Here is a 57,671-nt window from a genome sequence, read left to right as displayed (position 1 = left end):
CCTTCTCGGCAGTGCAGGGATTCGTGGGGGTGTGACCCCAGAAAGCGAGCGACACATGTTTGAGGGAGTCTTCTGCCCCTCCATCACCATCACCGATGACGACGGAACGATCGACTACGAGCTGTGGGGCAGGCACCTGGACCACCTCGCCGATGCCGGCATTGACGGCGTGCTGTTGTTTGGCAGCATCGGCGAGTTCTACAGCGTGAGCCTCGAGGACAAGAAGTCGGTCGTCGACTTTGCCGTCGAGCGGGTCGCCGGACGCATGAAGGTCTTCGTCGGCGTGGGTGACACCACCTACGACAACGTCCTCGAACTCACGCGCTATGCCCAAAAGGCCGGTGCCGACGCGGTTCTGGCGGTCTCGCCGTACTACTTCGGGCCCACCGACGACGCTGCCGAAAAGTACTTCGGTGGCATCGCAGACGCCACCGATCTGCCCGTCGTGCTATACAACTTTCCGGCGCGTACCGGCACCGACCTGTCGCCCGAGCTCGTGACCAGGCTCGCCGACGCCCATCCGAATATCTGCGGCATCAAGGACACGGTCGACACCATCAGCCACACGCGCAAGGTCATCCGTGCCGTCCGCAAGGTCAACCCCGAGTTCTCGGTCCTTTCCGGCTTCGACGAGTACTACCTGGTCAATCGCGCAAGCGGCGGCAACGGTGTTCTGTGTGGCCTCACCAACGTGGAGCCCGAGCTCTTTGTGAGGATGCACGGCGCCTACCAGGCAGGCGACTTCGCGACCGCCATCGAGTGCGCCGAGCGCATCTCGTCGCTCATGGCCGTCTACGACGCCTGCGATTTGTTTATATCTGCCATCAAAGTAGCGGTCAACATAAAGGGTCTTCCGATCTCGACCGCGATCTTCGATCCTGCCATACAGGCCAGTGATGACCAAAAGGCAACAATCGAACAGCTCCTGTCATAGACTTGTATTTGGATCGATGTGAGATTATCGTCTTCACATCGATCCAAATATCTTTTTTCTTGTTTAATTTATGAATTTATTTCCATAACTTCATAAATATATGGAGACGAGGACCCGTGGGGGTCCTTTTTCATTTACTTCTACCTGCGCTTTTATCTGATTGTTGTATTTGAGCTCGGTTTGTCAGAAATCGGGCAAGCTTTTGGTCAGCTTCTGGTACTTACCCGCATGAACCATGGCGGTAGCCTCATCCCAAGCGCCGCGGCCTCCCCGTGCGGCGCACGAGGGATAAGGAGCAGCCATGTCCAACGCACCCACGCACTCTGTCCACAGCGCAATCGCAACAGGTCCGCTGCTCCTGCTCCTCTTTTTTCTGATCGGCTGCCTAGCCCCAGGGGCTGCACTCGCCGTCGACGGGAGTGATGCCCTTAATTTCCGCACCATAAGCGACGGTTGCGGCCCCTTCGGTGTCGGAAAATACGAGGCACAGGACACTTCGATTTCGTACTGCATGAATCAAGACTGCCCCGGCCCCAGCAAGCCGGGAGGACCATGGCGCACATATGACCAGGGCTGGACATGGCTCGCTGACGAATTTGCCGCCATCGTCTGTCACGGATATCCCTCCAATACATCCTTTGGCGGCCACAATCTGTCACCCGATCTCGCCCGCGCCGCCACCCAGATTGCCGTGTGGATGCTCAACGGAACCACACGCCCCGACGGCACCTATTCGTATACAAATAGCAAGGGAGTTGTCAGGAGCGGTAGGTTTTACGAAAACGCCGAGGCCGTAGCGGCCGCACGTTGGCTCTACGAGAGCGCTAAGTCCGGATCCATTAAGGCTGCCCCACATCGAGCCAGGCGTTATCACGGCCCGGTCTCGAGCGAGGGTCGACACCAGGACATGCTCTATGTTCTGCCCGCCGTCTCCGTATCTTTCCAAAAACAATCGTCCCAGGCTGACATCACCGCCGGTAACGACACCTACAGACTCGGTAGCGCAACCTTCGATATCTTTGAAAGTGCGGGCGATGCACGTGTCGGCACTATCCAGACGGACGAAAACGGGCATGCACAAGCAACGCTTTTGCCCAATACGGCATATTACTTGGTTGAAACCAAAGCCCCGGCAGGCTATATCCCTCGAGGCGACCGAATAGCCTTTACCACACAAAACAGCGGTGAACATGTCACTATTAACGAGCAGCCCGGCACCATCACCTTGCGTATTGCAAAAACCGATGCCGCCACAGATGGCGGAGCCCAAGTTGGGGCGTCGCTTGCGGGCGCTGAATTCACCTGCGTCTCGCAATCAACTCCCGGCTGGACTCGCACCCTTACGACCGACGAAAACGGACGGGCGATCCTCAATGACGTTCCTCTGGGCACCTTTGCCATCTATGAATCGAAAGCTCCCGAGGGCTACCTGATTTCAGACGACTGTTGGAGCTACACCGTCGGTGCCGAGCAACTCGGAGATACGGGCATCGTTGAGCTCGAAAGCCGTATTCCCAACATCCCCATCGCCTTTGACCTTGAAATCTCGAAGTTCAAGGACCATGGCAATAACGATGAGTCCGGCCTTGAACAGCCGGCGAGAGGCGTCGTCTTTGAAGTTGTCAGCAATAGCTCCCAACAAGTCGTCGGCACGTTGACCACAAACGTCTACGGCTTTGCCTCCACCAAGGACCAACCCGAAGCATGGTTTGGCACAGGCAAGCGACCCGCCGGCGCTCACGGTGCCATTCCCTACGACCGCGCGGGCTACACCGTTCGCGAGGTTGCAGAAACGGTCCCTGAAGGATTTAAGCAAGCAGGGGAATGGACCGTCGAGGCCAACCAGATTTCCGACGGCGCCGAGCTTCAATATATCGTGGACAACCACGCCCTGTCGACGCATCTCCAGATTGTAAAACGCGATGCCCAAACAGGCGCCTCTGTTCCCCTAGCCGGATTTACCTTCCAACTACTCGACAGCAATCACAAACCTGTCTCGCAAACATGCTGGTATCCAACACATAACGTAATGAACACCTTTACGACCGATGCGACGGGCACCGTCACACTGCCCGAATCGCTCGTGCCGGGCACCTATTATGTACGCGAAACCTCGGCCAAAGAGCCCTATCTTGTCGGCGAAGAGATCGAGGTAAACATACCCGCCGACATAAACCTAACACCCGTCGCAATCGCCTCGTATTATGACCGCGCCGCGACCGGAAACATCAGGATCGTTAAAACCAATGCCGTGGACGGCAGCAGCCTCGCGGGCGCCATCTTTGAGATCCGTGCCTCGGGTGATATCGTGCGTCCCGACGGTGGTATCGCCGCGGTCGGTGGTGAGACCGTCGCGACCGTCACGACTGATGAAACCGGAGAAGCATGCGCAGACAACCTCCCGCTGGGATCTGGCACCGCACGCTACGAGGTTGTCGAGACTCAAGCGCCGACAGGCTTCTTACTCGATCGGACACCCCATATTGTCGACCTTACTTATACCGACCAGAAAACACCCGTTGTGGAAGCACGGCTTAACGTATCCGACGATTACACCAAGGTTGATATTTCCAAGGTCGATGCAAGCGGTGAACAGGAAGTGGAAGGCGCACGGCTCACCTTATATGGTCCCGATAAAACCGAAATCGACTCCTGGACCTCATCTGACAAGCCGCACCGCGTCGAACATCTTGCACCCGGCACCTACTCGTTGCGCGAAACGATGTCTCCGCGGACCTACGACCTCGCCGAGGAGATAACGTTTGAAGTAAAGGCCACGGGAGAAGTCCAATCCGTCGCGATGAAGGATGCGCCCATCGAGATCAAAGGACAGGTCGACAAGCGTCAGGAGCTTGTCCAACCTATCGGGAAGGGTCTGATGGCCAACGGCGATGGTAAAAATCGCGCCGCGACGCAAACCAATACGGATGGACTTTTCTCCTATATCATCGACGCTCGAAACGATTCAGCTACCTGGGTTGATGAGTTCACAATTACCGATGATCTTGAGTGTGCCGAGGACGATACGGCGAGATTCGTCTCAGTTGAAACCCCTGTCGCCATCGGCGACCTCAACGGGCTGTGCAACGTGTGGTATCGAACATCTCCGGCAGGAACAAGCGATTCGGGCAAGGAGGCCAATGCAACGCTTGACGACGGGCATCGCAATCCTTGGCTCGAAACGGAAGAGGTTACAAAGCTGCTGGGCGACGATGCGCGTCTCGTCGATTACGACGGGTGGCACCTATGGAAAGCAGATATCCCGACGGACAAGTCCGTCACGCTCGATACGAAAGAGCTTGATCTTGCAGACGACGTCATCATCACGGGCATCCGTTTTGAATACGGTGCGGTAGCCGCCGAGTTTACAACTAGAAGCGAGGCGGGCTCTTGGACCCGAGATGACCTGAAAGACGAACACGACGATCTTGACGATGCCAAGGCGGCCCTTAACTCGGATGCCCGAGGCGCAGTCGTGCATATGCAGGCAACGTCGTCCTATACGCCCCAAACCGCGCTTGCCAACAGCGCGCGCGTCGATCTTTGCCGCAACGGCGGTGGCGATAAACTCGAGGTGCATGATGAGGACCGCGTCATCCAACGGTGCGCCCGGCCCCAAAACCTGCCGGCAACGGGATCTGTTGCCGTCGCCGCATGCATCACCGCACTCCTGACCTCGGGCACTGCAGCCATATGGTTCGCTCGCCTTCGGTCAGCCATAAAGAAGCGCTAGCACGATGAAAAAGCGGGCGAGCCAGTCTCCCGGCTCGCCCGCCTTGGGCATAACCAATGAATCGGCTATTCAGCAGATGACGAACCGCCATCGATGGCCGCCTGATCGGACTCGGAAATACCGTCGGCGCCCAAACTTTGCTCTTGGTCCACCTCTTCGTTCATTGTTGTCTCGGGCGTCGATCCCTTAACGCCGACGACATACGCGGCCCCAAAACCCAATGCGATAGCGATCAGGGTCAAAATCAGATAGATGGGCCAATGGCGCTTGATGTACGAAAACACGCTGACTCCTTAGCGGATCTGTCTACGAACGACGAATGACCTCGGTCACGACCTCGGACACCGTAGCGATATTGGTCGGATTGACGTTGTACGGCAGGTCATCCTCGGTGCGAGCGCAGGCAAGGCGCGGGCCGTCCACACCGGCGATCGTAAGGGCACGACGGCTCGCCTCGAGCGCTGCGGATGCATCGGTTTTTGCATAGGGCATCTCGAATGCACCGCAATCGACGTGGAACGACTTACACACCTTGCTGACAAGATTCATGATGCGTCGATCGCCCTTAAACAGCTGCTGCTCACCCTCGACCGTTACCACCGAAAGCCTGCCGGCACCGATAGACTCGAGGTTGATGAAGAACACACCGCGGAGCTTCTCACGATGCGAGGCCAAAAACGCCCTCATGCCAGCGCCGTCGCAATCGGACGCGCCCGTTGCGACGAACCAGATATCGTGGCCGAGCAGCTCATCGTCACCCATGGAGGCAACGGCCGAGAGCATATCCTCGGCAGAGGCACCATCGGAGGAGGTGGCGCCGCCCTTCCAACCATCGTCGTCATCCTCGAAGTTATCCCACGAGCCAATGCCGCGGCCAGACTTCTTGGCATCGTAATCGTCCTCGACGCCCAGCCAGTCGCTCATGCTGTCCTGATCGTTCTTCTTTTTGCGACCGAACAAGCCGCCCAGGCCACGCTTCTGCGGCTTGGCGCCCGTCGAAGCAGGAGCCGAGATGGTCTCGAGCGGCTGTGCGCCCGAGGAGATGGGCATGGGGGCCGCGACCGGTGCCGATGTGGGCTCGGGGCCCTGCGCCGTCGCAAAGGGATCGTTTGTCTGTGCCGAAGGATCGGGAAGATCGAACAGCGCCGTGCGGGACGCGACGTTGGTCTGTTGCATCGAAGGCAGCGACGGATCGGGGACCGAGGCCAGCGGTGACGAAGAGGGCGCAGGCGCGGAGGCCGGATCGGGGATATTCATTTGCTGGCGTGGAGGCACCTGAGACGAAATCTGCGCCATGAGGGAGTCAACTGTCTCATCCTGCGCGGGAGCGACATTGGCCACCGTGGCACCGGGGTCGCTCGGCGCGGGCATGGTAAAGATCTGCGTAGAATAAGGCCTGGACTTATCCGTCTTGGGAGCCTCGTCAATCGCAGGGGATTCCTGCTCCATAGCAGGAGCCTCGACCTGCTCGGGTGCACCGGCCTCAACGGAATCGGCCTCGTCGACAACCGAATCATCGGCGGCGTCCCGGGCATCATCGGAGATGGGAAGGGGCTCGGCAATTGCGGTGCCCTGCTTTTCAAACGTCATCGTGGCATCAAATGACATGGTGCCATCGACTGGCTGCTGTGCCTCAGAGGACGTCGTAGCCGCGGAAACGTCAGTGGATGTCGTCTGCGGAGCCTCGAAGGACGTCGAGGCATCGGCGACATCGACAGGCTCCGGCCGCTCGGCCTCGCTCTGCTCGAACTCCCGTGCCGCACGCTCACGCTCGGCGTCGGCGGCCCGCTGCTGGGCGATAGCCTCCCGCTCGGCGGCCTCGCGGGCAGCGGCGCGCTTTTCCTCAAAGTCGTCGACGAACTTCTTGCCCTTCGCAAGGGCGCCCTTAAAGAAGCTAGAAGCGCTGGCACCAATCGAGGAGAACGCGGAAGCGATATCGGCATGGGGCGTTGTCGAGGGAAGCTCGGCCGAGAAATCGGTGTCACTCTCATAGGACACGCGCTGCGGATACTCGTCATAGTCTTCGTCGGCGGTCTCGTCTTCAACCTGTGCCGGAGCTGCAGGCGCCAGAATATCCAAACCGGCTGCAGGATCGAGTGCGGTCTTTGCGTCAGACTCCGTGGCAGTAACAGAGGCAGCGACCGGCTCGGCGGGAGCAACAGCCGTATTGGCCGCGGGAGCAGGCTCCGGCTCAAACGTCGGCTCCTCGCCCTCTTCGTAATCGAGCGTGCAGGACTCGGGAAGCATGCCGAGCGCACGGATGGCATCCGAACCAAAGCGGATATTGCCGGCGGCATTGCGATAGAGCCTGGGCTTGGGCTCGACGACTTCGACCACCGTGGGCTCCTCTGCCGGCTCGGCGGAAGACTTTTCCTCGGTGGACACTTCGGCCTGGGCAGTCTGGTCTTGAGCCTCGGGCGCGACAACGCCGATCAGTGTCTCGTCGGCAGAGGCACCCTCAAAACCATCGATCTGCCCATCAAAAGCATCGTCCTGCTCGGGCACATCGACAGACGCCATCGGCTGGCCAAACTCGTCCTCGTCGTAGGAAGGCTCCTCATATTCAATGGTGTTTCCATAGTCCTTTTGCTGCTGGGCCGCGGCATACTCGGCCGCCACGCGCGCCATTTCCTCGGCGCGACGCTTCTGCTCGCCAAAATAAGTATCGAATGGGATGTCGTCGGGGAACTCGTTTTCGCCCTGATAGGGGGCAACGTTGTCCATGACGCCGAGCATGGCGGCAACAGAGGACTTGTTGCACACCGCGCCAGACGTGTAGGGAAGCACAAAACGGTTGGAGATGATATTGGCGGCGTTGGCCAGCGCCACAAGGGAGGCCAAAATCGCGACAACCCACAGCAGCACCTTGAGCACGCCGGGAAGCGGCAGGATACGCAGGATGGCAACAGCTGCGGGCGCGATCGTGGCGATGGGCAGGAGCTTGGCGATGAGCGCGCGATACGGAGCGTAGGGCTCGCGAGCAAGGAGCTCGGCACGGGGAGAATCATAGTGAGCCACCACGACGACCGGGCGGTTGCGCGGAGACGCAAGCGGGCCCGAGGCCTTGTGATAGGCGATGACATTTTGGCTCACACCGGTCTTTCCCAGGCGCGAAACCACGGGATGCCCCGTGCGCTCGAGCACGTAGAGCACGGCGCCGACAATGGCCAGCAAGGTGCCGACCAAGCCGATACCACCACCGATGCCCATCAGCAGGGCGCCGGCAAACGCGAGGATACCGGTAACGGCAAACGCCAACCTGCTGGGCGCGGGAGCATTAAATTCCTGCACCTCGGGGTCAAAGCCGTGGTTGCGGAAAATCTGAGCGATATCCTCGGCAGCCAGGCGCTCTTCTTCACTGCACGCCGGCGTAATGCCGGTGTTCTGCAGCAGGTGGTTAATATAGTTCTGGGTGTTCGCCATGTGCGCTCCACATCCATAATCCGACAAATAGGCCCAATGCATGCACATTAGAACCGTATATAGTCGAAAGTATACCCCGAGCGAGCGCAAACGACCGAATTCGGGCCATCTTAACGCCGCGAGCGGACAAGGATATAGCCTAATCTCCATATCGGACTAAAATCATGGCATCAAACGACCTTCTCATGCGAGGATTCTATGACGGCAAGCGACGCGACCGCGACAATTAAAAAGGGGACACCCGAGCCCGGTTTCGATAAAACGGCTCAGCGCATCCTCAACCTTTTCTTTGTACTCAACAGTTCTCCCGAACCGCTGACGACCGAGCAAATCGTCCTGGATTCCGATTTGGGATACGGCTCGGGCAATATCGACTCAGACAAACGCAAGTTCCGCCGCGATCGCGACAAGCTGCTCGAACGCGGCATCGTTATCAGGGAGGTTCGTGCTGCCGGAGCGCAGGAAACCGAGGAGAGCGCGTGGACGATCGACCGCGAGCACACGTTTGCCGCGGGCGGTCTCATCACCGCAGATGATGCCGACATCCTGCTCAATGCCATCGACCAGACACTCGCGGCAGGCTCATCCACCTTTGCCGCGCCGCTTGCCGACATTCGCTCCAAGATTGCCTACCTCACCGGCATGTCGACGACAGGAGAGGCACCGATCCGCCGCTCTCCCGCCGTCGATGCGGTGTGGAGCGCCTTTGCCGAGCGTTGCGCGCTGCGCTTTTTGTACCGAAACGGACGCGGTGAACAACGCGAGCGAACCGTTTGCGTCTACGGCATGTTCGAACGCGAGGGTACGGCATACTTCTGCGGCCTCGACAATGCCACCGGCAATGTCAGAACATTCCGCTGCGACCGCATCATTCGCGCCTGGAGGCCTTCGAAAGGCTACGCCATTCCTGCGGATTTCAACCTCAACGGTTACTTATTCTTTGAGTTCGATTTTGCCGACCGCCCACCCGTTGCGGCTACGTTCTCGTTCGCGCGTGAAGCGCAGGCCGATATGATCAGCGGTCTCACACGCGGACGAGGCGAGCTCATGCGCACCGTAGCAGGTTGGACCTGGACCGTTGACGTGCGCGACTTTGAAGCCGCAGCCTCGTTTTGCATGGCCCATGCCATGGATGGCATGAGGCCCGTCGCCCCCGATTCTCTCAAGCAGGCGTGGAATCACCTCATCGAAAGGACGGTGCACGAGCATGCCCGTGCGTAAACTCACCAGCGAGCAGAGACTCTCGCGCGCCATCGACATCATGGAGGCCCTCTACGCCGCCGGCGAGAGCGGCATGACACGAAGCGAGATTTGCAGTCGCTTTGACATCACGGGGGTATCGCTCGACGAGATTCTCGAGATCGTCTCGACGCTCGCGGACCGAGAATCGGGCGCGCGCATCATCTGTGAATGTCACGGCGAGCGTGTGGTCCTCACCGGCGACGCTGGGCGTGTGCTACCGTTGCGCCTCAGTGCCGCCGAGGGTGCTGTGCTCAACCATGAACTTGAATCGTTGGGGATCGAACCGCAGACGGCGGCTCGGCTTCGACATGCCCTCCTGCCCGATGATCTCGGCTATAACCAGCGCGTCTTTGACACCGTCAACCACGGGTCGCACTGGCAGCAGCTGAGCTGCGCCATTCGGGACGGCGTTCGCTGCCGCATCTCGTATCGCTCGATGGACGACACACAAGCGCGCGAGCGTTTGGTCGACCCCTTGCGCATCATAACAAACGGCGACCAAACGTATCTGATTGCCTGGGATGTCGCGGTCGATGAACAGCGCACCTATCGCATGGATAAAATCGAGGGCCTCACCTTGACGGAAGACTCCGTCGTGCCGCACACTCCGGACGTTGCATCCTTCCACGATTCCCTTGCCCGGGCGCGGCGTAGCGCAAAGCTCTTGATGCCATTCGATATGGCGGAGCATCTGGACTGGGCCGGTACCACCCTAATCGAGCGCAGCGGGGCAGACATGGCAATGGTAACCGTGCATTACGGCTCCGAGCGCTGGCTGTTAAGCCAGGTAATCGCAGCGGGCGGGGCCATCCGCATCTTGGATGACCCCGCCCTGTCAAGGCGTCTGCGCGATATGGCAAAATCCCTCGTCTGTCCGCTTTAGCGGCGCCGCTCGTGGCGTGCACGCCACAGTTGCAAATAGTGCCCGATCTGCGCCGATTCGATGCGCTGATAGGAGCTCGTGGGCAGCGACGTTAAGAACTTCTTACCGTAGCCCTTCGTCACTAGGCGCGGGTCGGCCAAGATGAGTACGCCACAATCGGTCGATGACCGAATGAGACGACCGGCTGCCTGCTTGACCTCGAGCACGGCCTCGGGCAGCGAATAGCGCGCCCAAGCGCGGTCTTCGCGCAGATTGCGCTCGCATGAGAGCGGGTCCGTGGGGCTCGAGAACGGCAATTTGGGGATGATGACGCAGCGCAGCGTCTCGCCGCTGGCGTCAAACCCCTCCCAAAAGGCCTTAAGTGCAAAGAGCGATGAGGTCGGTTCGTTGATAAAGCGATCTCGCAGACGACGAGGAGATGAGTTGCGCTGCTGGCATTTGAGCTCCAGACCCGCACGGGCCATCTTGGGCTCGACGCGGGCGTACAGTTCCTCCATGTCACGCCGGTTGGTGAACAGCGTGAGCACCGATCCGCCCATGGCAAGATGGGCATCGACCAGCACGCGCTCGAGCGCCGTAAGATAGCTCTCACGATCGCGCGGATCGGGAATATCCCCTGCCACGACCACGGCCATATTCGAATCGAAGTCGTAGCTCGAATCCAAGTGCAGCGACGATGATGTCGATGCACCGATTCGATCGAGGCCGACGGCGTGGTTAAAGTGTTCGAAGCTTTTGGACACCGTCATGGTCGCCGAGGCAAAGATAGCCGTGTGGACCTCGGGCAGCCACTCGGTTGCCAAGGCCTCGCCAATGTCGATGCGCTCTGCGGTCATTGACTCTCCGCCGGCACGCAGTCTGCGATTGACCTGCAGCGAATACACGTAGTGTTCATCGGTGCCATCAATGATGAGTTTGAGGTTCTCGGCCAGCTCGTGCAGGCGGCGCGAGATATCACCCAGGTCGACAACAACCTCGGGCTTGTCGGCGGCTGCGGCTTGCACCAGCGCGTCGACGCTCTTGTCAGCTTGTTCTAATGCGTCGATGGCAGTGTAGGCCGACTGTAAGAAATCATGCCAGTCGTCAGATTCGCGCAACTCGGGGCCAATCCATAGATTGGCATTGTCATACCCCCCACGGGCACGGCGGCCAAGCTCGCGAACGCCATCGAACACGTCAGCGACTGCCATGCTCGCGCGTGCAACCGTCGACGTCGCCTTGGCAGTAAGGCCCAGATAGAGCGTAGAGCCCTCGGAGGTTGCCAAATCACGGGAAACCTGGCTTAGTGCGCCGGTGCTCGAGCCACCCAGGCGCTCAAACAGAGTGCGTGATTCATCCGCCGACACCACGCGCGCCCACTGACGGCGCGCCTCGCGCTCGATGGAATGGGCCTCGTCGATTACCCAATGACGAATCGGAGGCAAGATTCTACCCTCGGCCGCGACATTGCGGAACAGCAGGGAATGGTTGGTGACCACCACGTCGGCATGCGCCGCACGGCGGCGAGCGCCGTGGACCAAACATTTATCGGGGAAAAACGGGCATAGGCGACGGGCGCACTCGCGCGACGCCGTCGTAAAGTCGGGACGGTTGACGCTGCGCCAGCGAATGCCGAGCGAGTCGAGGTCGCCATCGGCTGACTGACACACGTACGCCATGATGACCGCGACTGCCGTAAGCGTGTCGGCAGGATCACGCTTAGTCGTAATTTCGACTTGGCCGCGGCTCATGCGCTCAAGTTTGCGCAAGCATGGATAGTGGTCATAGCCCTTAAGGGCGCAAAACGATAGGCCTCCGTCCAGCTGCTCGGCAAGTTTGGGCAGCTCATGATGCATGAGCTGGTCGGCAAGATTATTCGATTTAGTCGCGATACCAACCGTGATGTTGTTGCGGCGCGCGGCCTCGGCAAAAGGCACCAGGTAAGCCATCGACTTGCCGACGCCCGTCCCCGCCTCAATCACGCGATGCGTTCCCGTAACGAGCGCGTCACGGACCTCGAGCGCCATCGCGATCTGCTCATCGCGCGGCTCGTACGTGGGATACATGCGATTAACCAGACCGCCCGGAGCATAGTCCGCCTCGATTTCCTCACGGCTCGGCATCTTAAGGACCGGTAGCTCGTCCGCATCAACGCGATCATCTGCCCGATCGGCCTTGAGTACGTCGGCACGGGCGGCGCTGAGAGAGAAGATGGAGCCGGGGTTCTGTCCCGCCAAGAACGAGAAGATGGGACGATAGGACCAGGGTACGTCGGGGTGCATGTCGGCCAGGCGCGCCATTATGCCCTGAGGCAAGTCGGTGAGCGCCACGAGCAACACGCGCCACACACCACACAGGGCGTCGACATCGGCGTTGGCGCGATGTGACACCGAGTCGCAGCCAAACAGGTCGGCCATGAAAGACAGCTTATGCGAGGCAAGGCGCGGAAGCGCGATGCGCGACAGTGCCAGCGAGTCGATCCAGATGTCGCTGACGTTGACACCGCCTTTGACCGACTCGATAAACGAACGGTCAAAGGTGGCGTTATGCGCAATCACCGGGCAGCCGCCGACAAAATCGGCGAGAGCGGCCACGGCATCGACGGCCGATGGGGCATCCACCACATCGGCGTTTGTAATGCTCGTGAGTTCGGTAATCTCGGTGGGGATCAGCTGCTTGGGATGCACGAAGGTATCGAACCGATCGACAACCTCGCGGCCAGAAAGGCGGGCCGCCGATATCTCGATAAGCTCGTTGTCCTGCACCGAAAGACCCGTGGTCTCGGTATCGAGGACGATAACATCTTCCTCGATGAGACCAAACGATTGGGTTTTGGCACGCTCGGCAAGCGTGGCGTAGGAATCGATGACAAACTGTGGCGTTCCCGACGAAACAGCGTCCTCGATTAGCATGCAGTGCCCGCTCGACGAAGTCCCATACGAATCAGACTGTCACAGACCTGCGGGAACGTCATGTCATCGGTGTGGCGAATCTCATCCGGATACAGCGACATATCGGTCATGCCGGGAATCGTGTTGGTCTCGAGGATGACGGGGCCATCCTCGCTCACGATAAAGTCGCTGCGCGAGATACCCAGGCAGCCGAGTGCCTTATGGGCAGCACAGGCGAGCTCCTGGGCGCGAGCGTAGTTCTCGGGTGAAATCTGTGCCGGAATGCGATGGATATCCGCGGGGTCCACATACTTCACGTCCAGGTCGTAGAACTCGCAGTCCTCGGGCTTACGGATCTCAACAACCGGCAGAGCACGCACGTCATCTTCGCCGTATACGCCGACGGTGATCTCGGTACCCTCGATGCACTTCTCGACCAGCACTTTGTCGCCGTACTTAAACGCCTTGGCGATTGCCGCGGGCAGCTCGGATGGCTCATGGACCAGGGAAATGCCATAGCTGGAACCGTTGACGGCCGGCTTCACAAAGCAGCGCTCGCCGCAAACCTCGACAATGTGATCGATATCGATCTCATCGCCCGACTCGATCGCCAAGCCGGGGGCAATGGGAATGCCCGCCTTGGCGTACAGGATCTTAGAGACCTCCTTGTCGGCACCGCAGGCGCTGGCAAGCACGCCCGAGGCCGTGTAGGGGATACCCAGGGTCTCCATGGCACCCTGCATGGCACCATCCTCGCCGCCGGCACCGTGCATGGCGATAAACGCCACGTCAAAGCCACCGGTCGCCATGGTTACCATAAAATTATCGGCAGCTGTGTCGAGCAGCTCCACCGAAGTGTAGCCGGCCTCCTTCAAGGCCGCCACGACGTTCTTTCCCGAATTGAGCGAGATCTCGCGCTCAGCGGAATGACCGCCCGCCAAGACCGCTACGTGCATGTTCTCTAGGCTTTTACCCGGCATGGGCAGACTCCTCCTCTATAATTTCTGCAGCTGATACCATATTGTAGCGATACCCTCTACGTTTCCCCAAAATCGAAAGGCTTCCATGAATCCCAGGACTAAATCTCAGGACATTCGCGACTTGAGCCAAAACGATATTCGCGAGCTCGTGGCAGAACTCGGCCAGCCCGCTTTCCGCGCGAAGCAGCTCATCGAATGGGTCTTTGAGAAGAACGTTTGTTCGTTTGATGATATGACCAACCTTCCCAAGGCTTTCCGCGAGCAGCTTAAAGAGGCTTTTGCCTTTGATACGCCGACCGAGCTCACCAAGCAGGTATCCAAAGATGGCTCTCGCAAGTATCTGCTCGAGTACCACGACGGCATTTCCGTCGAGACTGTCGGTATGCCCCGTCGTAACAAGCTTTCCGTCTGCGTTTCCACCCAGGCAGGCTGTGGCATGGGCTGCGCCTTTTGCGCCACCGGCCTTAACGGCCTCAAGCGCGCGCTGACAGCTCAGGAAATCGTCGACCAGGTGCTTCATGTATCCAACGACTTTGGCGAGCGGGCCACGAGCGTTGTCTTCATGGGCCAGGGCGAGCCGTTTGCTAACTACGACGAGGTTCTCAAGGCCCTCCGAATCCTCAACGACCCGGACGGCATCGGTATCGGAGCCCGTCACCTCACTGTCTCCACGAGCGGCGTTATTCCCGGTATTCGCAAATTTGCCGATATCCCCGAGCAGTTCACGCTTGCCGTTTCCCTGCATTCCGCCATCCAGTCGACGCGCAATAAGCTCATGCCCGGTGTTAAAAAGTACACGCTGCTCCGCCTTCACGAGGCGCTTCAGCTCTACACCGAGAAGACGGGCCGCCGCCCGACCTATGAGTATGCCATGATCGAAGGCGTCAACGATACGAATCCCGAGATGCAGGCGCTTTGCGACTTCTGCGAGGGAACGCTGTGCCACGTTAACCTGATTCAGCTTAACGACATTGAGGGCAGCCCGCTCAAGCCGTCGCCGATTCATAAGGTCGAGGATCTTCAGCGCCGCCTTGAGTCTCGTGGCATCGAGACCACGATCCGTAATTCTCGCGGCAATGATATTGATGCCGCCTGCGGTCAGCTGAAGCAACGTTTCAAGGTTCAGAAGAACGCATAGGGGAGACTGTGCCCCATAACGTTTCATGTGAAACATCCGGCAGCCCTTGTTGCAAATAATGCAACAAGGGCTGTCTCATTTGTATTCATATAATTGGATTTGATTTACGTAGGCTTAGTTTTATAGCAAAAATAAGGGGTCCTTATCTCATGAATCAGACAAGGGCCCCATCAAATAAGGCAAGTAATTGTTAGGTACCTAATAATCAACATTTTCCCACTGATGGTTAACCCAGTCTTGGTTAATCTTTGGATTCTTAGTCACCTGAGCAGTACGCATAGCGACATCTTCGGTCATCACATCCATTTTCTTCTTAGATGTATCGACGATATCCTGAGCTCCACGCAGCAGTCGACCGCGCAGTTCATCGTCTGTCGCAATCTCATAACCCGCAAAAGCACTAGCGGCGACGGTGGTTGCCAACGCAATGACCGCGAGAACCTTACTCTTCATCCTGATCCTCCTGCCCAAATTGAATCATTTCGCCAAGGATACGGGAGAGCTCTTCTTCGTCTTTGAACTCGATTTCGATTTTATTCTTACCACGAGAGCTCTTCACGCGTACATTCGTGTTGAAAACTTGACGAAGGACTCGAGCGGCCTTTTTAAATGACTGAGGTGTTGCTGGCCTCGGAGTCCTTGGCGTCTCTCCGACAGAAAACAACGGAGCAAGATTTTCTGTCGCCCTTACGGAAAGGCCCTCTGCAACAACCTTCTCAGCAAGTCGAATTCTTGCATCTTCATAGGGAACTGCAAGAATCGCACGTGCATGGCCAGCGGTAAGCTTACCCTCAAATATCATCTGCTGAACGACCTCGGGCAGATCGAGGAGGCGCAGTGAGTTTGTAATTGCAGAGCGCGACTTACTCACTGCCTTTGACAATGCTTCCTGGGTCATACCGCTAGCATCGATGAGTTGACGATACCCCTTAGCTTCTTCAACAGGATTCAGATCAGAACGCTGAAGGTTTTCGATAAGAGCAAGAGCCAGCATCTCTTCATCATTAACATCTTTAATGATGACAGGCAGTTCCTCAAGACCAGCGAGCTTTGACGCCTGGTAACGACGCTCACCAGCGATGATCTCATAGCCGTTTCCATGCTTGCGAACCAAAAGCGGCTGCAAAACGCCATGTTCTTGGATTGACTCACTCAACTCGCGAAGTTCAGTTTCATTAAAGTGAATTCGCGGCTGATTAGGGTTGGGAACGATATCTTCAATAGGTAGTTTTATTTCGGATGCGGCATTTGAAGCCGATGCAGACGAGCCACCGGTCTCGTACTCAGCCTCTGAGACCAAAGCGTTGAGTCCACGTCCCAATCCCCCACGCTTCTTTGCACTAGGCACGCTTGATCACCTCTTTTGCAAGGTTCATATACGCTTTTGCACCCTTATTTTGAGGCGCATAGGTAATTACTGGTTCTCCAAAAGACGGAGCTTCGGAGATTTTAACCGTACGAGGAATCAGTGTCTTAAACGCCTTATCACCAAAGTACGATTGAACCTCCTCAACAACCTGATTCGACAGTGAAGTACGTGAGTCATACATGGTCATAAGCACACCGTAAGTGTCTAAGCCCTTGTTCAAACGTGATTTGACCATCTTCATTGACTCAAGCAGCTTCGTAACTCCCTCGAGTGCGTAATACTCGCACTGGATCGGAATCAAAACGCTATCTGCTGCGGTCAAAGCGTTGATGGTAAGCAGGCCAAGTGAAGGGGGACAGTCAATGAAAATAAAATCGAACTCGTCCTGAATCGGCTCAAGCAAATCTTTGAGGCGGGTTTCACGAGCAATTGCGCTTACGAGCTCAATTTCGGCGCCCGCAAGCTGAATTGTAGCCGGAATTGCGAATACCTTTTTGCAATTTGTATCATGAACAAGCGATTCTGCCGGCACATCATTCAACAATGCATCATAGATGCAGTGTTCAAGGTCTTCCTTTTCAATTCCAAATCCGCTGGTGCTATTTCCCTGTGGATCAAAATCGACAATCAGTGTTTTGCGACCTTGCTCGCCCAGTGCTGCTGCAAGGTTTACAGCTGTCGTTGACTTACCGACGCCGCCTTTTTGGTTGATGATTGCAATGATACGCGTGTCTTTTGCGCTCTTCGAACGCTTAACGTCGCGAAATCCCACGGTCCCTCCCGGTGTGTATTAAAGCTGTCAAACGGAGGATGTTTCACGTGAAACATTCCGATTCGATATCAACCGCCATGTTTCACGTGAAACACTGCAAGTTGTTACTATCCATTATGTTTCACGTGAAACATCTAGGCAAGCGGATTCTTCTTTGCCATACCATTTGCACGAGGCAATGAAACGGATGCTGGATGAGTCTTTTTAAGAACAATGAACTCCCTGTGGCCCAAGCCCTCAGGCAAATCGATTGTGTCATTCAGAAGCAAAGTGAAGCCGCAGATCTTAGCCGCTGACATGCCCGAAGCAAGTTCCTCATCCGATGGATTGCCCTTGGTGATAACAAATAACCCTCCATCCTTGAGATACGGAGCCGCATACTCAACAAGAATCGGTAGAGGGGCCAGTGCACGGGCGGTTACGACAGAGAACTGCTTCTTATGGCTTCGAGCATATTCCTCAAGGCGATCATGAACCGCATGAGCATGTTTCAATCCAAGAGCATGAACAAAAGAATTGACAGCATCAACCTTCTTGCCAACTGAGTCAATATAAGTAGCTTTACGATGCGTGGTTATGGTTAACGGAATACCTGGGAAGCCTGCACCTGTTCCCATATCGAGCAAAGCTCCCTCAGGAGCCTTATTGATATAGGGGAGCAAAACAAGTGAGTCAAGGATATGAAGTACAACAGCATCTTCTACGTTAAGAATATGCGTGAGGTTGGTTGTCTTATTTGTTTCTAGAACCAGATCCAAATGCTGAATACATTTCTTCAGCTCAGCATCAGTTACGCTCAAGGAATACTCTTTGCGATAAGAAGTTAGATGACGCTGCATCTGGTCAGCCTGCTGATCGGTAAGTACAAACACCAGAAGCTCCTTTCTGACAAAAATCAGTGTATCGAGAACTTTTGACAAAAAAAGGGGACGTGGAAACCACGCCCCCTTAGCATAAGCTCGAGTAGATTATCGAGCAACAATCACCACATGGCGATCAGGGTCAGAACCCTCAGAATGGGTATCGACGGCATCGTTGCCACGAAGTGCAATATGAACCAGTCGGCGCTCATAGGCATTCATAGGCGGAAGCGAAACACTCTTATGAGTACGGACAGCACGCTCGGCAGCAGACTGGGCCATAGAGGCAACCTTGTCCTGACGACGGCTCTTGTAGCCCTCAACGTCAACCACAACCGGATACCTAAAGCCAAGCTTGCGGCTCACCAACAAAGAGAACATAACCTGAAGGGCATCAAGGGTACGACCATGACGGCCAATAAGAACAGCAAGATCAGGAGCCGTAACATCCAAAATCAGCTCACCCTCGTCGCCCTCGTACTCATCGATAGGAGAGTTGGCGGCATCGAAGTGCGAAAGGATGGAACGCAGAATGGAAATCGCAACATCGGCAATGGTATCGAGCTCCTCATCAGTCAGCTCTTCACCGGCCTTGTAGCGCTGTGCAATCTCGGGATAATCGCCCGCAATCTGCGGGGCAACCTCCTCAAGCATATCCTCGATGATCTCTTCAGACATAACGTACTCCAAAAGTTAGGTACCTAAATAAGATTGATATCCCGACTAATTCTTTTTGTGCGGACGCGGCTTCTTCTCGCGACGGGTAACCTCGACCTGCAGCGGGGCGTTCTTAAGACGCTCTTCCTCATCGGCCTTGGCCTTGTCGATAACCTTCTGCGTCACGAAAATCTGCTGGGTAACCTGCCAGATAGAAGACACGTCGTAGTACAGCAGGACGCCGACGGGAAGGCTCCAGCCCATCCAAAGCATCATGACGGTCATGACAACGGCCATCATACGCATGCTCTGGGCCTGCTGACCAGTCTGATTGCGCGACATATACAGCTGCGGAATCAAGGTGAGAACGGCAAACAGAATCAGGCAAACCAGCGCAGGCAGCGCAACCATAAAGCCATCGGCAAAGGAAGCGCTCGGCGTGGTGGTAAGGTCAGGCAGGATGTTGAAGAACGAGAACGTGCCGTCGTTAAAGTAGTTCGGCAGGTTACGCAGCAGCGTAAACAGGGCGAACATGACAGGCATCTGGATCAGCAGCGGCAGACAACCAGCCATGGGGTTGAACTTGTTCTCGCTGTAGAACTTCTGCATCTCCTCGGCCTGACGCTGGGGATCGTCGGTATAGCGCTCCTGGATCTCGAGCATCTTAGGCTGCAGCACCTGCATGCGAGCCGTCGACTTGGTCGACTTGAGCATAAGCGGCGTCAGCAGCAGACGGATGATGACCACCAGGATGATGATGGACAGGCCCCAGTCGACCGCAAAGGTCTGGATGAGCTTGAGCAGCTCAAAAAGGATGTTAACGATCCAATCCCACATGTAAGTTTTCCTCCGATAGCGAGTGCCCGCTAAGGCACAGGGTCATAACCGCCGACGTGCAGGGGATTGCAGCGAGCGATGCGCCTCACGGCAAGCCAGCAGCCTCTCAAAACACCGTACTTCTCAATCGCCTGGATAGCGTATTGCGAGCACGTTGGGTAATAAATGCAGGCGTCAGGCAATAAGGGCGAAATAACCTGTTGATATATGCGAATAGGAGCGATGGCAACACGTCGCAAAACGTGATTGCTCATCGCTCCTCCCCGGCAACGCCGGCGCGTTTCATAAGCGAACGCAATGCCTTGTCCATCTCCTGCGGCGAGGAAACCCTCGTCTTGGGAGTCGCGAACAAGATGATGTCATAACCCGCAACGGGAAATCCACAGCTGCGGGCGGCCTCGCGCATCACACGCTTAGATCGGTTGCGCACGACAGCACAACCGAGTCGTTTAGCACCAACGAAGGCGACCCTTCCGGAGTCGCCTTCGCCAACCGATTCACATATGGTCATTCGAATCAGAGGGTGATTGAAACGACGCCCCTGACTGAACACATGCTCGAAATCTTGCCGAGACTTAATAGTCTTCATGCGAGATGTGTGTATCGCTGCTAGACAGTGAGACGCTTGCGGCCCTTGGCGCGACGACGGGCGAGCACGGCACGACCACCCTTAGTGGCCATACGGGCACGGAAGCCATGGGTCTTGGCACGCTTACGCTTATTAGGCTGATACGTACGCTTCATCTTAAGTTCCTCCTGCTGCATTTCGAGTGTCCGCGGGGCGCGGACGCAGATATAGACACGTGAGCTTGAAGATTGTAGGGAAATCAATGTTCAAATGTCAAGAAATCAAAGGTAAAAGGTTGCAAAGAGTACACGGTTCCCCCATAAGAAGAACCGGCATTTGAGGCAGCAGGAAACTTTTCACGAAATTTCATCGAGTTTTCAACAGGTCGTGTTGGAAATGTTGAGAACTTTTCGTCCGTTTTCCAAAGTTTTCAACATGTTTTGAAAACTTGTCGAAAGATGAGAAACATTGCGCGGTGAGCTACTATTTGTTCAAAACCTTTTGAAAGATTGCGAGCGGCATGTCTGACGACTTCTACACCATGGTCGATTCCGGTGATCCGGCACCCGACAACGAGCACATCACCGGCGCGCGCGAAAAACGCAACGAGGGTGAGCAGGTCACCGCACAAGCACCAAAGGCCATGTATGCAGCGCGCATCGCGGTCTACGATGACATGCTGTCGACACCGCGTGTCATCGTCATCGAACCGCAAGACGTCCGTACCTACCTGGAAGAGACAACCAACACCGTCTACCGGTGCATGAAAGAGCAGGGAGGACGCATCTCGCTGATGGTTATCCGCGAGATTGTCGAAAACTTTATCCACGCGCATTTTGCAGAGCCCATCATCTCGATTCTCGACGGTGGCGATACCATCCGCTTTGCCGATCAGGGCCCGGGCATCGACGACAAAGAGCGCGCCTTCGATTTTGGCGTAACCAGCGCAAACAGCAAGATGAAACGGTATATCCGCGGTACCGGTGCCGGATTTCCCATGGTACAGGAGTACCTGGAAAACGCCGGCGGCGCCGTCTCCATCGAGGACAACATGGGCAACGGCACCGTCGTGACGGTAAGCCTGAACCCCAAGCGCGTGCAGGAAATCGAGCGTGCCGGCGGGCGCGGGGCAGCCGTGCGGCCCGAGACGGAGCAGACGGCATATCCCCTATCCAGCACGTTTGCGCAGCAGCCCGCGGCGCAGCAGATGCAGCAGCCCGTGGCACACATGCAGCAGCCTGGAAGTTTTCCCATGCAAGACCCCCAAGCACCGCTGGGCAACGCAATGCAAAACATACCGGAGAGCATAGGCTCGGCAGATCTGGACACAGGCACCGTGCAGCAGACAGCGGCCATGCCAAACGCCCCGCAAATGGGCTACCAACCGTACCCGCAAGGGTATCCTCCCCAATATATGCCGCAGCAGGGATACGCCCAGCCGTATCCCCAACAGCATCTTCAGGGATACCAGCAGCCGTACCAACAAATGCCCCAGGCGCAGTACAACCCATGGGCCCAGCAGATGCCTCCGCAGTCTTACCAACAGTGGCCGCAAAGTTTTCAACAGCAGCCGCTGCCCATGCAGAGTTCTCAACAACCAGCAGCTCAAATGATGTATCCTAATGCGGCGAATCAATATGCACAGCCGCAGCAAAACGTATTTGTGAGCGAGCGCGGCGAAGCGGCACTGGGCTATCTGGCTCAAAACCAGGAGTGTGGCGCAACCGACCTGGCGCGGGCGTTTGGAAACTCAGCGCCCACGTGGTCGCGAACGCTCAACGACTTGGCGCAGGCCGGCTTGGTCATCAAACATGGCCAGAAATATCATCTGACCGAGATAGGCAGCGCTCGCGTGCGAGCCCAAAGGTAAGGAACGGGAGAAACAGTGGACGAGGAAGCAAGCATCATCCTGGGAGATGCCATCGCCTTTTGTCAGCGCGACGGCCAAGATGCACGCCTCATCAATATGCTGGGACAATCGCGCGCCGTGAGCCTGACCGAGGACACTCTGACGATTGAGGCACCTTCACGCTTTGCCATCGCTCAGCTCAAAAAGCATCAGCCGACCATCGAGGCCTATCTGGAAGAGATCGCCTTTGCGCCGATCGCGCTCAATATCGTGGCGCCGCAAGGCGCCGCGGCAAATACGGCCCCGATCGCTCACCCGGTAGCGACTGCCACCGCAGCGGCAACGGCGGCGCCCGAGCCTCAACGCGACGATGTTTCCCGTGAAACTATGACAACGCTGACGGGCGCTTCGGTCACACCGGCAGTAGAGCCAGTCCCCTCGCCCATCCCGACCGCCACGCATATGCCCGTCGCACATGAGGCGACACCCGGCGAGGAATCGGGCATTGCAATCAAAAACACGTTGTCCGCCGACGATTTCCGCCGCATGATGACCCAAATGAATGGCAGGCCGCCGGCGAAAAGCGCGAGTTCGTCCGCAGCACCGGCAGCGCCTTCGGCGGCGGCCACGGCGGCAGTCGAGAAAAACACGGACGGGGCACCCCTCGCAGCGAATTCGAAATTCACGTTTGAGAACTTCGTCTTCGGACCGGAGAACAGCCTTGCCTATCGATCGGCGCTCAAGTTCGCCATGCTTGCAGACACGCCCGGTACCTGCACGTCGCTGTTCATCTACGGCAAATCGGGCCTGGGTAAGACACACCTGCTGCTCGCCATCAAAAATGAGCTGGCAGAGAAATCGCCCGAGATCAAGGTGAAGTACGCCAATTCGCAGGCATATCTGGACGACTTGATGACGGAATTCGACCGCCAAAAGAAGAGCAATGCCCCCATTATGCAGGCGTACCACGGCGTCGACGTGCTTATCATCGATGACATCCAGAACATCATCGGCAAGCGAGCGAGCGTGGATTACTTCTTCCAGTTGATGGACGAATTTATCCGTAACAACAAGAAGGTCGTGATCGCCGCCGACCGCGCTCCCAAGGACCTTAATATGGACGAGCGCCTGACCAGTCGCTTTAATGCCGGCCTGCTGTGCCTGGTGGCGGAGCCCAGCTACGAGATGAAATATAAGATTTTGCAGCGTTATTACGAGAACACGATCGCCGCCGCACCCGAGGCGGGCAACGACTCGCTGTTGGCGGCCTACGGGGGCGGCGGCGGACATCTGACCGACGCGCACTTTAAACACATGGCCGAGGTCTCGGGCACCAACATCCGCGAGCTCGAGAGCTTTTGCGAGCGTTGTGCCGGCGAAGCGGGCGATCGCGAGCGCGAGGGCGGGGAGCTCACCTTTGACGACATCGACGTCATCGCCAACCAGTACTTCGACACATCGGCCAAGAAGATCAATGTGCAGACGGTCCAGTCCGTCATCGAAGAGCAATACGGTGTGACGCACGAGGAACTCATCGGGCCTCGCCGCAACGCCAATATCGCCAAGGCGCGCCATATCGCTATCTACCTGGCGATCGAGATGTGCGAGATGACGACAACGGCCGTGGGCGCCGAGTTTGGCAACCGCAACCACTCGACCGTCAGCACGAGCTATAAAAAGGTTCAGAAGATGATTCAGGAAGACCGGACTGTTACCGAAGACCTCAAGTCGCTGCGCGATAAAATTACACTGCGCTCGTAGGTAAATGGACACACCTGTTGAAAACTTGTCGAAACGGCGGTTATAAGCTGTCAAAAACTCGAGCCGCGGTAATGAAAAGTTATGCGCAGGTTTTGAACGTGGAAAACATGCCCGGTTGCACACAGGTTCCTGTCGATTCTCTTTTTAGGGCTGACCAGCACGTTTAGGAGTAATCAACAGTTTCGTCAGTACTATTACTATTATTAAGATATTTATATCTATAGAAAGGTATTAAAAGATGAAGTTCACCGTCAGCCAGAGCTCGCTTACGCAAGCCATCGGCGTCGTTATGAAAGGCGTCGCTTCGGCATCCACCCTTCCCATTCTGTCGGGCGTGCTCGTTAAGGCACAAGACGGCATCTTGGAATTCCAGACCTCAAACTACACCATCTCGATTCGTCACCGCATTGCGGCTCATGTCGAAGAGGAGGGCGAGATGGTGATCCCCTGCAAGATGCTCTCCAACATCACCAAGACCCTTCCCGATGCCCCGGTCACCTTTGAGCTGTCCGAGCGTCAGGTTTTGATCGGCTGCGAGAAGAGCTCTTTCCGCCTCAACACGCTCGATGCCAACGACTTTCCCGAGTTCCCGGCATACGCCATCGAGAGCGCCGTCGAGCTGCCGACCGATATCCTGTCCGAAATGGTCGGTCGTGTATGGCGCGTCACCTCGACTGACAAGGCTCGCCCCATCCTGGGTGGCGTGCACATGAAGGTCGAGAACAACACCGTGCGCCTGGTGGCGACCGACTCCTTCCGTCTGGCCGTATGTGACACCCAGGTCGAGACCTCGACGCTCGAGGGCTCTTTTGAGCTCAATGTGCCTGCCGACGCCTTCAACGACGCGCTGAACATCATGGCCAGCCAGGCGACCATCATGATTGGCGCCACCGACACCCAGGTTGTCTTTGAGGCCGGCAACACCACCTACGTGTCGCGCCGCATAGAGGGCGTGTATCCCAATTACAAGCAGCTCATCCCCGATTCGTGCGTGACGAGCGTCAAGATCGACGTCGCCGCCTTTAACGCCGCCCTTAAGCGTGTGGCCGTTATCGCGAGCGCCAACCCCGCTGTCAAGTTTGAGATCGATGTCGAGAACGGGCAGATGGGCCTGTCCTCCATTTCCAATGACCAGGATCTGGCACAGGAGACGATCGATGTCGAGGCCGAGGGCGAGTCGGGCACCATCGCCTTCAACTACCACTACATCTTTGGCTGCCTCAATGCCCTGTCCAAGGAGAAGGAGATCACGCTGGAGCTCAAGAGCTATTCGCAGGCTGGCATCTTCAAGTCCTACGACAAGATCAACTACCTGTACCTGGTCATGCCGGTGCGCATCTAGCACTGCCCATGACCATGTACGCACGCGATCTTTCCGTTGCGCGCTATCGCAGCTTCGACAGTTACCGTCTTGCTCTGAGCGACGGTGTGACCGTGCTCGCGGGCCCCAACGCCGCGGGAAAGACCAACCTCATAGAGGCGCTGCAGCTGCTGACGAGCGGCGCCTCGTTTAGGCATCCGACCGCAGCCGAGCTCGTGCACGACGGCGCGGGCTCATGCAAGGTCGAGCTGAGGCTCGAAGGCGATGGGCGCGTACTGGACATGGGGCTGAGCGTGGAAGACGGCAAGCGTTCGTTTAGCCGCAACGGCAAGCGCTGCGCTGCGTCCGGCGTGCGCGGGGTGCTGCCGAGCGTTCTGTTTTGCCCGGACCACCTGGATATGGTCAAGCGGGGTGCCATCGAGCGCCGTACCGCACTTGATGACTTTGGCGTTCAGCTGAGCGCGCGCTATGCCGATTTGGCTAGTGCCTACGGGCGCTGCGTGAGCCAGCGCAATGCCCTGCTCAAGGAGACCTGGTGCTGCCGCGAGATGCTCGGCGCCTGGAACGAATCGCTCTCCCGCGCCGGTTCGGCCCTGCTCGTGCATCGTCTAGCCCTGCTCGACCGGCTGTCGGGCCATGTGCGCGACGCCTATGGCCGCGTGGCATCTGGCGAGCCCGCCGGCGTGTCCTATGTGTCCACGCTTGGCGACCTGCCTCGCATCGAGGATCGCGGCGAGCTCAGGGGCTGGGCGTATGAGCACATGCTCTCGGCGCTCGACGAGCGCGCCGACGAGGAGATCCGCCGCGGCGTGACGCTCGTGGGTCCGCATCGCGACGAGATTGAGTTTTCCGTCGCGGGTCGATCGGCCCGTTCATTTGCCAGCCAGGGCCAGCAGCGAACGCTGGTGCTTGCCTGGAAGGTGGCAGAAGTGGCCGTGGCGCGTGATATCCTGGGCACCGCGCCGCTGCTGCTTTTGGACGACGTGATGAGCGAGCTCGACGCCGGGCGGCGAGGCGCTTTTCTGCAGCTGATCGGTGATGATATCCAGACAGTCATAACCACCACCAATCTGGGGTATTTTACCGATGACCTGCTTGATCGAGCCAAGGTGGTGAGCATGGGTGAGACGTGCTAATTACGAGCGCGCGAACGGAACGGTTGCCTTCGGCGGCTTTTTGGATGCCGAGCGTCAGCGCGTCCTGGCGGCCGCGACACCTGAGCGCCGCGCGCAAATGGAGGCTGCAGAGGTGTCCCGTGCGGTCTATCACGCCTGGAATACAGTGTGCTCGGGCACGCGCGAGGGACGCCATGTGACGGGCCTGCGCTACCTGCCCGAGTCCAACGAGCTGCTGGTGTACCTCGATTCGCCCTCATGGACGCAGGAGATGACACTTTTGCGCGAGATCATCCGCGCGCGCATGGAACGTGCCGGTGCGCACGTCGACGGCCTGGTGTTCAAGACGACCGCCCCCGGCCACACACCGCCCGCTGCCAAAGAGCGCCTGCGCCCGGCCCTGGCCGAGCGCCCGCCGGCTCCGCATGCCGACCTAAGCGATGCCGAGCGTGCCGGCATCGAGCACCAAGTGGCACCTATCGAGGACCAAAAACTGCGCGAGGCCCTCGAGAACGCCATGAGAGCCAGTGCCGAGTGGGCCAAGGGCGTGCAGGGCAAAAAAGAGCCTTAAATCGCATCTGGTGGCCTTGTAGAGCCAAATGCCCTCGTTCCCGAGGGTATTTTTTTACGATAAACTAGTAAGGCTGTACACATTTTCTTAACTGAAGGAGGACGTGTGGCAAACGAAAACGATTACGATGGCGGCGAGATTAAGATTCTCGAAGGTCTCGAGGCCGTTCGTAAGCGCCCGGGCATGTACATTGGCTCGACGAGCGCCAGCGGTCTTCATCACCTGGTGTGGGAGATCGTTGACAACTCCGTCGACGAGGCCATGGCCGGTTTCTGCACCGAGATTCAGGTGACGGTCCACGCCGACAACTCCATCACGGTCGTCGACAACGGCCGCGGCATCCCCGTCGACGAGCATCCTATCAAAAAGATCCCGACGCTCGAGGTCGTCATGACGATCCTGCACGCCGGCGGTAAGTTCGATAACTCGGCCTACAAGGTCTCGGGCGGCCTGCACGGCGTGGGCATCTCCGTCGTCAACGCCCTGTCCAAGCGTGTGGTCGTACAGGTATGCCGCGACGGCAACATCTACGAGATGGAGTTTTCGCGCGGCAAGACCGTCAAGAAGATGGAGGTCGTGGGCACTTCGGAGACGACGGGTACCACTGTCAGCTTCTGGCCCGACGACGAGATCTTCGAGACCTGCATCTACGATTTCGACACGCTGCACAACCGTCTGCAGGAGACGGCATTCCTCAACAAGAACCTCAAGATCGTGCTGACCGACGAGCGCGAGGCGACTCCCCATGTGGAGGAGTTTTGCTATGCCGGCGGCATCATCGACTTCGTCAAGTTCCTCAACGAGGGCAAGGATGTCCCCGAGGCCTTTAAGGACCCCATCTATATTGAGGGCAAATCGGATCCGGATGCGCCCGTGACCAAGATGGGCGAGGTCGAGGTGTCCTTGCAGTGGAATAGCGGCTACGGCGAGAACGTCATGTCGTTTGCCAACGACATCTACACCCCCGAGGGCGGCATGCACCTCGAGGGCTTCCGCACCGCACTCACCCGCGTGATTAACGATTACGCTCGCAAGCAGAACCTGCTCAAGGAAAAAGACGCCAACCTGACCGGTGACGATGTGCGCGAGGGCCTATCGGCCGTTATCTCGGTCAAGCTGCCCGATCCGCAGTTTGAGGGCCAGACCAAGGCCAAGCTCGGCAGCTCCTATATGCGCGCGCTGACGCTCAAGATCGTGACCGACGGCCTTGCCGATTACCTCGAGGAGCATCCCAAGCCCGCTCGTGAGATCGTCAAGAAGGCCCAACAGGCCTGCAAGGCGCGCAACGCCGCCCGCAAGGCGCGCGAGGCGACCCGCCGCAAGAGCCTGCTCGAGACGGCGTCGCTGCCCGGCAAGCTCGCCGACTGTTCGGTGCGTGACGCCGAGTTGACTGAGCTCTTTATCGTAGAGGGCGACTCGGCAGGCGGCTCGGCCAAGGACGGCCGCCGCCGAGACATCCAGGCGATTCTGCCCCTGCGCGGCAAGATTTTGAACGTCGAGCGCGTGGGCGACCACCGCGCGTTCTCGAGCGACACCATTCAATCGCTTATCACCGCGATCGGCTGCGGCGTCACGACGAGCGCCGGTGACGGTGGCGACTTCGACATTACCAAGGCGCGCTACCACAAGATCATCATCATGACCGATGCAGACGTCGACGGTGCGCATATCCGCATCCTGCTGCTGACGTTCTTCTACAAGTACATGCGCCCGTTGATTGATGCTGGCTACATTTACGTCGCTTGCCCGCCCATCTTTGGCATTAAGGTGCGCAACAAGATTCACTACGTGTATCCCAACGGCCGCCAGCCCGAAGACGAGATCCTGCGCGACACCATCCAGAGCCTGGGACTGAACCCCGACGACAACGACGAGGACGGCAAGGCCAAGGACGGCAAGATCACCAAGAAGCGCAAGGGCTACACCGTCCAGCGCTACAAGGGCCTGGGCGAGATGGACCCCAAGCAGCTTGCCTCGACGACGATGGACCCCAAGACCCGCATTCTGCAGCGCGTGTCGATCGAGGACGCCGTGGTGGCGGACCGCGCCGTGCGCGAACTGATGGGTTCCGAGGTCGGCTATCGCCGCGAGTACATTGAAAAGCACGCCCACGACGCACGCTTCTTAGATGCCTAACCTGTTCGGCTTTCCCAGCCACCGCACCTTCGCCCTCAATCCTCTTTCGGGCGAATCTGCGGCGCCTGGGAAACCAAGGAGGGTTATCCGGCATTCCCGGTAATCCGTCTCCGTGGTAGGGAACTAATGGACCACGCAAACCATGAGGAGGTAACGTGGCAGACGATATCAACAATAACGATGGTGTGGACGAGGCCGGCGACGCCGGCATGCCCGACGATCTGAAGCGCCTGCTCGCCCGCGCCGAGCAGGGTGAGGATGGCAACCCGGATTCCTATAACCCCGACGCCGAGGACGAAGAAGAGGATGACGACGCCGAGCTCGAGGAGAGCTTTGGCGAAGTCGACCGTGGTGCCTCGGCCGGCGAGGATATCAACGGCGGACAGCTCCAGATTTCGGAGTTTGGCCGCGAGATGAAGCAGTCGTTCATCGAGTACTCGATGTCGGTCATCACGGCGCGCGCCCTGCCGGACGTGCGCGATGGCTTAAAGCCGGTGCACCGTCGCATCCTGTACGCAATGAACGAGAGCGGCATCTACCCCAACCGTCCGCACAAGAAGTCGGCCTGGACGGTCGGCGAAGTTATCGGTAAGTACCATCCGCACGGCGACTCCGCGGTCTATGAGGCCATGGTCCGCCTGGCGCAGTGGTTCTCCATGCGCACGCCGCTCATCGACGGTCACGGCAACTTCGGCAACATCGACGGCGACGGCGCCGCCGCCATGCGTTACACCGAGAGCCGCTTGGCAAAGCCCGCCATGGAACTCCTGCGTGACCTGCAGAAGGATACCGTCGACTGGCAGCCCAACTACGACGAGTCGCTCGCCGAGCCCCAAGCGCTGCCCGCGCGCTTCCCCAACCTGCTGGTCAACGGCAGCCAGGGCATCGCCGTCGGCATGGCCACCAACATCGCCCCGCACAACCTCACCGAGGCGATCGAGGCCACCTGCTACCTGATCGACAACCCCGACGCCACCGTCGACGAGCTCATGCAGATCATGCCCGGTCCGGACTTCCCCACCGGTGCCATCATCATGGGCAGCGCCGGCATCAAGCAGAGCTACGAGACCGGCCGCGGCTCCATCACCGTGCGCGCCAAGGCTCATGTGGAGTCCACCAAGACCGGCCGTAGCCGCCTAGTCTTTACCGAGATTCCCTACATGGTCAACAAGGGCACCCTGCAGGAGAAGATCGCCCAGCTCGTCAACGACAAGCGCATCGAGGGCATCTCGGATATGCGCGATGAGTCAAACCAGAAGGGTATCCGTCTGGTCATCGAACTCAAGAAGGGCGTCATCCCGCAGGTCGTGCTTAACAACCTGTACAAGTACACCTCGCTGCAGACGACCTTCGGCGCCAACAACCTGGCGCTTGTCAACGGCGTCCCCAAATGCCTGAGCCTGCGCGAGATGCTGCAGCACTATATCGACCACCAGGTCGATGTCGTCACCCGCCGCACCCGCTTTGACCTCAAGAAGGCCCAGGCGCGTGCCCATATCCTCGAGGGCTACCTGATGGCTCTCGACCATATCGACGAGGTCATCAGCATCATCCGCTCCTCGCAGACCGACTCCGAGGCCAGCAGGCGCCTGATCGAGCGCTTTGACTTTACGCCCGAGCAGACTACGGCCATCCTCGAGATGAAGCTGCGCCGCCTGACCGGCCTGGAGCGCGACAAGATTCAGGAAGAGCTGGACGGCTTGCGCCGCGCCATCGCCTACTACGAGGACCTGTTGGCGCACGAGGAGAAAATCCTGGGCGTCATCAAGGAAGAGATGCGCGAGATTTCCAAGAAGTTCGGCGACAAGCGCCGTACCGAGATCAGCCATGTCGAGAAGGACCTGGACGTCGAAGATCTGATTGCCGACGAGGACATGGTCGTGACCATCACCCACACCGGCTACGTTAAGCGTATCCCGGTGGCCGCCTACCGTGCCCAAAAGCGCGGTGGCAAGGGCGTGTCGGGCGTCAACCTCAAAGAGGACGACGTCATCGACGAGATGTTCATCGCGTCCACGCACGAGTACGTGCTGTTCTTCTCGAGCAAGGGCAAGGTCTATCGCCTGAAGGTGCACGAGCTGCCGGTGGGTACGCGCCAGGCGCGCGGTACCGCGATCGTCAACCTGCTGCCCTTCGAGGAGGGCGAGAAGATCGCGAGCGTCATCAGCTGCCGCGAGTTCCCAGCCGACGAGTACCTGATGTTTGCCACCAAGAGCGGCATGGTCAAGAAGACCGTGATGAGCGCATATGACCGCAGCCGTCGCGACGGCCTGATCGCTATCAACCTGCGTGACGACGACGCGCTGCTGAACGTGCGCCGCGTGCGCGAGGGCGACAAGATTATCCTGGCCACCACCGCGGGCAAGGCGATCATGTTCTCCGAGGAGCAGGTGCGCGCCACCGGCCGCGATACCAGCGGCGTTCGCGGTATTGGTATGAAGGACGGCGTGAGCGTTCTGGGCATGGAAGTCACTAACGGCAACGGCGATCTGTTCGTCATCACCGAGCGCGGCTACGGCAAGCGCACGCCGGTCGCGGACTACCCGGAGCAGAATCGCGGCGGCCAGGGCGTCTACACCATCCAAATGACCGAGCGTAAGGGTAACCTCGCGGCCATGAAGACGGTGGGCCCGCAGCACGAGCTGTTCATCGTGACGGAGGGCGCGACGGTCATTCGCGTCAAGACCGACGAGATCAGTCAGACCGGCCGTGCCACCCAGGGCGTCAAGATGATGACCGTCGACGACAACGACCGCATCTGCGCCGTGGCCCGCATGACGGCCGCCAAAGAGAAGCCCGAGGGCGAAGGTTCCGAGGCCGCAGCCGACACCGAAGAGGCTCCAGTCGACCTAGGCGACGACAACGACATGCCAGAGGATCTCCTCGACGAGTAAGTAGTCCTCTCCGGTCAAAAACATCAGACCCCATATATCGGCGGTCGGCGCACTGCGCGCCGACCGCTTTTTTGACAAGCTTGGAACCCCGTGTCAGACGGCTGGGCGAGATGGGTTAGGTTTGTCGCGAGTTCCGCACGCAAAGAAGGCCACTTAATGTGGCCTTCGTCTTGCGCAGGACTGCCCGAGCAGCAAACCTAACCCATCTCGCCCAGCCGTCTGACACGCCCTCCAAAGATTTTCAAAAAAGTTGTTGACGCGCGCGTAACGACTCGTCTAATATATCCCTTGCGCGATGGACCTGTAGCTCAGTTGGTTAGAGCGTCCGGCTGATAACCGGGAGGTCACAAGTTCGAATCTTGTCAGGTCCACCACTTTCTTTCGCAATAAACACCCCAGCGAGAGCCGAGTCGCCGCTGGGGTGTTTATTACTGTCTCCGTGGGGGTTTAGCTCAGCTGGGAGAGCGCGGGCTTTGCAAGCCTGAGGTCAGGGGTTCGATCCCCCTAACCTCCACCATGATGGACCTGTAGCTCAGTTGGTTAGAGCGTCCGGCTGATAACCGGGAGGTCACAAGTTCGAATCTTGTCAGGTCCACCATCAAAACTGTGAAGAGCCCTGGGGCGTTGCCTCGGGGCTTTTTTCTTGTCTGTGATAAATCTCATTTTGGTTTTGTGTGCTGTGCGAAAGATTGGGTAGTATAGCTATTCAATGCGGCGGGCTGCCGTGTGTTAACCGCTACGTACCGGAGGTGTTCCATGGTTCGTGTCGACATAGAGACTATCGTCATGGCCGCCGGTCCCGTGCCATCGCTTATCGTGCTTCGCGAGCGCTGCAGCAAATCGGACTCGCCCGCGCCACTGCGTTCCCTTTCCATTCAGACTGGTTCGTTTGAAGCTGCTGCCATTAGCCGCGGCATCGATAGCGGCCGCGCCGAGCGCCCGATTACCCATGACCTGCTGCTCGATACTGTTAGCGCCCTGGGCGCCAAGCTCGAGCGCATCGAGATCGTTCGCGCCGAGCCGCCGGTGTTCTACGCGATGATCGTCGTACTGGCCGATGGTGACGAGCGCAAGATCGACGCCCGTCCCAGTGATGCCATTGCCCTTGCCGTGCGCAGCAATGCCCCCATGTTTGTGGAAGACGACATCATGAATCGCCTGGGCACTGTTTCTACCCATGCCGAGGAAGTCGACGACGAGCAAGAGTTCGAGAAGTTCGACGAGTTCGTCCATACGCTTTCCCCCGATGATTTCTAAATGCGGGGCGGCCAGGTTGCTGAGCGTTCGCTGATGGCCGGCGGCATGTCTGCCGAGGCGGCGGCTATCGCGCGTGAAGCCCAGATGCGCTCGGAGGCATCCGAGGCGGCTCGCATTGCCTATGTGACGCAGGCCCGCACGCTTCGCGAGCGCCGCGGCTCGTTTATCAAGATGGTTGTCATCTCCGTCCTTGTCGCGGCAATCTGCTCGCGCCTTCGTGGTACAGTTGGTGCGCTTGGGTTTTCGATCTCTACGGGCCTGGTGATCTGGGGTGTGGTCGACGCGGTAATGCTGACTAGTCAGATCAAGGTGCTCGACAAGCGCGCGATGGATATGATGCGCGCCCGTGACGCTGCCGCTAAGATCGCCGCCGAGGCGCAAGAACTGTAACGACGCCGGACTCGATGGGAAGGTCTAAAGATGGCACAGGATATGCAGGACGCCGGTAACGTCTCCGCCGAGCTCGACGCCATGGTGTGCGATCTGATCGGCGCCTTCTTGGACGACCTGGCCGCGGGCGAGAACCCGGGCGTGGTCGTGGCAATCGAGGACGCTGCTTCCAACCGATATCTGGCGGCGCTCGACGAGGACGGCGAAGAGGCGTGCCTGGAGGCGGCCACCAACTTTATCTCCGAGCACAAGATGGGCCTTAAGGACGAGGGTCTGGGCCGCATCGCCCGTTACGCCATCGGCTACACCGGTTGTGTCGAGATCGATGGCGGCTACCATGACGCCCTGCTCGTGAGCTTCTTCGAAACCACGCTCGAGAGCGGTTTTTCGGCATATGTGCTGTATGAGGGCATGGGTGCCGGCGATGGTTTTATGTGGAGCGACCCTGAACCTGCAGGTGAGGAAACCCCTCTTATCTAAAATCGCTAAAATAAACGAGTTTTCGGTAAAAGGCTCAATATTCCCGCTGAGCGTTGCGTTGCTGGGCGGGTCGCATACGCGTGCCGTTTGTATATGGATAGAAGATAGGGGAACTACATGCGCGTAGACAATCTGAGGAACATCGCCATCATCGCCCACGTCGATCACGGCAAGACGACGATGGTCGACAAGCTCCTGCGTGCCACGGACGCCTTCCGTGCCAACCAGCAGGTCGAGGACCGCGTCCTGGATTCCAACGACCAGGAGCGCGAGCGCGGCATTACGATTCTCGCCAAGAACATCTCTATCGAGTACAAGGACGTTAAGATCAACGTCATCGACACCCCGGGCCACGCCGACTTTGGCGGCGAGGTCGAGCGCGTGCTGCGTATGGCCGACGGCGCCCTGCTGCTGGTCGACGCTTTTGAGGGCCCCATGCCCCAGACCCGCTTCGTGCTGCGTCACGCTATCGACACCGGCCTTAAGATCATGATCGTCATCAACAAGATCGATCGTCCGGGCGCAAACCCCGAGAAGGCCTACAACGACTGCCTGGACCTCATGGCCGACCTGGGTGCCACCGACGACCAGCTTGAGTTCGCCATGGAGCACGTGGTCTACGCCAGCGCCATGAATGGCTTTGCCCGCCTTGACCCCAACGACGGCAACATGGACATGTACCCGCTGCTCGACATGATCATCGACGATATGCCCGCGCCCGAGGTTGACGAGAACGCCCCGCTGGCCATGCAGTGCGTGACCATCGACCACTCCAACTTCGTTGGCCGTATCGGCATCGGTCGCGTGTACTCCGGCACCATCCACCAGGGCGACCAGATCCTGGTTGTCAAGAACGACGGCTCCAGCGCCACCTCTACCGTCAAGCAGCTCTTTACCTTCGACTACCTGGGCCGCACCGAGTGCCAGGAAGTCGGCGCCGGTGACATCGCCGCCGTCGTGGGCATCGACCGCACCGATATCGGCGATGTCTACACCGATCCCGAGAACCCCGTCGAGCTCGAGCCCATCGAGATTGACCCGCCGACCCTGTCCATTGTCTTTGAGGCTTCGACCTCCCCGCTCGTCGGTCGCGACGGCGACATCGTGGGCGCCCGTCAGCTCAAGGAGCGCCTGTTCAACGAGGCCGAGAACAACGTGACCATGAAGATCGAGGAGCTCGAGGACAAGAGCGGCGTCGAGGTCTCGGGTCGCGGCATTCTGCACCTGTCCGTCCTGATGGAGTCCATGCGCCGCGAGGGCTTTGAGTTCCAGGTCGGCCGTCCCCGCGTTCTGTTTAAGAAGGACGAGAACGGCAACAAGATGGAGCCCGTCGAGCAGGCCGTCGTCGAGTGCCCGGACGAGTACTCGGGCAAGGTCGTTGAGGTCTTCGGTACCTCCGGCGGCATCATGACGAGCATGGATACCTCGGGCATCGTGACGCACCTCGAGTTTAAGATCCCGACCCGCGGCATCATGGGTCTTAAGAACCGCATCATGAACGTCACTCACGGCGAGGGCGTGTTCTACCACACCTTCCTGGAGTACGGCCCCTACGCCGGCGAGATCGGCAACCGTCAGAACGGCGCCATGATCTCCATGACCACCGAGAAGGCCGTTGCCTACGCTCTGGGTACGCTGCAGGAGCGCGGCCAGCTGTTTGTTGAGCCGGGCACCGAGTGCTACGAGGGCATGATCGTGGGCGAGCGCAGCAAGGCTGGCGACATGGTCGTCAACATCGCCCGTACCAAGAACCTGGGCAACCAGCGTTCCTCGACCTCCGATATCTCCGTCCAGCTGGTGCCGCCCCGCACCTTCTCGCTGGAGGAGGCGCTGGAGTACATCGCCGACGACGAGCTGGTAGAGATCACTCCCAAGAACATCCGCCTGCGCAAGCGTCTGCTCAACGCCACCGACCGCAAGAAGGCAGCCGTCCGCGCTGGCCAGGTAAACAAATAAGCGCTGGGTTTTATAGCGTCTAACAAGAAAGGACGTCGACCGCGATGGTCGGCGCCCTTTTTGGTGCAAGGGGCAGGTTCGTTTGCGCCGCCACAAAGGTGCTTGGCATCTTTGTGGCGGTTAGCTGCTAAGCGGTGGGGAGTCCCGGCGTGTTAGTCGGCTGCTGCGGCTTGAGGCGGGCGTTGCGCCAGATGATTTGGATAACGTAGCCGAGCATAAAGACAAAGGCCACGCCGCTGATGAAGCCGCCTACGAGGGGAAGCCCTGTGAGGGCGCCTGCGGCGATGCCACCCACGGCTGCCATGGCGTAGCGGTTTTGGCTGTGTCCGACCATGCGGGCGATCGCGCACCCCGCAAAGGCGCTCGACACCAATGCGATGCCGATAACGCCGCACATGAGGGCTCCGGCAAGCGACAGGCCAGCGATAGAGATAATCAACAGTAGGACGGCGGGGGCTATAGCAATCGTACCCAGAAGACCGCTCACCCACAGGGGCGTGGGGCGCTGGTGGAGCATGCCGGCGGCGCTGGCGGTCGCGCGCGGAAAGACGAGCTCGAGTAGCAGGGCGACAAAGCAGGTCGAGAGTGCCGCGGCGACGATACCGCCGATGACATCGTTAACGGTGGAAGTATCTTCGTTCTCGGTGCGGTCGATCTTGAGCGCGCCGACTTCGGCTCCCGCGGCGCGCTCGGGGTCCTCGGAGACGTGCGCGTTCACGGTGCCGGTGATGTGGGCGTTCTTGCCTAGGATGAGTTTGTCGGCCCAAACCTCGACATCGCCCTCGACGGTGCCATCGATGGTCACCGTGTCGCCCGCGAGCGCTGCCGACTTGGTAGAGCCGCGCAGGGCAACCGTCTCGCCCATCGCGTAAAAACAGTTGGCGGTGCTACCGGTGTTGAGCACGACATGCTGACCGGCTACCGTCACGCTGCCATCGATTGCGGTTTTGGAGATATCGATGGTGCGCGCCGCCAGGCGAATAGCGCCGCCTACGGTGCAGTCGCGAATCGATAGGCTCTCGCCCGCCGCGATAATATCGCGGCCGATGGAGGCATCGTCTAGGTTAAGGCTTTGGCCGGCCCAGTACAGGTCACCCTCGGCGCTGGACGGATCCGAGTCAGCTTCGGTTGCAAGTACGTTGCCGGCGGTGTCTGTGCCGGCGAACGACGCCGTGGGAAGTGCAGTGAGCGCCAGCGCGATGAGCGCGAATGCCATAAGCAGGCAGCGACGCATCTTGTGTGACGGCGCCGCCGCGGTTTGATTGAAAGCCATGGTTGATCCTTTTGCTAGGTGTTCGGCATATACCTAACATGGTACCCAACGCGCGGGCGCTCTAAAAGAACCTCTCGGTTGCATTTCGAAGGATGGGCCCGCGCCACCTATTTTTTGCGGTGCAAAAAGCGTGCGATGTCTTCCTCGGTGGGGCTTTTGATGTCAAAGCGCAGCGAGAGCCAGCGCAGACCCATGGTCACCGCGACGCACACGATGAGGGCGGTGATGTTGCTAACAAGTCCGCTCATGACGAGGCATACATAGCTTGCCGATCCGGCGATGGCCGCGATGGCATAAAAGTTAGTGCGTTGGAAAATACCCGGAACCACGCCCATAAAGCCGTCGCGCAACATGCCGCCACCCACCGCGGTGAAGAAGCCCATCATAATGCAAACGACGGGTGCAAATCCGTAGACCAGTGCTTTGTCCGCCCCGGTGGCGGCGTAGATACCGACCGAGATGATGTCGAGCAGGGGAATGAGTTTCTCGGGTTTATCGACGATTGCCGGGAAGATGTAGATGATGGCCGCCGTGGCAATGGAAAGTGGGAGTGCCATCGGCTGGTTGAGGATGTAGACGTTGCCCACCTGCAGTGTCATGTCGCGTAAAAGACCGCCGCCCAGACCGCAGACCACCGCGAGCGCGACCGCGCCCACCAGGTCGAGCTTGTGGGCGCGCGCGACCAGCACGCCCGAGATCGATGCCGCGACAACGGCGAACATCTCGAGCCAAAAGGGGGTAGCGACCATGGCATCCGAGGCATGTGAGGTAACGGTCAAAGCGGCGACGACGGGCAAGATGGAATCCTTCTGATTGCGAGTTTAGACAATGCCCGTACATAGTACATGGTTGGCGGACATCACGTCCTCATTCCTCGGCAAACGGTCGGCAGCGGATGCTGGCGTGGCATTGCTGGGATGCCAGGGGTCCAAAACATGTACGTCACCCTCCAAAAACGACATTTTTCGACATCTTTGGAGGCTGGCGTACATGTTTGGATTGAGCTCACAGCATGAGTGGATTGATTTACTCGCATCCGGTATATTTTCCCACTTCAACGGACATAAGAGTTGGATACCGGCTCAGAGCGAGAGGCCCTCAATGGATACCCCTGTTCTCATTTCGCATAAAACCGCATGGCTTGTCCATCATGCACCCCAGAATTTGGTTCAGTCTCTTGCGCGGCACGACTACCAGATAGGCGCACGAGGCATCTCCACCCAGCAACGCGTTGCGCGCATACGACAGGCCCTTACCGACTGCGGCATTCCGTCCGATATGCTCAAGACTATCGATATTTCGGTTGTATTCGAATTCGAGCGCATTCGCACCAAAGGTGTCATTTGCCACATTCTTGGACAAAATCTTCCCTACGAGCATATTGACGAGTTGACGCCCGGAATCTTCATCATCGACGAAGCCTTCACCTTCGTGCTCGCTGCCGAGTGGATGGATAGGATCGAATATCTCGAATATGGCTATGAAGTTTGCGGCGATTATCGCATGAGGCTCAATCCCGCCGACTCTTATACCGAGCAACCAGCCGCCACCTCCAAGAATGAAATAACCGAACTTCTCGATCGGCACCCCGGCAAACCCGGTGCCACACGTGCGCGGCTCGCGCTCAGGCACATCTACGATCACTCAACCTCGCCTATGGAGACCGCTTCGGCAATCGCCCTCTCGCTCCCAACAAGCGAAGGCGGCGTTGGCATTCGAGGTATCGAACTCAACAAACCGCTCGAGATTCCTCAACGTCTCTGGCATTGCGCCAAAGCTCGAACGCTCAAAATCGATGCGCTCGTTACCTACAAGCGCAGGGAGCTCGGTATCGAATATAAGGGCGGCTTTCACGACGAGGTCGAGCGAAAGGGAGCGGATGCGGAACGAGAGGCAGTTCTCTCCCAAATGGGATATCGAATCGTTACGCTCACTTCGGCTCAGTTCAGTAGTCAGCTCGCCTTTCACCGCGCCATGAACAACATCCGCGAAGCACTCGGCATGCCTCGCTGTACCGACACCGGGTACCAGAGAAAACAAAACGAACTGCGCAAGGCACTTATCCGCAACTGGAAAGGCGTGCGAGACGAGGAGACACCTTCCGAATAGTGCCACTCTCGTGAGCTCAATCCAAATGTGTACGTCAGCCTTCAAAGATGTCGAAAAACGTCGGTTTTGGAGGGTGACGTACATGTTTGGGGAAGCGTGGGATCGAGACGTATTTCGATAACAAAAAAGCCCCCAATATTGGGAGCTTTCTTAACCAAAATGGCGGAGGAGGAGGGATTCGAACCCTCGTGACCTTATACAGGCCAAACGGTTTTCGAGACCGCCGCATTCAACCACTCTGCCACCCCTCCGCATGGGGTAAAAACAAAGCAGGCTCGAAGGCCTGCTTTGGAATTAACTGGCGGAGAGTCAGGGATTTGAACCCTGGAGACGCTTTTGACGCCTACACGATTTCCAATCGTGCTCCTTCGGCCACTCGGACAACTCTCCGTTAAATGCGAAAGTTAGTATACACGAGGAATCGCAAGGTGCAAGCCGAAAACTTAGCATTTTTTAAAACGCTTGGCCGCACTTGGCGTTGCAGTGGGGTTTGAGGTGCCAAAAAACGGCTTCCGACCAGCGTGGTTGATCAACTCAATTGTTCAAAAAGGGTATTCATAAGCGACTTGGCAATGAATTTAAAAATCTTTGATTGGTGCTGTGGGCCACTGGTATGCATTTTGCGACCACAGCCTTGTGCCCGTTGACCTGCGGCTTGGCTCAGCTTGTCCCCGCGGCACCGTATCTTGTCCACAAATCCGTCAAGCATTTGGTCGGCATTTGGTTGGAATGCGCATGAAACACCGTGCGAGTATGGGCATATGTGGAGGTCATGAGGTTGTAGCTGCATATTCTTGCAGCCTAGGAGGTTGAAAGATATTATGACCAAGTCTTTTCCTGCTTCAGGCGCACCTTCACGACCTGAAGCCACATTTGCCCAGAGGAGGTGACAATATGAAGGCTTATGAACTGCTGTTCTTTGTTGACCCGTCGCTCGACCCCGAGACTCGTCTCGCTGTTATGAAGCGTATCGATACCACGATCGCTGAGGGCGCTGGCAAGGTCGACTCCGTTGACGAGTGGGGCAAGCGCAAGCTCGCCTACGAGATCAACGACCTCACCGATGGTGACTACACCCTCATCAACTTCCACGCAGATCCTACCCAGATCGCCGAGCTTGATCGCGTCCTGCGCATCACCGACGCTGTGGTCCGCCACATGATCGTCCGTCGCGACGACCAGGAGTAAGACTGTCGTTTTGGACTGGGCTTGTGCCCCAAGAGGAAGTAGTGAGTTATGAGCATCAATCGAGTGAACATCACCGGTAACCTCACCCGCGATCCCGAGCTGCGCGCCACCGCCGGCGGAACCCAGGTTCTGTCCTTTGGCGTCGCCGTGAACGATCGTCGCCGCAACGCGCAGACTGGCGAGTGGGAGGACTATCCCAACTTTGTCGACTGCACCATGTTCGGCACCCGCGCCGAGGCCGTGAGCCGTTTCCTGGCAAAGGGAAACAAGGTCGCGATCGAGGGCAAGCTGCGCTACAGCTCTTGGGAGCGCGACGGCCAGCGCCGGAGCAAGCTTGAGGTCATCGTCGATGAGATCGAGTTTATGAGCTCCCGTGGTGGCCAGGGTGGCTACGACCAGGGCGGTTACGCCCCCGCAGCTTCCGCGCCCGCAGCACGTCCTGCCGCGCCGGTGGCTACGCCGCCCGCGGTCGACGTCTACGATGAGGACATCCCGTTCTAAGGGTTGTTCACCTATTTTTGAGTGAGAGGCGGCTTCGGTTCGCCGAAGTTGCCAAATGAAAGGTATTTTGACATGGCTAATGATTTTTCTGCACGTCAGCCGCGTCGTAAGTACTGCCAGTTCTGCAAGGAGAACACTGAGTTCATCGACTATAAGGACACTCAGCTTCTCCGTAAGTACATGACCGACCGTGGCAAGATCAAGCCCCGTCGCGTCACTGGCGCTTGCACGCAGCATCAGCATGACATCGCCAACGCCATCAAGCGCGCCCGCGAGATGGCTCTCCTGCCGTACACCGTCCCCGTGGTTTCCTCTCGTGGCAACCGCGACCGCGGCTAAGAAGGGAGACGCATCATGAAGGTTATTCTTCTCGATGAGATCAAGGGCAAGGGCGGCGAGGGTGACGTCGTAGAGGTCGCTCAGGGTTACGCTGAGAACTTCCTGTTCCCCAAGAAGCTCGCTGTTGCCGCCACCAAGGGCAACCTCAAGCAGCTTGACGAGCGTCGCAACAACATCGCCAAGCGCGAGGCCGTCCGTCTGGCTACCGCCAACGAGACCAAGGCTGCCTTCGAGGGCAAGACGGTCACCGTTGACGTCAAGGTCGGCGACGAGGGCATCCTCTTTGGCTCCGTTACCGCCGCTATGATCGCTGACGCCATCAAGGCTCAGCTCGGTATGGACATCGACCGCAAGCGCGTCGAGCTCGGTAAGCCCATCAAGGTTGCCGGTGCCCACACCGTTGCCATCTCGCTGTACCGCGAGATCAAGGCCGAGGTTGTCGTTCTCGTCGGCGTTACCGCCGAGGAGCTCGCTGCCGAGGCTGAGGTCGAGGAGGCCGCTGAGGTCGCCGAGGCCGAGACCGCCGAGGTCGAGACTGAGGCTGCTGCCGAGTAGCATTTGCTGCAACGCAACAATCTTGTTCTAAGAAGGGCGCTCTGGGAAACCAGGGCGCCCTTTTGTTTTCAACGCTCATCGAGCGCCATGGCAGGCGTTGTGATGAAGTTCCAAATGCGGGACCGTTCATCCGTTTCGTTCGGTGATGATTGCCGGGGCGCGGCCTGTTTTGGGACTGTGGCTGATACTATGGATGCTCGCAAGCGATATGAATGAGGATGCTCATGGCATATGACGAAAGGGAGACGGCGCTGACGGTCGAGGACCGCGGATCCAAGTTGGGTCTCCCCCAAAACCAAGATGCAGAGGCCAACGTGCTGGCCGCCATGCTGCTGTCACCCGAGGTGGTCGAGGAAGCCCAGGTTGAGCTGCAGCCCGATGACTTCTACCGGCCCATTCATAAGACCATCTACACCGCGATGGTCGATATGTACAACAGCCGCATTCCCATCGACTCTATCTCGCTGATCGATTACCTGCGCAGCATCAACAAGCTTGATGCCGTGGGCGGCGAGGCCTACATTTTGGAGCTGATGGGTCAGACCCTGTCGCTCGTGAACTGGCAGCACCATGCCGCCATCGTTCGCCGCGATTCGATGCTGCGTGAGCTGATCGGCGCCACCAACGAGATCAACGCGCTGGCCTATAACGCCCCCACCGACACCAAAGAGGTCGTGGAGCTAGCCGAGAGTAAGCTGCTCAAGGTTACGGCACGCGAGGTCAAGTCGAGCTACAAGACGTTGACCGAGTTTATGGTTGAGGCCTATAACGAGGCCGAGGAAGTGTGCCAGGCCGGTGGTCAGGCGGCGGGCGTGCCCACCGGCTTTCCGTCACTCGACCGTATGCTCATGGGCTTCCGCGAGGGTCAGCTCATCATCATCGGCGCCCGTCCTGCTGTAGGTAAGACGTCGTTCGCTCTGAACCTGGCACTTAACGCTGCCGCTGCTGGTTATACCGTCGGCTTCTTCTCGCTGGAGATGTCGGGCAAGGAAATTGCCCAGCGTCTGATTTGCGCCTACGCCATGATCTCGATCAGCGACTTCCGCATGGGCCGCATTAGCCCCGAGCAGTGGGCCAATATCAACGAGGCCACGCAGACCTTGTCCAAGCTCGATATTCTGATTGACGATACGCCCGGCACCACAGTGACCGAGATTCGCGCCAAGAGCCGCCGCATGCTCCATAACAAGGAGAAGGCAATCATCATCCTGGACTACCTGCAGCTGGTGAGTCCTCCGCCGGGACGCCGCTCCGAGAGCCGTACCGTCGAGGTTTCGGAGATGTCGCGTGGTCTTAAGATCATGGCCAAGGAGCTCAAGATCCCGCTCATCGCGCTGTCACAGCTCTCGCGTCAGGTCGAATCCCGTACCGGCAAGCGCCCGCAGCTTTCCGACCTTCGTGAATCGGGCTCTATCGAGCAGGACGCCGATATCGTCATGTTCTTGGACCGCTCCGCCGACGAGGCCGAAGCCTCGCGCGACGATCGACCCGACGAGGGCGTTACGCGTATCGTCGTGGCCAAGAACCGTTCGGGCCCGATCGGCGACGTCGACCTGATGTTCCTGCCGGCATCCACCAAGTTCTATGAGCTTGATGGGGCACATGCCGAGGAGTAGGACAGGCGCCCGTTGCACGGGTATACTGGGAACGTTTTGTGCTTCTGCGTGCCAGGGTGGCGCGTAGACAGTCCATGAATGTAAGGAGTAAACATGCCGTCAACCGTTTTGGTCGGTGCCCAGTGGGGCGATGAGGGCAAGGGTAAGATCTGCGACCTGGTCGCCGGCGACTTCGATGCCGTCGTGCGCTATTCGGGCGGCAATAACGCCGGCCACACCATCGTCGTCAACGGCAAGAAGTACGGCCTGCACCAGGTGCCCTCCGGCATCATGTATTCCGACCATGTGTCGGTGATCGGTAACGGCTGCGTCGTCAACCCCAAGGTTGTCCTTGAGGAGATTGACATGTTCGAGGCCGACGGCATCACCACCAAGAACCTCAAGATCAGCGGCAACGCGCACGTCATCATGCCGTACCACATCGATCTGGACGGTGCTTTTGAGCAGAAGCTCGGCAAGAAGAATATCGGTACCACCAAGCGCGGCATCGGTCCGTGCTACCAGGACAAGATGGCCCGCATCGGCCTGCGCATGCAGGACATGCTGGACGAGGCGCTGTTCCGCGACAAGCTGGAGACCGCTCTTGCCCGCGTGAATCCCGAGCTCGAGCTCATCTACCACCTGCCCACCTACACCGTGGACCAGATCTGCGATGAGTACCTGCCCATGGCCGAGCGTCTGCGCCCCTACATCACCGAGACGAGCCTGCTGCTCAACAACATGATCGACGAGGGCAAGGGCCTGCTGTTCGAGGGCGCCCAGGCAACGCTGCTCGACATCGACCACGGCACCTATCCGTATGTGACGTCTTCTAACTGCACCGCCGGCGGCGCCATCACCGGCTCCGGCGTCGGTATGAAGAATGTCGACCGCGTGCTGGGCGTCATGAAGGCCTATATCACCCGCGTCGGTTCGGGTCCTATGCCCACCGAGCTTTCCTATGAGTCCGAGGCCGGCCATACGCTGACCGAGGAAGGCTATGAGTACGGCGTGACCACCGGCCGTCGCCGCCGCTGCGGTTGGTTCGATGGCCCCATCGCCAACTACGCCTCGCGTGTCAACGGTCTCACCGATATCGCTCTGACCAAGCTCGACGTGCTTTCGGCCTTCGACACCATTAAGGTGTGCGTTGCCTATGACGTCGATGGCGAGCGTTACACGAGCGTGCCCGAGCACCAGGTGCGCTTTGAGCATGCCAAGCCCATCTACGAGGAGCTCCCGGGCTGGAAGTGCGACATCACCGCCTGCCGCAGCTTTGATGAGCTACCGCAGGAGGCTCAGGACTACGTGGCGTTTATTGAGGATCTGGCACACACCCGCGTGACGTTTATCGGCGTCGGCGCCGGTCGCGAGCAGATCATCAACCGATTCTGGAAGTAATCGGCACAATTTGGTTATTGCGATATACCCCTTTGCAGCCCAAGCGGGCGGCTGAGGGGTATATCTGCTTGTAATGGGCCCGCTTGGTTGGCGGGCCGTTCATCCATAGAGGAGGCACCCTTGAAGGCGGATACTCAAACCATCGACATCCTGTTGTTGGGCAGCGGCGGCCGCGAGCATGCTCTGGCAGCCAAGCTCGCAGCATCACCGCGCGCCGGCAAGCTCTACATCGCGCCGGGTAACGGCGGCACCGCAAGCTGCGGCAAGAACGTGGTTCTCGACGACTGCGATCCTGCGGCCGTGGCGGCGTTTGCCCAGAGCCACGGATGCGGACTCGTGGTGATTGGCCCCGAGGCTCCGCTTGTGGCGGGTGTGGCCGATGCCGTCCGCGCGGCGGGTATCCCGTGCTTTGGCCCGGGTGCCGAGGGTGCCCAGATGGAGGGCTCCAAGCTGTTCTCCAAGCAGCTCATGGAGCGCGCCGGCATCCCGACGGCCGCCTATGGCTCGTTTACTGACGAGGCTTCGGCTCTTGCCTATGTGCGCGAGCAGGGCGCTCCGCTGGTCGTGAAGGCTGACGGCCTGGCTGCCGGCAAGGGCGTTATCGTGGCGACTGAGCTTTCGCAGGCCGAGGAGGCCGTGCGCGAGTGCTTCGGTGGCACCTTTGGCGATGCCGGCAACACCGTTGTCATTGAGGAGATGCTGGTTGGCCCCGAGTGCTCGCTGCTGGCCTTTACCGACGGTAAGACCGTGCGCCCCATGGCCACCTCGCAGGACCACAAGCGTGCGCTCGAGGGCGACCGTGGCCCCAACACCGGCGGCATGGGCGTCTACAGCCCGGTGCCCATCGTGACCGACGAGGAACACGCCACCATGGTGGCGGTCATGGAGCAGACCGTGGCCGAACTCGCTGCCGAGGGCATCGACTACCGCGGCTGCCTGTACGGCGGCTTTATGCTTACCCCCGCCGGCCCCAAGGTGCTGGAGTTCAACGCCCGCTTTGGCGACCCCGAGACGCAGGTCGTGCTGCCGCGCCTCAAGAACGACCTGGTCGAGGTTATGCTCGCCTGCGCCAACTGCGAGCTTGATCAGACTGAGCTCGATTGGCGTGACGAGTGGGCCGTGGCTGTTGTCCTGACGAGCGCGGGCTACCCCGGCAGCTACGAGAAGGGTAAAGTCATCACCGGCATCGCCGACGCCGAGGCCATGGAGAACGTGACCGTGTACCATGCCGGCACCGCCGTGGTGGACGGTCAGCTCGTGACCAACGGTGGCCGAGTGCTTGCCGTGACCGCGTTGGGCGACACGTTCGAGAACGCTCGCAACCTTGCCTACGAGGCCTGTGAGAAGATTGATTTTGAGGGCAAGATCCTGCGCCATGACATCGGTCTGCGCGCGCTGCGTGGCCGCGACGCCTGGGATGCCTAAAGTCCGAGAGGGATGAGACGGATGGACGAGAAGAACGAAGAGCTCGTGGATGCGCAGATCGTCGAGGAAGATAGCCGCGCGTACGGACACGCCGAGGACGAGCCGGGTGGTGAGGTTGTCGACGAGCCGATGCTGGTGCTGGGCGATGACGACCCGCACGATGCCGAGTTGCACGAGAAGATTCTTTCGGAGGAGTGCGCCTGGAAGGGCAAGATCCTCGACGTCCACCGTCTTGAGGTTGAGCTGCCCAACGGTCATCGCAGCGCCCGCGATGTGATTCGACATCCGGGCGCGGCGGCCGTCGTGGCGCTTACCGAGAGCGGCAAGATCGTGCTGGTGCGTCAGTATCGCACCGCCATCGACCGCGTGACGGTCGAGATTCCCGCCGGTAAGCTCGATCCGGGCGAGGATCCGCTCGATTGCGCCAAGCGTGAGCTGCACGAGGAGACGGGCTTTAGGGCCGGTCGCATTCGCTTTTTGACATCGATCGTCACGACCTGCGGCTTCTGTGACGAGATCATTCACATCTACCTGGCCACCAAGCTCGAGTTCGATGCACCCAACCCCGATGACGACGAGTTCGTCAACGTGGACCTCGTGCCGCTGCACGAGCTGATCGACGCCGTGCTCGACGGTAAGATCGAAGATGCCAAGACCGTCGTGGGCGCCTTGGCCTGCGATAGCATCGCGCATCGCCTGAGTGGTTCTGAGCTCTAGGTTACGCGGTTTTACCAAACCGCGTAACGAGTCGACGCTGCAAACGCCCCTAAGCAGCAATCTGCCTTTCAATCGTCGCTCGCGTACCGAAGTACGCGTCGCTCCTCTTTCAAGGCACCTTGCTCGCTTAGGGACGTTTTCGCTGACGCTGCCAGAACATCGGCTTTATGCTTGTTGGGACGCTTTGTTTTCAGCCCGAACGGTTCAACCGGATTTCTCACGCTACTTATTTACCCCCCCCCCGAGGACTGCATGTTTAGAAGGTTTTTGTCTTATTACAAGCCCCAGATGGGGCTTTTTGTTGCCGATACTGTTTGTGCCCTGGTGCTTGCCGCCATTGACCTGGCGTTTCCCATTATCCTGCGCAATCTGACCAGCGGGCTCTTTACCCAGGGTCAGGCTGCTATTATGCAGGCGCTCGGTATGATCGCGGTTGGCTTGGTACTGATGTATGCCATCCGTTGCGCCTGTCGCTACTTTGTGAGTTACTGGGGCCACGTGATGGGCGCGCGCATGGAGTCCAAGATGCGCGAGGATCTGTTCGATCAGTACGAGCGCTTTAGCTTTGCGTACTTCGATCGCAACAGCTCGGGTGACATGATGAGCCGCGTGGTCAACGACCTGTTCGATATCTGCGAGGCGGCACACCATGTGCCCGAGTGGATTATCATCTGCGGCATCGAGATCGTCGGCTCGTTTGTGATCCTCTTTGCGATTGCCCCGGTGCTGGCACTTGCCATGGCCGTGGTGACGGCGGCGTTTGCGGTCATCATGTTTTGGCAGAACATGCGCATGCGCGAGGTCTTTAGCGACAACCGCAAAAAGATCAGTGGTATTAATGCTCAGCTGCAGGATTCGCTGGCAGGCATGCGCGTAGTCAAGAGTTTTGCGAACGAGGAAGCTGAGCGTTCCAAGTTCCGTGCCTCTAACGACCGCTATCTTTCGTCCAAGGAGAATATGTATCACGCCATGGGCGTCTACACTGCGACGTATGGCCTGCTCTCGGGCGTGTTGTACGTGATCGTGGTGCTGCTGGGCGGTTGGCTGGTGGCGCAAGGCCAGCTGCAGGCGGTCGATATGGCGACCTTCGCGCTCTACATTTCACTGTTCTGCACCCCGCTCGAGACGCTTGTGAACTCGGCTGAGACGTATCAGAAAGCCATCGCCGGCTTTAAGCGCATGGACGAGGTGCTTTCGACCGCCCCGGATATCCAGGACAAGCCGGATGCCGCGGACCTGCAGGTGACGGCTGGCGCGGTTGAATATCGCGACGTGTGCTTTGGCTACGAGGATGTTGAGCTGAGCAGTGGCGAAGAGGTTCGTCCCGTGATCGACCATATGGATCTGTCCATCAAGCCCGGACAGACCATTGCCCTGGTTGGCCCCTCGGGCGGTGGCAAGTCCACAACGTGTTCGCTGCTGCCGCGCTTTTATGACGTGGCTGCTGGATCCATTAGTATCGACGGCCAAGACGTGCGCGATGTGACGCAACAGAGCCTGCGCCGTGCCATTGGCCTGGTGCAGCAGGATGTCTATCTGTTTGACGGTACGATTGGCGAGAACATCGCCTACGGCAAGCCGGGCGCCACGGCAGAAGAGGTCGCCGCGGCCGCCCGCCGCGCCAATATCGATACCTTCATTGAGTCGCTGCCGCAGGGCTACGACACGGTCGTGGGCGAGCGCGGCAGCCGTCTTTCGGGCGGCCAGAAGCAGCGCGTAGCCATTGCGCGCGTGTTTCTCAAGAACCCCAAGATCCTGATCCTGGACGAGGCGACGAGCGCCTTGGATAACGAGAGCGAGGAAGCGGTGCAGGAGTCGCTCGAGCGCCTAGCGCGCGGTCGCACCACGATCATCATCGCCCACCGTCTCTCGACCATTAAACATGCCGACGAGATTGCGACCGTCGAGCATGGTCGCGTTGTGGAACGTGGTACGCACGAGCAGCTTCTCGCCCGTGGCGGCACCTATGCCCGTTACTATCGAATGCAGTTCGAAGGTGCGCGTGCGCACGAGCTCGACTGATTGATATGACAGGAAGTATATGGCTGAGAAGAACCCTTTGACTCCGGAAGAAGTGACGGAGTTATTCTCCGAGATCGACGCATCCGGCGTTTTGGATCCGACGCTTGCCAAAAAGCGCACCGAGCGCATGCGCGAAAAAGAGGCTGCGGCCAAGCGCGGCGACAAGGCGGCGCTGGCGCAGCTTCGCAGCGAAGATCGCGCAAGCCAGACAAAGCAGATCGACCCGCTGTCCGAGGACGACCCTTCGGGCTCGCAGGTGAGCCATACCATCACGAAGACCGCCGTGGCCGTAGTTATCGGCATTTTGGTGTTAATCGTGGGCATGCAGATCGGCTACGGCGTGATGCGCCGCCTGAACACTGCTAACCTGTCCGAGAGCGTTTCGGTGGATACCGTTTCCACGGCACTGAAGGGCGGCCTTGAGTGGGGTAACGGCTTTACGCAGTTCCCGCTCGACTTTAGCGTCGACGAGGCGGACGAACGTACGGGTACGGTAGGGGTGACGGTGTTGGACACATCGTCTGCCAACGAGCTCGAGCTGCTGTCCAACGGGCAGATTCAGGCTGCGGCGCTTGCGACCAACGCGCTGCTCAACGATAAGATCGACCGCGTGGTGTATAACGTGCACGCCTATATCGATGAGGACAGCAAGATCCAGCACGACTCTTTTTTTGGCATGTTTCCCGCACAGGGCCATCAGAGCGCCATTCTGACGTTCGTGTGGACCAAGAGCTCGTCAAATGCCACGAGTATCGACTGGAAGATGCGTATCGTGAGCATGGACGACACGATTGCCGAGCGCATCCAAAAGCAGGTGAACTCGGTGTCGTCACTGATTGAGGACCCGGCGGTAAGCCAGACCAAGATTACGGAAGAAAAGGCCGAGCGTGACTTGGAGCATCGCCTGCACGGTCGCGAGATCTTCCGCGGCGGCAAGCCCGACCGCACAGCGTCCGATTTGCTGGAGCGGGATAAGCAAAAATAGTCCGCAGCCACATAGAACGATGTCATCCCGCGTGAGCCAAGTGCCCGCGCGGGATGATTTTTCTGGGACGGGGATTAAAAAATCATTCTGAGAGCGGGGCTTTGTCGCTGAGTAGTCAATTTGGGACGGGGCTATTTTAGCTACCACGGCCGGTGGCACACCGGTTAGGTTGGTCGACGGCGTGGGTAGCTAAAATAGCCCCGTCCCAAATTGACTACTCGCCAACTGCATGCATGACAGAATGATTTTTTAAGCCCCGTCCCAGAAAAATCATTATGCATAGAAAGTCATAATTATCATTTCGTAAACATTTCAATGAAATTAACGCTATGGTGCATGCTTGCGGTTACAATACCGCAAGGCCTAACTACCAACCTTTAAGCCGGTCCGGAGAGACCGGGAAGGAGAATTATGGCGAACAACCATACTGCGGGCATTGCTGCCCGCACCTTCGCGCCCAGCGAGCTTTGCCAGCGTATGCTGGCCAAAACCAGCAAGGGCGCCTGCGGTCCCTGCATCCTGTACCTTGAGGATGGGACCATTTTTTATGGCCGTGCATGCGGTGCCGAGGGCACCGCGACCGGCGAGGTCTGCTTCAACACCTCGCTTGAGGGCTACTTTGAGGTCATGACCGACCCGAGCTATGCCGGCCAAATTGTAACCATGACCTATCCGCAGATCGGTAACTACGGCATCGACGAGACCGACGTCCAGTCGGCCTTCCCCGGCGATGCCGCTCGCCCCGCAAACGCTCCCGCCATGCGCGGTATGATCGTCCGCGACATGTGCGCCACGCCTTCCAACTGGCGCTCGGCCGTCAGCGTGTCGGAGTACCTGCGTGCCCACGGCATCGTCGCCATCGAGGGCGTCGACACCCGCGCTCTTGTGCGCCACCTGCGCGACAACGGCTCCAAGATGGGTATTATCTCGACCGAGATCTTTGACGTCGACGAGCTTGCCGAGCGTCTGGCCGCAGCGCCGACGCTGGTGGGCGAGAATCTGGTCAAGACCGTGAGTTGCCCCGCGCCTCACGAGTTTGCAGCTGCCGACCTGCCCGCTACGCATGGCTTTGCGCTTGCCCCTGCCGCTCCTGCCCGCCACAACGTGGTCGCCTACGACTGCGGCGTGAAGCGCGGCATCCTGGAGGGCCTCGTCCGTGCCGGCTGCGACCTTACCGTCGTGCCGTGGGATACGCCCGCCCAGCAGGTGCTCGACATGAATCCCGACGGCGTCTTTTTATCCAACGGCCCCGGCGACCCCGATGCCGTGGTGGAGACCTACGAGCAGGTGCAGCAGCTGATCGGCAAGGTGCCGGTCTTTGGCATTTGCCTTGGTCACCAGATGATCAGCTTGGCGTGCGGCGCCCAAATGGAAAAGCTTAAATTCGGCCACCGTGGCGGTAACCAGCCGGTTATGAACCTGGTGAGCCGTCGCGTGGAGATCACCGCGCAAAACCACGGCTTTGGCCTACTGTTCCCCAGTCTGGGCAAACTGATCCCGGAGCTTTCCGGCGGCGAGACCGAGCATGCGGCCGATGGCGACCTGCGCGCCTGGGTGCGCCGTGGCATCGCGCCGGTCGTGATGAACGAGCGCTTCGGCCGCATTCGCCTGACGCACGTGAACCTCAACGACGGCACCGCCGAGGGCATCCAGCTGCTCGACGCCCCGTGCTTCTCGGTCCAGTACCACCCCGAGGCCTCGCCCGGCCCCACCGATGCCCACTATCTCTTTACCGCCTTTACGCGACTCATGGACGGCGAGGAGAACTACCTGGCCATCGACACCGCGAAGGACCGCCTTGCCGGTTGGAATTTCGCCGACGACCGGTCCGCCGTTCTACCGAACGGCGGACCGGTCGATGCTGCGGCTGCATCTGGCACATCATCTTGCCGTTCTGCTTCGGACGCGCGGGCATAAGCCCAGCGCGCCCTCGCATCACGGCAACCTGATGCACCAGCTGCACCCTCGCTGACTTTTCCAAAACATTGAGTCAGCCTCTCTAGGAGGTTTTAAACATGCCGAAACGTACTGACATCAAGCGCATCCTCGTCATTGGTTCGGGCCCCATCGTTATTGGCCAGGCCTGTGAGTTCGACTACTCCGGTGCCCAGGCCTGCAAGGTGCTCAAGGAGGATGGCTTTGAGGTCATCCTGGTCAACTCCAACCCGGCGACTATCATGACCGACCCGGGTCTTGCCGACCGCACCTATGTCGAGCCCATTACCGCCGAGTTTATCGAGCGCGTAATCAAGAAAGAGCGCCCGGATGCGCTGCTGCCCACGCTGGGTGGCCAGACCGGCCTGAACGCCGCCGTCGAGCTGGCAAAGGACGGCACGCTGGACAAGTACGGCGTCGAGATGATCGGTTGCGACCTGGCCGCTATCGAGCGCGGCGAGGACCGAAAGCTCTTTAACGAGGCCATGGCCGAGATTGGCCTGGAGGTCGCGCGCTCGGGCTATGCCTATAGCGTCGCCGACGCCGAGGCCATCGCCGAGCGCCTGGGATATCCCTGCGTGCTGCGCCCGAGCTTTACCCTCGGCGGTGCCGGCGGCGGCATCGCACATACCCACGAGGAGCTCGTCTCCATCGTGAGCCAGGGCCTGGAGCTCTCGCCCGCCCACGAGGTGCTGGTCGAGGAGTCCATCGAGGGCTGGAAAGAGTATGAGATGGAGGTCATGCGTGACCACGCCGGCAACGGCATCATCGTGTGCTCCATCGAGAATCTCGACCCCATGGGCGTGCACACCGGCGACTCCATCACCGTGGCTCCGGCGCAGACGCTCTCCGACCTTGAGTATCAGCGCATGCGCGTGGCCTCGCTCGCCATTCTGGAGAAGATCGGCGTCGAGACCGGTGGCTCCAACGTGCAGTTTGCCGTGAACCCCCAGACCGGTCGCCTGATCGTCATCGAGATGAACCCGCGCGTGAGCCGTTCGTCCGCGCTGGCCTCCAAGGCCACGGGTTTCCCCATCGCCAAGGCCGCTGCGCGACTGGCTGTGGGCTATACGCTCGACGAGATCGTCAACGACATCACCAAGGCCACGCCCGCCTGCTTTGAGCCCACGATCGACTACTGCGTCGTTAAGGTTCCGCGCTTTGCCTTCGAGAAGTTCAAGGGTACCGACCCCACGCTCACCACGCGCATGAAGGCCGTGGGCGAGATCATGGCGATTGGCCGCACCTTTGAGGAGGCCTTCGGCAAGGCCATGCGCTCACTGGAGGACGGTCACCAGGGTATCTGCGCCGGTGGCAAGGAGGGTGCCGACAAGCTGAGCGACGACGAGCTCGCTCAGGCCGTGGCAACGCCGACCGAGCATCGCATTTTCTTTGTGGTCGAGGCCCTGCGCCGCGGCTGGGATGACGCGCGTATCCATGCCATCTGCGGCATCGATCCGTGGTACCTCAACCGCATCAACGATATGGTGCAGGTTCAGGAGAGCATCCGCGGCCTGCGCGTGGAGGATATTGACGCCGACGCGATGCGCCTGCTCAAGCAGTATGGCACGAGTGACGCCGAGATTGCCACGCTGACCGGCTCCGATGAGCGCTTTGTGCGCGCCTACCGCAAGGGTCTGGGCGTGGTCCCCAGCATGAAGACGGTCGATACCTGCGCTGCGGAGTTCTCGAGCGCCACGGAGTACCACTACAAGACGTACGAGAACATCTACCGCACGAGTCCGGATGCCAAGAAGCGCGTGGCTCCCGACGAGACCACGCCGGCGGACAAGCCCAAGGCGATGATCTTGGGCGCCGGCCCCAACCGCATTGGCCAGGGTATCGAGTTCGATTACTGCTGCGTGCACGCGAGCTACGCGCTGGCGGCCCGCGGCTTCGAGACCATCATGGTCAACTGCAACCCCGAGACCGTCTCGACCGACTACGACACGTCCGACCGCCTGTACTTTGAGCCGCTCACCTACGAGGACGTCATGGATGTCATCGATGTTGAGCGACCCGACGGCGTCGTGGTGACGCTCGGCGGCCAGACTCCGCTTAAGCTGGCGCGCATGCTCGAGGAGAGCGGTGTGAACATTATGGGCACCAAGCCCGATGCCATCGACTTTGCCGAGGATCGCGAGCGCTTCGCCGCTCTGCTCGACAAGCTGGGCATCATGTACCCGCCGGCGGGCCAGGCCACCTCGTTTGAGGAGGCCGAGGCCGTGGCCGCGCACATTGGCTACCCGCTGCTGGTGCGTCCGAGCTACGTGCTGGGCGGCCGCGGCATGATGATCGCCTACGATGCCGAGCACCTGCGCGATTACATGGCCGAGGCTGCGCGCATTAGCCCCGACTACCCGGTGTACCTGGACCGCTTCCTGGAGGGTGCGATCGAGTCCGACGTCGACGCTCTGTGCGACGGCGAAGCGGTCTACATCGGCGGCATTCTGGAGCATATCGAGGAGGCCGGTATTCACTCCGGCGACTCCGCGACCTGCATCCCGCCGTTTAGCTTTAGCGAGAGCCTGCAGGCGAAGCTCCGCGAGACCACGCGCCGCATCGCGATGGCGCTGGGCGTGCGCGGCCTGGTCAACGTGCAGTACGCCATCAAGGGCGAGACCGTCTACGTGATCGAGGCCAATCCGCGCGCGAGTCGCACCGTGCCGTTTATCTCCAAGGCCACCGGCGTGCCGCTGGCCAAATGTGCCGCACGTATCATGGCAGGCGATTCCATCGCGAGCCTGGGCCTGCCGAGCGACGAGCGTCAGCTGGACTGGTTCTGCATGAAGGAAGCCGTCATGCCCTGGGGCCGTTTCCCCGGCGCCGATGTTATCCTTGGGCCCGAGATGAAGTCGACAGGCGAGGTCATGGGTATCGCCAAGAGCTATCCCGAGGCGTACGCCAAGACGCAACTGGCGATCGACTACAAGCTGCCCGACCCCAGCGCCGGCAAGGTATTCATCAGCGTGTGCGACCGCGACAAGCGTCACATCCTTTCGGTCGCGCGTATCCTGCGCTACCTGGGCTTTGATATCTGTTCCACCGAGGGCACGGCGCGCGTGCTGCGCGGCGGCAATGTGACGTGCGAAGTCGTGGAGAAGATCAGCGGCCCGCACGACGGCGAGTGCCCCAACATCGGCGACCTCATCGCCGATGGCAAGATTGCGGTAATCATCAACACGCCGTACGGTCCGGGCTCGCGTGGCGATGGCTACCTGCTGCGTACCGAGGCCGTGCGTCGCGGCGTGACCTGCGTGACGGCGATGTCTGCAGCCAACACGTATGTGAGTGCCATCGAGGCCGTGCGCGAGGACCAGCGGGGCCACGGCAGCGCCAACGACATGGGCATGGACGTCATCGCCCTGCAGGACCTGCCACAGCACACGGTGTAGTGTGACCTGGCCGGCCGGGGCGGGAGGGGCCGAGATTTCCCCCTTTCGCTCCGGCTGCAGGCAGAGTCGCTCAGGAGGAAACTCGGCCCCTCCCGCCCCGGCCTACGGTGACTTGGCTGCACCGTGTGCTGCCGAAGGGGCTTTGTGCGATGAATAAGGCTAAATAGAAAATGAGAGTGGGCCCTGCCGTTCGTTCGAAAGGCAGGGCCCACTCTTTGTATGGAGGCCTTTTTACTGTTAGTCGAGGACGCCTCTGGGCAGTTAGTTCAAATTCGTATTTTCTAGAGAGTAGGAGAAGATCGATCTGGACTCATTCAGCCTATTTTTGGCAATCTGAATCGATGAAGACGCTCTGTCAAGCTGGGAACGGCCCATTACTGGGTCCGCTCCGGCTTCCAAGCGGCAGTTTCGTGCCCAGGGCCACGGCCAAATTATACGTATCTGAACTAACTGCCCATCACTCTCCGTCAACCTTTTTATCCAAACCAAATCAGCCAACGTACGTCATGGCAATATCCGGTAGGTCGCAGGGCGCTTCGCGGGCGGGCCAGGCTTTATCTGAACGACTTTGCGAAGCAACCGGAGTGAAGATAAAGCCTGGCCCGCCCGCGAAGCGCCACAAGGACCGCAGGGACGGGAGCAGCTATACTACTCTCAGTAGTTAAGGGTTGCGGATCCGCCGCGTCACCGCTCTCAACAGGAGGTCTTTGTTTATGGCAGATCAGAAGCCGGTTGTCGGGATCATCATGGGCTCCAAGTCCGATCTGGGCGTTATGGAAGGTTGCACCGCCGAGCTCGAGGCACTGGGCGTGCCCTACGAGCTCGTGATCGCGAGCGCGCACCGCACGCCGGCGAAGGTCCATGAGTGGGCCTCGACTGCTGCCGACCGCGGCATCAAGGTGATTATCGCCGCTGCCGGCAAGGCTGCTCACCTGGGCGGTGTCGTGGCCGCGTTTACGCCGCTGCCGGTTATTGGCGTGCCCATGAAGACGAGCGACCTGGGTGGTATGGACTCGCTGCTGTCGATGGTGCAGATGCCTTCGGGCGTGCCCGTGGCCTGTGTTGCCATCAACGGTGCCAAGAACGCCGCCATCTATGCCACGCAGATCCTGGGCGCCTGCGACCCCGAGTACCGCAAGGTTATCGAGAAGATGAAGCAGGAGATGGCCGACGCCTAAGCGGCTTGCCATTCCGTTGTAATCATAGGGAGAGTCATGTCCGACTATCAGGGAAAACGTTTCTTGGCTTCTCAGATCCCCGATCCGGCCAAGTCGGGATCGGCCCGCTCCATGCGGCAGGGTCGGGCATCCTCTCCTCAGCAGGCTCGTGCGCCGCGTCCCGTAACGCCGGCGAAGCATTGCCGTCCGGATACACCTGCTGCATATCGCCCTTCGTCATACAGTACGGCCAAGAAGTCACCTCGCTCTTCGGCGCATACCGCGCCATCGAGCTATACCGAGCCGCCACGCAAAAAGCGGCGCTCCGTCGTCCCCATTCTGCTCATCATCATCGGCATTGGCCTGATCGTTGCTGCGGCCGCCATCTTTATCAACGCGCAGATTGGCTACAAGCAGGCGAGCGAGTCGTATCAAAAAATCGAAAAGCAATATGTGAGCGACAAGGACGCCAGCGGCGTGCCGATCATTGACTTCAATGCGCTCGCCCAGACAAATCCCGAGGTTGTGGGTTGGATTTACGCGCCTGGCACCAACATCAACTACCCCGTGGTGCAGACCAACAACAACTCCAAGTACCTCAACACGCTGTTTGACGGTACGGCCAATGCGTCTGGTGCCATCTTTTTGGATAGCGACGATACCGCGCCGGGCATGGTGGATCAGCAGACCACGATTTACGGCCATCACATGAACGACGGCTCAATGTTCAACGTGATTTCGGACACGACCGATCAGGCGACATTCGACAGCATGGAATACGTGTACTACATCACGCGCGATGCGACGTATAAGTTGCGCCCGCTGGCGACCAAGGTGGTCGAGGACACGTATGCCAAGGCGCGCACGCCCAACTTTGAGGGCGCTGACGGACTGAAGAATTACCTGTCCGAGATGCTCGACGGCGCCTCTGCCGTGGCGAGCGATGCCACCGACCGCGCTGCTTCGGCAACCAAGATCGTTACGCTTGTGACCTGCCGTTCGCTCATATGACCCAATCCGCTGTCAAGAGCCACAATGGCCCCGCCGACCGCTTGCAATCGGTCGGCGGGGCCTGCCG

46 protein-coding genes, 5 tRNA genes and 1 pseudogene are annotated in these 57,671 nt (G+C 59.1%); 35 read left to right on the top strand and 17 right to left on the bottom strand.

Annotated elements, in window-relative coordinates; genetic code table 11:
• The first annotated feature begins 55 nt into the window (after positions 1-55).
• From GT495_RS04830 to GT495_RS04825, 3 genes and pseudogenes are all read left to right on the top strand, one after another.
• A complete protein-coding gene (locus GT495_RS04830) occupies positions 56-934 on the top strand; it encodes a dihydrodipicolinate synthase family protein (protein ID WP_161161697.1) in 879 nt (292 codons plus the stop codon).
• A gap of 301 nt (positions 935-1,235) precedes the next feature.
• Positions 1,236-1,751 (top strand): annotated as a pseudogene (locus GT495_RS11085) (thioester domain-containing protein); the annotation flags it as partial.
• 90 nt (positions 1,752-1,841) lie between these two features.
• Positions 1,842-4,667, top strand: a complete 2,826-nt coding sequence (locus GT495_RS04825; protein WP_240128099.1) for a collagen binding domain-containing protein — start codon at positions 1,842-1,844, stop codon at positions 4,665-4,667.
• A gap of 65 nt (positions 4,668-4,732) precedes the next feature.
• Here the strand turns inward: GT495_RS04825 and GT495_RS04820 are convergent, their stop codons facing one another.
• Together GT495_RS04820 and GT495_RS04815 are read right to left on the bottom strand one after the other, a co-directional pair.
• Positions 4,733-4,951, bottom strand: a complete 219-nt coding sequence (locus tag GT495_RS04820) for a hypothetical protein (RefSeq protein WP_161161695.1) — start codon at positions 4,949-4,951, stop codon at positions 4,733-4,735.
• Between the two features lie 22 nt (positions 4,952-4,973).
• The gene (locus GT495_RS04815; protein ID WP_161161694.1) at positions 4,974-8,090 is read right to left on the bottom strand and encodes a hypothetical protein; all 3,117 of its coding nucleotides are present in this window, start codon (positions 8,088-8,090) and stop codon (positions 4,974-4,976) included.
• A gap of 198 nt (positions 8,091-8,288) precedes the next feature.
• On the opposite strand from GT495_RS04815, the gene GT495_RS04810 reads away from it, so the two are divergent.
• Positions 8,289-9,311 carry a YafY family protein gene (locus GT495_RS04810; protein ID WP_161161693.1) on the top strand — a complete coding sequence of 341 codons (1,023 nt, stop codon included), beginning with the start codon at positions 8,289-8,291 and terminating at the stop codon, positions 9,309-9,311.
• A complete protein-coding gene (locus GT495_RS04805; protein ID WP_161161692.1) occupies positions 9,298-10,215 on the top strand; it encodes a YafY family protein in 918 nt (305 codons plus the stop codon). Before GT495_RS04810 ends, GT495_RS04805 begins: the two co-directional genes overlap by 14 nt.
• On the opposite strand, the gene GT495_RS04800 is transcribed toward GT495_RS04805, so the two are convergent.
• On the bottom strand, positions 10,212-13,106 hold the full coding sequence (locus tag GT495_RS04800; protein WP_161161691.1) for a helicase C-terminal domain-containing protein: 2,895 nt from the start codon (positions 13,104-13,106) through the stop codon (positions 10,212-10,214). The genes GT495_RS04805 and GT495_RS04800 overlap by 4 nt on opposite strands.
• On the bottom strand, positions 13,100-14,065 hold the full coding sequence (locus GT495_RS04795) for a D-alanine--D-alanine ligase (RefSeq protein ID WP_161161690.1): 966 nt from the start codon (positions 14,063-14,065) through the stop codon (positions 13,100-13,102). Before GT495_RS04795 ends, GT495_RS04800 begins: the two co-directional genes overlap by 7 nt.
• 85 nt (positions 14,066-14,150) lie before the next feature.
• On the opposite strand from GT495_RS04795, the gene rlmN reads away from it, so the two are divergent.
• On the top strand, positions 14,151-15,203 hold the full coding sequence (gene rlmN, locus GT495_RS04790; protein WP_161161689.1) for a 23S rRNA (adenine(2503)-C(2))-methyltransferase RlmN: 1,053 nt from the start codon (positions 14,151-14,153) through the stop codon (positions 15,201-15,203).
• A 198-nt stretch (positions 15,204-15,401) separates the two neighbouring features.
• Here rlmN and GT495_RS04785 read toward each other — a convergent pair whose 3' ends face one another.
• From GT495_RS04785 to rpmH, 9 genes are all read right to left on the bottom strand, one after another.
• Positions 15,402-15,656, bottom strand: a complete 255-nt coding sequence (locus GT495_RS04785) for a hypothetical protein (protein ID WP_161161688.1) — start codon at positions 15,654-15,656, stop codon at positions 15,402-15,404.
• Complete coding sequence (locus tag GT495_RS04780) at positions 15,646-16,551, bottom strand: ParB/RepB/Spo0J family partition protein (protein WP_370457592.1); 906 nt, start codon at positions 16,549-16,551, stop codon at positions 15,646-15,648. Before GT495_RS04780 ends, GT495_RS04785 begins: the two co-directional genes overlap by 11 nt.
• On the bottom strand, positions 16,544-17,344 hold the full coding sequence (locus tag GT495_RS04775) for an AAA family ATPase (RefSeq protein ID WP_161161687.1): 801 nt from the start codon (positions 17,342-17,344) through the stop codon (positions 16,544-16,546). The genes GT495_RS04780 and GT495_RS04775 overlap by 8 nt, the downstream gene beginning before the upstream one ends.
• Before the next feature lie 134 nt (positions 17,345-17,478).
• Positions 17,479-18,216, bottom strand: a complete 738-nt coding sequence (gene rsmG, locus GT495_RS04770) for a 16S rRNA (guanine(527)-N(7))-methyltransferase RsmG (RefSeq protein ID WP_370457591.1) — start codon at positions 18,214-18,216, stop codon at positions 17,479-17,481.
• Positions 18,217-18,312: 96 nt separating this feature from the next.
• Positions 18,313-18,882, bottom strand: a complete 570-nt coding sequence (locus tag GT495_RS04765; RefSeq protein ID WP_161161685.1) for a R3H domain-containing nucleic acid-binding protein — start codon at positions 18,880-18,882, stop codon at positions 18,313-18,315.
• A 45-nt stretch (positions 18,883-18,927) separates the two neighbouring features.
• Positions 18,928-19,698, bottom strand: coding sequence for a YidC/Oxa1 family membrane protein insertase (locus tag GT495_RS04760; RefSeq protein WP_161161684.1), 771 nt, complete (start codon positions 19,696-19,698; stop codon positions 18,928-18,930).
• A gap of 29 nt (positions 19,699-19,727) precedes the next feature.
• A complete protein-coding gene (yidD, locus tag GT495_RS04755; RefSeq protein WP_117584026.1) occupies positions 19,728-19,952 on the bottom strand; it encodes a membrane protein insertion efficiency factor YidD in 225 nt (74 codons plus the stop codon).
• Positions 19,949-20,287 carry a ribonuclease P protein component gene (gene rnpA, locus GT495_RS04750; RefSeq protein WP_006236191.1) on the bottom strand — a complete coding sequence of 113 codons (339 nt, stop codon included), beginning with the start codon at positions 20,285-20,287 and terminating at the stop codon, positions 19,949-19,951. The genes yidD and rnpA overlap by 4 nt, the downstream gene beginning before the upstream one ends.
• A gap of 20 nt (positions 20,288-20,307) precedes the next feature.
• The gene (gene rpmH, locus GT495_RS04745; RefSeq protein WP_019127408.1) at positions 20,308-20,442 is read right to left on the bottom strand and encodes a 50S ribosomal protein L34; all 135 of its coding nucleotides are present in this window, start codon (positions 20,440-20,442) and stop codon (positions 20,308-20,310) included.
• A gap of 344 nt (positions 20,443-20,786) precedes the next feature.
• Between rpmH and GT495_RS04740 the strand changes: the two genes are divergently transcribed.
• The 14 genes from GT495_RS04740 to typA all read left to right on the top strand — a co-directional run bounded on the left by GT495_RS04740 (position 20,787) and on the right by typA (position 35,996).
• Positions 20,787-22,136, top strand: a complete 1,350-nt coding sequence (locus tag GT495_RS04740) for an ATP-binding protein (RefSeq protein ID WP_161161683.1) — start codon at positions 20,787-20,789, stop codon at positions 22,134-22,136.
• Positions 22,137-22,151: 15 nt separating this feature from the next.
• Positions 22,152-23,876: a DnaA ATPase domain-containing protein gene (locus tag GT495_RS04735; RefSeq protein WP_161161682.1), complete on the top strand. Its 1,725-nt coding sequence runs from the start codon at positions 22,152-22,154 to the stop codon at positions 23,874-23,876.
• A gap of 238 nt (positions 23,877-24,114) precedes the next feature.
• Positions 24,115-25,218 (top strand): DNA polymerase III subunit beta, encoded by a 1,104-nt coding sequence (gene dnaN, locus GT495_RS04730; protein ID WP_022094338.1) that lies wholly within the window; start codon positions 24,115-24,117, stop codon positions 25,216-25,218.
• Between the two features lie 8 nt (positions 25,219-25,226).
• A complete protein-coding gene (locus GT495_RS04725; protein ID WP_161161681.1) occupies positions 25,227-26,333 on the top strand; it encodes a DNA replication/repair protein RecF in 1,107 nt (368 codons plus the stop codon).
• On the top strand, positions 26,320-26,883 hold the full coding sequence (locus GT495_RS04720) for a DciA family protein (RefSeq protein WP_161161680.1): 564 nt from the start codon (positions 26,320-26,322) through the stop codon (positions 26,881-26,883). The genes GT495_RS04725 and GT495_RS04720 overlap by 14 nt, the downstream gene beginning before the upstream one ends.
• 105 nt (positions 26,884-26,988) lie before the next feature.
• Positions 26,989-29,019 carry a DNA topoisomerase (ATP-hydrolyzing) subunit B gene (gyrB, locus tag GT495_RS04715; RefSeq protein ID WP_152078199.1) on the top strand — a complete coding sequence of 677 codons (2,031 nt, stop codon included), beginning with the start codon at positions 26,989-26,991 and terminating at the stop codon, positions 29,017-29,019.
• Positions 29,020-29,174: 155 nt separating this feature from the next.
• Positions 29,175-31,913 carry a DNA gyrase subunit A gene (gene gyrA, locus GT495_RS04710; RefSeq protein ID WP_370457590.1) on the top strand — a complete coding sequence of 913 codons (2,739 nt, stop codon included), beginning with the start codon at positions 29,175-29,177 and terminating at the stop codon, positions 31,911-31,913.
• A 297-nt stretch (positions 31,914-32,210) separates the two neighbouring features.
• A tRNA-Ile gene (locus GT495_RS04705) sits at positions 32,211-32,287 on the top strand.
• Positions 32,288-32,354: 67 nt separating this feature from the next.
• Positions 32,355-32,430, top strand: a tRNA-Ala gene (locus GT495_RS04700).
• Between the two features lie 4 nt (positions 32,431-32,434).
• Positions 32,435-32,511: transfer RNA gene (locus GT495_RS04695), tRNA-Ile, on the top strand.
• 158 nt (positions 32,512-32,669) lie between these two features.
• Positions 32,670-33,170, top strand: a complete 501-nt coding sequence (locus GT495_RS04690) for a bifunctional nuclease family protein (protein WP_161161679.1) — start codon at positions 32,670-32,672, stop codon at positions 33,168-33,170.
• On the top strand, positions 33,171-33,560 hold the full coding sequence (locus tag GT495_RS04685; protein WP_161115599.1) for a hypothetical protein: 390 nt from the start codon (positions 33,171-33,173) through the stop codon (positions 33,558-33,560). It begins immediately after the preceding gene.
• 30 nt (positions 33,561-33,590) lie between these two features.
• Entirely contained in the window at positions 33,591-34,040 is a 450-nt protein-coding gene (locus GT495_RS04680) for a hypothetical protein (protein ID WP_089572580.1), read from the top strand.
• 117 nt (positions 34,041-34,157) lie between these two features.
• Positions 34,158-35,996 carry a translational GTPase TypA gene (gene typA / locus GT495_RS04675; protein WP_022094345.1) on the top strand — a complete coding sequence of 613 codons (1,839 nt, stop codon included), beginning with the start codon at positions 34,158-34,160 and terminating at the stop codon, positions 35,994-35,996.
• 127 nt (positions 35,997-36,123) lie between these two features.
• Here the strand turns inward: typA and GT495_RS04670 are convergent, their stop codons facing one another.
• Both GT495_RS04670 and GT495_RS04665 read right to left on the bottom strand, forming a co-directional pair.
• Positions 36,124-37,269 (bottom strand): polymer-forming cytoskeletal protein, encoded by a 1,146-nt coding sequence (locus tag GT495_RS04670; protein ID WP_161161678.1) that lies wholly within the window; start codon positions 37,267-37,269, stop codon positions 36,124-36,126.
• A gap of 107 nt (positions 37,270-37,376) precedes the next feature.
• Positions 37,377-38,066, bottom strand: a complete 690-nt coding sequence (locus GT495_RS04665; protein ID WP_240128098.1) for a trimeric intracellular cation channel family protein — start codon at positions 38,064-38,066, stop codon at positions 37,377-37,379.
• 304 nt (positions 38,067-38,370) lie between these two features.
• Here GT495_RS04665 and GT495_RS04660 point away from each other — a divergent pair, with 304 nt between their 5' ends.
• Positions 38,371-39,378 carry a hypothetical protein gene (locus tag GT495_RS04660; protein WP_161161677.1) on the top strand — a complete coding sequence of 336 codons (1,008 nt, stop codon included), beginning with the start codon at positions 38,371-38,373 and terminating at the stop codon, positions 39,376-39,378.
• A 160-nt stretch (positions 39,379-39,538) separates the two neighbouring features.
• On the opposite strand, the gene GT495_RS04655 is transcribed toward GT495_RS04660, so the two are convergent.
• Both GT495_RS04655 and GT495_RS04650 read right to left on the bottom strand, forming a co-directional pair.
• Positions 39,539-39,629 (bottom strand) — tRNA-Ser (locus GT495_RS04655).
• Between the two features lie 48 nt (positions 39,630-39,677).
• A tRNA-Ser gene (locus tag GT495_RS04650) sits at positions 39,678-39,768 on the bottom strand.
• A 504-nt stretch (positions 39,769-40,272) separates the two neighbouring features.
• On the opposite strand from GT495_RS04650, the gene rpsF reads away from it, so the two are divergent.
• From rpsF to GT495_RS04580, 14 genes are all read left to right on the top strand, one after another.
• Positions 40,273-40,566 (top strand): 30S ribosomal protein S6, encoded by a 294-nt coding sequence (gene rpsF, locus GT495_RS04645; protein WP_006235831.1) that lies wholly within the window; start codon positions 40,273-40,275, stop codon positions 40,564-40,566.
• Between the two features lie 48 nt (positions 40,567-40,614).
• Positions 40,615-41,067: a single-stranded DNA-binding protein gene (locus GT495_RS04640; protein WP_138341029.1), complete on the top strand. Its 453-nt coding sequence runs from the start codon at positions 40,615-40,617 to the stop codon at positions 41,065-41,067.
• Positions 41,068-41,139: 72 nt separating this feature from the next.
• Entirely contained in the window at positions 41,140-41,406 is a 267-nt protein-coding gene (rpsR, locus tag GT495_RS04635; RefSeq protein WP_006235829.1) for a 30S ribosomal protein S18, read from the top strand.
• Positions 41,407-41,421: 15 nt separating this feature from the next.
• Positions 41,422-41,961, top strand: coding sequence for a 50S ribosomal protein L9 (gene rplI / locus GT495_RS04630; protein WP_022094073.1), 540 nt, complete (start codon positions 41,422-41,424; stop codon positions 41,959-41,961).
• Between the two features lie 218 nt (positions 41,962-42,179).
• On the top strand, positions 42,180-43,577 hold the full coding sequence (gene dnaB, locus GT495_RS04625; protein WP_161161707.1) for a replicative DNA helicase: 1,398 nt from the start codon (positions 42,180-42,182) through the stop codon (positions 43,575-43,577).
• Positions 43,578-43,670: 93 nt separating this feature from the next.
• Positions 43,671-44,957 (top strand): adenylosuccinate synthase, encoded by a 1,287-nt coding sequence (locus GT495_RS04620; RefSeq protein ID WP_161161676.1) that lies wholly within the window; start codon positions 43,671-43,673, stop codon positions 44,955-44,957.
• A gap of 120 nt (positions 44,958-45,077) precedes the next feature.
• Positions 45,078-46,382, top strand: a complete 1,305-nt coding sequence (gene purD, locus GT495_RS04615) for a phosphoribosylamine--glycine ligase (RefSeq protein WP_161161675.1) — start codon at positions 45,078-45,080, stop codon at positions 46,380-46,382.
• Between the two features lie 21 nt (positions 46,383-46,403).
• Complete coding sequence (locus tag GT495_RS04610) at positions 46,404-47,099, top strand: NUDIX domain-containing protein (protein WP_161161674.1); 696 nt, start codon at positions 46,404-46,406, stop codon at positions 47,097-47,099.
• Between the two features lie 252 nt (positions 47,100-47,351).
• Positions 47,352-49,121, top strand: a complete 1,770-nt coding sequence (locus GT495_RS04605; RefSeq protein WP_161161673.1) for an ABC transporter ATP-binding protein — start codon at positions 47,352-47,354, stop codon at positions 49,119-49,121.
• Positions 49,122-49,140: 19 nt separating this feature from the next.
• On the top strand, positions 49,141-50,106 hold the full coding sequence (locus tag GT495_RS04600) for a hypothetical protein (protein ID WP_161162677.1): 966 nt from the start codon (positions 49,141-49,143) through the stop codon (positions 50,104-50,106).
• A 411-nt stretch (positions 50,107-50,517) separates the two neighbouring features.
• Positions 50,518-52,023: a glutamine-hydrolyzing carbamoyl-phosphate synthase small subunit gene (carA, locus tag GT495_RS04595; protein WP_240128097.1), complete on the top strand. Its 1,506-nt coding sequence runs from the start codon at positions 50,518-50,520 to the stop codon at positions 52,021-52,023.
• A 98-nt stretch (positions 52,024-52,121) separates the two neighbouring features.
• Positions 52,122-55,436 (top strand): carbamoyl-phosphate synthase large subunit, encoded by a 3,315-nt coding sequence (gene carB, locus GT495_RS04590; RefSeq protein ID WP_161161671.1) that lies wholly within the window; start codon positions 52,122-52,124, stop codon positions 55,434-55,436.
• A gap of 713 nt (positions 55,437-56,149) precedes the next feature.
• Entirely contained in the window at positions 56,150-56,614 is a 465-nt protein-coding gene (gene purE / locus GT495_RS04585) for a 5-(carboxyamino)imidazole ribonucleotide mutase (RefSeq protein WP_006235810.1), read from the top strand.
• 36 nt (positions 56,615-56,650) lie between these two features.
• Positions 56,651-57,604 carry a class B sortase gene (locus tag GT495_RS04580; RefSeq protein ID WP_161161670.1) on the top strand — a complete coding sequence of 318 codons (954 nt, stop codon included), beginning with the start codon at positions 56,651-56,653 and terminating at the stop codon, positions 57,602-57,604.
• Positions 57,605-57,671 lie beyond the last annotated feature (67 nt).

Source organism: Collinsella sp. BIOML-A6 (genome assembly GCF_009875845.1).
In the GTDB taxonomy this organism is placed as follows: domain Bacteria; phylum Actinomycetota; class Coriobacteriia; order Coriobacteriales; family Coriobacteriaceae; genus Collinsella; species Collinsella aerofaciens_H.
Note: the sequence above shows the minus strand (reverse complement) of the source record. Positions and strands in the feature narration are given on the sequence as shown.

Coding starts and splice junctions, on each gene's coding strand:
- rplI (WP_022094073.1), top strand. CDS start 41,422: ATGAAGGTTATTCTTCTCGATGAGATCAAGGGCAAGGGCGGCGAGGGT.
- GT495_RS04810 (WP_161161693.1), top strand. CDS start 8,289: ATGACGGCAAGCGACGCGACCGCGACAATTAAAAAGGGGACACCCGAG.
- GT495_RS04620 (WP_161161676.1), top strand. CDS start 43,671: ATGCCGTCAACCGTTTTGGTCGGTGCCCAGTGGGGCGATGAGGGCAAG.
- GT495_RS04800 (WP_161161691.1), bottom strand. CDS start 13,106: ATGCTAATCGAGGACGCTGTTTCGTCGGGAACGCCACAGTTTGTCATC.
- GT495_RS04680 (WP_089572580.1), top strand. CDS start 33,591: ATGGCACAGGATATGCAGGACGCCGGTAACGTCTCCGCCGAGCTCGAC.
- rpsF (WP_006235831.1), top strand. CDS start 40,273: ATGAAGGCTTATGAACTGCTGTTCTTTGTTGACCCGTCGCTCGACCCC.
- dnaN (WP_022094338.1), top strand. CDS start 24,115: ATGAAGTTCACCGTCAGCCAGAGCTCGCTTACGCAAGCCATCGGCGTC.
- rlmN (WP_161161689.1), top strand. CDS start 14,151: ATGAATCCCAGGACTAAATCTCAGGACATTCGCGACTTGAGCCAAAAC.
- GT495_RS04660 (WP_161161677.1), top strand. CDS start 38,371: ATGGATACCCCTGTTCTCATTTCGCATAAAACCGCATGGCTTGTCCAT.
- carA (WP_240128097.1), top strand. CDS start 50,518: ATGGCGAACAACCATACTGCGGGCATTGCTGCCCGCACCTTCGCGCCC.
- typA (WP_022094345.1), top strand. CDS start 34,158: ATGCGCGTAGACAATCTGAGGAACATCGCCATCATCGCCCACGTCGAT.
- rpmH (WP_019127408.1), bottom strand. CDS start 20,442: ATGAAGCGTACGTATCAGCCTAATAAGCGTAAGCGTGCCAAGACCCAT.
- purE (WP_006235810.1), top strand. CDS start 56,150: ATGGCAGATCAGAAGCCGGTTGTCGGGATCATCATGGGCTCCAAGTCC.
- GT495_RS04690 (WP_161161679.1), top strand. CDS start 32,670: ATGGTTCGTGTCGACATAGAGACTATCGTCATGGCCGCCGGTCCCGTG.
- GT495_RS04785 (WP_161161688.1), bottom strand. CDS start 15,656: ATGAAGAGTAAGGTTCTCGCGGTCATTGCGTTGGCAACCACCGTCGCC.
- GT495_RS04600 (WP_161162677.1), top strand. CDS start 49,141: ATGGCTGAGAAGAACCCTTTGACTCCGGAAGAAGTGACGGAGTTATTC.
- GT495_RS04825 (WP_240128099.1), top strand. CDS start 1,842: ATGCTCTATGTTCTGCCCGCCGTCTCCGTATCTTTCCAAAAACAATCG.
- GT495_RS04830 (WP_161161697.1), top strand. CDS start 56: ATGTTTGAGGGAGTCTTCTGCCCCTCCATCACCATCACCGATGACGAC.
- dnaB (WP_161161707.1), top strand. CDS start 42,180: ATGCTCATGGCATATGACGAAAGGGAGACGGCGCTGACGGTCGAGGAC.
- rpsR (WP_006235829.1), top strand. CDS start 41,140: ATGGCTAATGATTTTTCTGCACGTCAGCCGCGTCGTAAGTACTGCCAG.
- GT495_RS04815 (WP_161161694.1), bottom strand. CDS start 8,090: ATGGCGAACACCCAGAACTATATTAACCACCTGCTGCAGAACACCGGC.
- GT495_RS04580 (WP_161161670.1), top strand. CDS start 56,651: ATGTCCGACTATCAGGGAAAACGTTTCTTGGCTTCTCAGATCCCCGAT.
- GT495_RS04805 (WP_161161692.1), top strand. CDS start 9,298: ATGCCCGTGCGTAAACTCACCAGCGAGCAGAGACTCTCGCGCGCCATC.
- GT495_RS04765 (WP_161161685.1), bottom strand. CDS start 18,882: ATGTCTGAAGAGATCATCGAGGATATGCTTGAGGAGGTTGCCCCGCAG.
- rnpA (WP_006236191.1), bottom strand. CDS start 20,287: ATGAAGACTATTAAGTCTCGGCAAGATTTCGAGCATGTGTTCAGTCAG.
- carB (WP_161161671.1), top strand. CDS start 52,122: ATGCCGAAACGTACTGACATCAAGCGCATCCTCGTCATTGGTTCGGGC.
- yidD (WP_117584026.1), bottom strand. CDS start 19,952: ATGAGCAATCACGTTTTGCGACGTGTTGCCATCGCTCCTATTCGCATA.
- GT495_RS04795 (WP_161161690.1), bottom strand. CDS start 14,065: ATGCCGGGTAAAAGCCTAGAGAACATGCACGTAGCGGTCTTGGCGGGC.
- GT495_RS04760 (WP_161161684.1), bottom strand. CDS start 19,698: ATGTGGGATTGGATCGTTAACATCCTTTTTGAGCTGCTCAAGCTCATC.
- GT495_RS04610 (WP_161161674.1), top strand. CDS start 46,404: ATGGACGAGAAGAACGAAGAGCTCGTGGATGCGCAGATCGTCGAGGAA.
- GT495_RS04740 (WP_161161683.1), top strand. CDS start 20,787: ATGTCTGACGACTTCTACACCATGGTCGATTCCGGTGATCCGGCACCC.
- GT495_RS04670 (WP_161161678.1), bottom strand. CDS start 37,269: ATGGCTTTCAATCAAACCGCGGCGGCGCCGTCACACAAGATGCGTCGC.
- GT495_RS04725 (WP_161161681.1), top strand. CDS start 25,227: ATGACCATGTACGCACGCGATCTTTCCGTTGCGCGCTATCGCAGCTTC.
- GT495_RS04640 (WP_138341029.1), top strand. CDS start 40,615: ATGAGCATCAATCGAGTGAACATCACCGGTAACCTCACCCGCGATCCC.
- GT495_RS04685 (WP_161115599.1), top strand. CDS start 33,171: ATGCGGGGCGGCCAGGTTGCTGAGCGTTCGCTGATGGCCGGCGGCATG.
- GT495_RS04605 (WP_161161673.1), top strand. CDS start 47,352: ATGTTTAGAAGGTTTTTGTCTTATTACAAGCCCCAGATGGGGCTTTTT.